Origin of the sequence: Pseudofrankia asymbiotica (assembly GCF_001983105.1) — a bacterium.
In the GTDB taxonomy this organism is placed as follows: Bacteria; Actinomycetota; Actinomycetes; order Frankiales; family Frankiaceae; genus Pseudofrankia; species Pseudofrankia asymbiotica.
This window is the reverse complement of record NZ_MOMC01000046.1, coordinates 57,672-115,342: the sequence shown is the minus strand read 5'-3', so window position 1 is coordinate 115,342 and position 57,671 is coordinate 57,672. Positions and strand designations below refer to the sequence as shown.

The window sequence follows — 57,671 nt, the reverse complement described above, 5'->3', positions numbered from 1 at the left end:
GCGGCGGGCCCGGCGCGGGCCTGGAGGTCGACGTCCGCAACGCGCTCACACCGGAGCGCACGACGCCGCCCGGATGGTCCGGGGGCGCCGGGCTGGTCGGACTCACCGAGCGGGTGCACCTGTCCGGTGGGTGGCTCGACCACCAGACGGTCGACGGTGAGTTCCGGCTGCACGCGTCGATACCGTGGCCGGCGTGACCCCCCTGGTGCGCGTGCTCGTCGTCGACGACGACGCACTCGTCCGCGCCGGGTTGACCATGATGCTCGACGGCGCCCCGGGCATCTCGGTGGTCGGCGAGGCCGACGACGGCGACCAGGCGTCGGCCGCGGCCGACGCACACGCCCCCGACGTCGTACTGATGGACCTGCGCATGCCCCGGATCGACGGTATAACCGCCACTCGCCGCCTGCGGGCGCGCCCACGACCGCCTGAGATCATCGTGCTGACCACTTTCGACACCGACGAGAACATCTTGCACGCACTTCGCGCTGGAGCCAGCGGCTTTCTGCTCAAGGACACCCCACCGGCCCAGATCGCGGCGGCGGTCCGGCAGGTCGCGGCCGGCGAGCCGATCCTGTCCCCACGGATCACTCGCCGGCTGATGGACCGGGTCGCCGTCCAGGCCGGCGCGTACGCCCAGGCCAAGGCCACCCTCGCGGTGCTCAGTCCGCGCGAGCGCGACGTCGTGGTGGCGATCGGCCAAGGCCGCAACAACGCCGAGACAGCCATCGCGCTCGGCATGACCCTGGCCACTGTGAAGACCCATGTGTCGCACATCCTGACCAAGCTCGACCTCGACAACCGCACCCAGATAGCGCTCCTCGCCCACGACGCTGGCCTCGCCTGACCGATCCACGCGGGGCCCACCTACTCCAGCTGGCGGAGTGCGTCGACCTCCAGCTGGCGGAGTGCGTCGACGTCGCCTTGGTATCCAGGCGCCGTGGTCACTCTTCGCCACATGTGACGGAGCGGTTCTACGCCCATCTGCTGCGCCCGGCGGGCCAAGCCGCGGCGGCGAAGTGGCCAACGCGGTGCCTCGCGCGACACGGCGTGCCCATCCTGTGCCCATCCAGGATGACGATGGCGGACCAGTCGAATCATGAAATACCGGCGATGGCGCAACGATGCAGGTCACAGGCCTGTGAACGGGTGGACCCTGTGTACCAGCATCCGAACCGCTCGATCTTGGTTGCTGGCCCTGAAATCACTGTCCGATCGGTCGCTACCCGGGCCCTGACGAGGGGCGATGCCCGGTGACCGCGCCGACCGTAACATCATCTACCGAATCGAACGGGCGTTCCGTAAACCTGGCGGTTCCGGACGCTTCGGCCCGTCTCGTGACCGTCGGACCGCTACTGCTCATAGGCTGGGCGGAGGTCGGCCCGAGCCTCCTCTATGCCATGCAGGCCACGGAAAGCGCCACGCCGCGTGTGGATGCGCAGATCGGAGACGCGCTGGCCGGCAGGGCAATTGCGGATCGGCTGTCAGTCGCCACCTCCGAGGATGGGAGAACCCGAGACCAGGCTCTCGTCGCGGGTTCAGCCTGTGCTGCGGACCAGAGTGAGGCGCGTAGCCAGGATCTCCTCCATCGAGCGCGCGCCGAGGACGTTCTGCACTGGCAACACCATCGCCGCCCGATCTCCGCCGAGACCCTGAGGAAAAGGCTCCACGTCGGCTCGGACACCGCCCGCGGGCTCGTCGCCCAGCTACGCAGCAACACCCACGTCGCCCTCGACGGCCGCAGCGGCACGGCGACAACGTAGATCGACCGGCCGGACCAGAGCCCGACCAGGCCGGCTCGAGGAAGCCGGCCTGGTCGCGCTCACGATGCGCGCCCTGCCTGCGATCCGCCCTGGCGGACAGACCACGGCCCGCGCTCACGCGCCGGCGAAGCGCCCGCTACCCGATCGCAGGCCTGTCAGCTCCCATCAGGTCGGGCGTCGCCTCGGGGACAGGCACCGACTCCCGGCGTGCTGACAGCCCCCGGGATGCGGCGGCTGTCAGGAGTGCCCTGGCGCCGGGGGTGAAGGCCCGTTCGGGGGCAGCGCGGCCTGCTGATGCGCAGCGGAAGGAAGTTGCCCCGGTGCGGCCGGCGGCCTACTTTTCGTCCGGTATGCCGGGAAGCCTGGTCGGCGGTCCTGTCCTTCATCGCCAGCTCCGGGAGGCCCGATGCCCAGCCGCGCGCTCCTGCCGGGGCGGCCCGAGACCTGACTGGCGGCGACAGCCGTCGGCCTGCTGCTCGTCGCGTTCGCGTTGCTAGAAGGGGTGACGTCCTGGCAGGTGCTCGTGGCGCGGGCGGCCCGCACGTGGCCGCGGCGCTGGCCGGAGTGATCGGGGCTTCCTCGCGCACAGTGCGGCGTCGTCGACCCTCGGCGCAGTTCTCGCGTCGCTCGGCTGCGCATTCGCCGGTGCCGCCGTGGTCATCAACGGCTGGGCCCTCACCGTCGGAGCGCCGCGAAGGTGAGACCAGCGGCCGGCTCCGTTCCCCTTGCACCGGTTCGACCGGAGTCCTATCTTCATGTCCGGTGTGCCGGGAAGTCTGGTCGGCGTTCTTGTTCGTCGTCGCCAACTCCCGGAGGCTTCCATGTCCCGCCAAGCCGAACCTGCTCGTGCGCGAGCGGCCGACAGTGTAAGCCCGGCCGTGGTGACCGCCCTGGTGGACTCGCTGGCCCCGGGCCGGGTCCGGCGTCGGTCTTCGACCGCCGAATGGGCGCTCGTCGTGGCGCTGCTGATCCTGGGCGACCCGGGCGTCCTTGCCGTGCCAGCGATCCTCGTCGTCGGCTGGCTGGCGCCGCTGGGCATAGGGTGGCAGTGGCTGGCTGTCGGCTGGGCCATCCCGATGGCCGGCTCCCTCGCCTCGTCGGTTCTCGGCGTCCTCCCGGACCGGCCGGTCCCCGTCGGGAAGCTGCCGGGCCGTGCCGTGCTGCCCGAGCAGGAGCCCACGTTGTGCGCGCTCGTCGCGCGGGCCTGCCAGCGCCTAGACCTCACCGAGCCGGTGGTTGTCCGGATCACCCCGATCGATGCCGGCCTGGTCCACACGAAGATCGACGGCCGGCCGGCGTACGGGCTGCTGCTCGCGCTCCACCACGTCGTCTCGTTGGGAGAGCCTGCGCTCGCCGCGGTCGCGACCTGTCTGCTGGCCGACCGGACGGTCGCCGCGCCGCGCCGTGACCGGTGGCTCGGCGGCGCGTACCGGATGCTCGCCCTCAGCCTGGACCGGCCGGTGCACCTGCCGAAGGCGCTCTGCGCGCCGGCCGCGCGGGCGGGGCGCGCCGTCGCGTGGCGCCTCGACCTCGACGCGGACATCCGAGCCGCCGGCACGGTCGGTGCCCTGGAGCTGCGGGACGCGCTCGCCCGGGAGATGCTCGCGGACGCGGCCCTCGGCGTCCACGGCGAGCAGTGGTGTGACGCGCTCGCCCTCGGCCGCCCGATCTCCGTCGGCACGGCGCACCTGGACGACCTCTACGACGCGATCACCGCGACGCTGGCCGACCCCGTGCTCCGCGCGGGCCTCGCGGCAACCGCCGATGAGCAGATCGCCGAGTTGCTCGCCGACAGGTATGTCCTGACCGTCGACCCGCCGCTGCCGGTGCGCCTGCGCGCTCTTGGCGCCCCGGCATCGGTTACCGCCCTCACCGATCTGGTCGCCGCGCAGTTGCCGGGCGAACCGGCCCCGGCCCCCGTGCCGCTGGAGTCGATGGCAGAGCTGTGCGCCTTGGGCACCCGTGCGATCACCGACGCCGCCACCACCTACGACCGGCGCTCGCTGCTCGCCCGGCTGCGGGCCCGCCGCCGGCTGCGCTCCCGCGGTCGCGTGCTCGCCACCACCAACGCCCAGCCGGCCGTGGGCGGCGGCACGGCCACCGAGACGTCCCGATGAGCCCGGCGCTGCGCCGCGGGCGGCCCGAGCTGCGCGTCGCGCTGCTGGCGACCGGCAGCCTGATCCTGGCGACGGCGCTGATCACCGCGCTGCTGCAGTGGCGCCTCGCCGTCTACCGGGCGCAGCGCGCCCACGCCACCGTCGCCGCGACCGGCCAGATCATCGAGGACGGCCTCGGCAGGGACCACGACCTGATCCACGTGCGCTGGACCGACCAGGCCGGTGACGACCACGTCGGGTCGTTCAGCACCGACGACACCGGCCGGTACCACCACGGCGGTACCTACCCGCTGACCTACGACCCGCGCCACCCGTCCCACGCCTTCGCCGCCGACCAGGACGAGACCGCCCGCGAGGACAACCTCATCGTGCCGTCGATCCTCTCCGGGCTGGGCGCGCTCGTGATCGCGCTGTGGTGGTCAGGCCGCGGCCTGTGGTTCCTCGCCGCCACGCGCCGGCCCGCCCGGCCGATGACCGCCGTGATCTACACCGGGGACCGGAGCGACATCCCGGTGTCCGGCGGACCTGGCAGATGGGTCCGGCTCTCCGAGCCCGGCGTGCCCCTCGCCTCCCCCGCGGCCCGCTGGCAACGGGTGATGTGGAACCCGAAGGCCGACGAGCTGCCCGCGGGCACTACCGTGACCGTCCACGGCGACCCGGCCCGCTGGCCCCGGGTCGTCGTCGAGCTACCCGACGGGACCAGGCTGGTACCCCTGAGCCGCACCCGCGGGAAACTCAGCAGAAAGCTGATCGTCCACGAGATCGGCGCGGCCGGTAGCGGCCTCGCGGCGACGGTCAACACGCCGGGCTCCCTCGCCGGCGTCGGCCTTCCCCCGCACGCACAGGCCGTCCCGGCGCCGCACCCGACCGGCGTGACCTGGCCGTCGGCCGTCGCCGCGTCCTCGGCGGGCGCGACGCCCAGACCGAGCCGCGCCCGCCGCGCCGGGCTGTTCGCGCTCGGCGGGGCGGTCCTCGGCACCGGCGCCGGCACTCTCGCCGCGGCCGGCGAGAGCAGCGGCTCCGGCATCGTCGTCGCCGCCCTGTTCGGCACGATCCAGATCGCCGCCCTCTTCGTGCACCGCTGGGCCGTCGCCGGCGGCGCACCATCGACGCCCTGACCACCGCGAGCTTCAGGCGACAATCGCGAATCCGCCGTGACGGCATGATCTCAGCCATGTCGCCACCCCTCGACAGGTCGTGGCTCGTCCTCGCCAGCCACCAGACCTTCGAGGCCGATCGCTGCGTCGACATCTCCCAGCGCCCCGACGGGACGCCCGGATCACCTGACAGGTGAAACCGTCCGCCAGGAGAACAACGCGGACGGATCACCTCGCAGCGAAAACCTGAGACTCGGGGCGCGCGATTTCCGGTCCCGACACCCGCGAGCACCGCTACGGTTCGTAACCGCCTTGCTTCGCARCCATCAGGGGCTCGAACCGCACACCCAAGCCATCGACCTGCGCATCTACACCGCCACACCCACCACGATCAAATCACCAAACCTATTTGCCCAGGTCAGAGGACCTGCGACGCAGCGTGGTGGGCCGTCAGGGACTCGAACCCTGAACTCGCCGGTTAAAAGCCGGCTGCTCTGCCAATTGAGCTAACGGCCCGCCGGCTGATCGTACCCGGACAGGTCGGGGTGCTGGTGGCTTCGTGTGCGCCCAGGTCCGGCGGCGCGTGGGCTGACCCGACGGCCCGCGTGACGGTACAGGCGGAGGCCCTCTCTCGTGGGGCCTTCGTCAGGCGGGGCGATCTTTGGCGCAGTGGCCGGTTCGTTCTCGTCCAGGCCGGCGATCGACGGGCGAGCCGAGATGCGCGCCGGTGATGTTCGCCGGCGCCGTTCCCGACCGCGGAGCGGCCGGATCGCGGGCCATCCGCGGGGGTCGCGACCGGTTACTGCCCTGCCTACTCCTGCTATCTACTGTCCGTGAACATTGTTACCACTCTGTGTGCACGGGGGGCTACCCGTTCGGGCGGATCCGGTTAGTAGCCGGGATTTTGGGCACCGACCCGGCTGAACTGATGTGGAGGGAGCCGACCGATGAGCCTCACCGGAGATACCGGATTCAACCGTGCCAGAGGGAGCTGGCGCATCCCACGAAGCCGCGGCGCCATCGCAGGACTGCTGCTGATGGTCCTGGGTGCGTGGGGTGCCCTGATCCCCTTTATCGGTCCCGCCTTCAACTTCGGGTTCGGCGGGGCTCAGACCTGGAACTGGACAGCGGCGCGGTTCTGGCTCGAGGTACTGCCCGGCATCGCCGCCTTCGTCGGTGGTCTGATGCTGGCGGCCAGCGCGAACCGGGGAACGACGATGCTCGGCGCGTGGCTGGYGATCGCGGCCGGCGCCTGGTTCGTCATCGGTCCGACCCTGGCGACGCCGTGGCACCTGGGCGATCTGGGTACTCCGATGGGCAGCACCGCCCGGCAGGCCACGACCTGGCTGCTGTTCTTCTACGCGCTCGGCGCCGCGATGCTGTACCTGGCGTCGACCGCGCAGGGCCGACTCAGCGTGCGCAGCCTCCGCGACATCGAGCACGCCCAGATGCGTGCGCAGCGCAGGGCGCTCGCGCGTGAGGCTCATCGTGAGACCCATGGCGGCCGCGGCGGGCTCTTCGGTGGCGGCCGTGGGCGGCAGCCGGAGCGTGAGCCGGAGCCGGAGCCGGCGCGGACGGGGCGCGTGGACCGCGACGAGAGTGTCGCCGCGGCCTCGACCGGTCGCACTGCGCGTAACCGGCGGGCCGAGGAGCGGGACGTGTACCCGAGCGACTCCGCTCGCACCGCCTCGTCCGACCGCGCCGAGAATGTCCGGACTGACCGGGCGGACAAGGCGGAAGGCGTGACGCGGCGCGGCGATCGGACGGCGACCACCGAGCACGACGTCTACCCGAGCGACAGCGTCCAGGCCGACGATGCCGCGCGTGGCCGTCACGAGGGGCAGCACGAGGGATTCGGCGGGAAGATCGGCCGGACCCTTGCCCGGCACGGTATCGGTGGTGGTCGGCAGCACCAGGACTGACGGCCATCGGGCGAGTGGGGCCGGTCGTGTGAAGGTCGCCCCAAGCGCCACGACAACGACAAGGCCGGATCAGGACCTCATCGGTCACTAATGGCAGTGGCCATGGTTCCCAGCGGTCCCTGTCGGAGCGGTGAAGCCGCTTCGACAGGGACCGCGCCCTGTTTGGGGTGTCAACCGTCGTCCGTCGTCCGCTGGCCTCGGAGGCCGGCTGATTCGCGCATTCGGGCACGAAGGGCACGAGCCGCCCCTAACCTTGCCGCGGAGACCGGCCGCCGGCCGGGCGGTGAGGACGAGGGCTGGGGCGAGCGTGACGACACCCGAGAAAGTGCGTGTCGGTCGGGGAGGCTGGCCATCGGACGGCCGGGGCGGGACAGTCAACGCCGCGGGCGACGGGTTCGGGGCCTACTACGGCCTCGGCGCCGGCGAGCGGGCCCCGGAAGGCAGTACCGCGGATGACATCGCGGCGGTCAAGGCCGGCGTGAAGGYGATTCAGCGGGCGTTGAACTGGCACCAGGCGACCAAGACGCCTATCCCCACCGACGGGACGTTCACCTCGACGACCCGCAACGCGCTGATCGCGTTCCAGCAGCAGAAGCAGCCCACCATCAACCGGGGCATGTACATCCCGACCAGCGAGCGCAGTCCACTCGGACTGGTCCACAAGGAGACGTCGTACGCCCTTTTCATGCCGATCGCGGACCGTTACGCGCTGAAGTACACCGTTCCTCGCGGATTGCTGCGCGGGATCACGAYGATCGAGAGCAACTGGGATCCGGGCGCGATCGGCTACTACACGAACTCCGACTTCGGCCTGTGCCAGTGGAACACCACTCTGCCCGGCATCACCAAGGACAACGCGCTGGACCCGTACTGGGCGCTCGACTCCACTGCACACGCGATGCGCGACCGGATCGACTCGGACCGGTGGGCGAAGAACTGGATCTACGTGATCGCCGCGCACAACGTGCCGACCTGGGCCGCCGACTGGGCCCAGGGCAAGCTGTCGGCGAGCAATCCCGACGACAAGCCCAAGCTCGACCGGATGACCGGCTACGTCACCAACGTCCTCGCGCGCGTCTGGTAGGCCGGGCAACGCGTCTGGTAGGCCGGGACGAGAAGTGTCTCCCCGGGCCAAGGCCGGCCCGGCCCGTTCCGGGAGGTCAGACGCGGGTGGCGAGGTTGGCGAGAACGGCGGTCCACAGCTTGCGGACGCCGATCGGCGCGAAGGTCCGCTCGAAGAACCCGCCGACGCCGCCCGCGCCCGTCCAGGTCGTCGTCACCGTGACGCGGCTGCCAGCACCCTCGGGAAGCACCCGCCAGACCGTCCGCAACGTGGAGTTCTGATCGGCCTCGACCAGCGTCTGCGCGTCCGGCGCAGTCACCTCGGCGGCGACGTCACGGATCCGCTTCCTGGTCGCGTGCCACCGGTATGAGATCCGGGTACCCGGGCCTTTTCCTCCGGCCAGCACCTGGTAGTCGGTGGTGTCCGCCGGCAACAGCTGAGGGCGCGTCTCCACGTAGTCGGACACCAGCTCGAGTACGCGACCGGGCGCGGCGTCGAGAGAACGCTCCACCACGATGTTGATCTGCCCCATCTGTCCCGTCCTCCGTCCAGCCCCGGCGCCGCGCGGCGCGGGAGCACCGATGCCGCTGGCCACGCGGATGCGCACCGTGGCAGACCCTGCTCTTGTCGCAGACGTTAACGAGCCGCTCGGGACGTCGCCCAGCCGGCGGGCATCCTCGCCTACCACCGCTACCACAGCGTCCAATATTGAATGCGGAGAGTGACGATGGCGGCTATGGTGCCGGCATGGACTCCGGCGGCGAGCGGCTGCGCGGCGGTGAGCTCGTCGATGGCTCCTCCGGCTCGCGCGCGCCGTCGGGCTTCGACGACGAAGCCGACCGACATGAAGCGGACTGGTACGAAGACGGCCACCGCGAAGACGACGGCCACCGCGAAGACGACAGTCACCGCGAAGACGACGGTCACCATGAAGACGGCCGTTACGAGGTCGGCCAGGAAGACGGTCTTTACGAGACAGACCGACATGAGGCCGTGCGGTCGTCGACGGATTCTTTCGTAGCCGAACGTTACGAGCCAGCTCGGCGCCACGAGGCGGACGGTTCGGCGTTCGATGCGGGCCCGGCCGAGCCGACAGGCTCCCGGCCGCCGAGGCGCCCACGGGCGAGCATCCGGCGGACGATCGCGAACCTGCTGATCGGTTGCACCGGCGCCGACCACCGGGCGGTCACCGAGCGGGACCGGTCTCGATTCACCAGCGCCGGCGCGCTGATGCTGCTGACCGCGGCGCTCGCTGCCTACGCGGGCGCCTCCGTCGCCGCGTTCGGCTTCGGCACCTCGACGCTGGCGGCGTTGCCGTACGGGCTGTTCTACGCGGCGTTCATCTTCTTCATCGACCGTTCGGTACTGCTCACGATTCGGCCGCTGCGGGTGAAAGGAAAGGGAGACAAGGAGGACATCCGTCCGCGCCGGTGGGTGTCGACTGGGGCGATAAGGATCTTCATCGCGGTCTGCGGCGCAATCCTGGTCGGCGAGTCGCTGCTGTTGCGGTTCTTCGACTCGTCGATCGAGCCTCGAGTCGCCGAGTTGCGCCAGGAAGAACTATCCGGCGTCCTCGCCGCCTGGGACGACAGCCAGCACACCGCCGAGGCGCGGCTCACGACGGACCTCGCCGACCGGCGCGCGCAGCTGACGGCGGCCGAGAACCTGGTCACGTCCAAGACCGGCGAGGTGAACTGCCAGCTCACCGGCGGTGACGGGTGCCTCGGCGGCCGTGGGCCGGTCTACCAGGTGAAGCTCGGCGAACTACGGGCCGCCACGGCGCAGGTGCCGAAGCTGCGCACGGAGCGTGACGCCGCCCAGGTGCGGCTGGACGCGTTCCGGACGAGCCGTGATCAGCGTCGCGCCCAGTACGCCGACGCCCAGTGGGGCCAGATCCGGGGCTCGAACGACCTGCTCATGCGTGAGAAGGGCTTCTGGAGACTGACGGCCGACGACAATTCGGTCAAAGCGTGGCGTTTGCTGCTCAGCCTGCTGATCCTCGGTATCGATCTTGCTCCGCTGCTGTTCAAGCGCAGCCTCGACCGGACGTCGTATGCCCGGGTGGAACGCGCGGCCCTCTGGGAAGGCGAAACCAACGAGTTCGTCGACGCGTACCAGCTGAACCGCAACGCGAGGGCACGCCGCGGCCGGGCCGGCGACGTGGCCGAGCACATGGCCGCCCGATACGAGGAGTACGCGCTCGCTCGCGAAGAATTGCGGCTGGCCACGTCGCTGGACGACGACACCGCCGAGGCCTCGCTCCGGCGCGAGGAACGGTGGCTCGGCCATGAGCGCCAGGCCGCCGACCTGCGCCGGGCACACCGGCTTCCGGCCACCGTCCCGCCGCCGGCGGCTCCGCCTGCGAGCCTGTCTGCCGCCGTGCCGACGGAAACAACTAGCACGGACGACGCCAGCTCGCCTGGGTCGTCAGGGGTCCCCTCGTCACGCCGCAGACACGACGCGGAGGACACGGAAGAGGCTTAACTCCTCGCCTGCCGGGCATCGACCCCGCGCCCGTCTCCTCGAGCTACTTGGACGCAGGGAGGCAGCATGACGAGGTCGCGACGGTCGAAGTCGACTGGGACGGTGCCTCCTGATCTCGAGGAGCGCCCGTACAGCGAGGACCTGGGTATCRGGACCGAAACATCGGATACATCGGAACGAACCGGCACATTTAAAAGAACGGATAGTCCTGAATCGGTCGGGAATTTTGATCCTGCCGGCTCGTCGCGAGGGACGCGAGGAAGCAGTCCGATGGACCTGTCCGGGCGCGCGGCCACGAAGCGTCGCCGTCCCACCGCACGGACGGGGCCGGTGGACGAGCCTTACCCGGCGGACTCGGATCTGGCGGGCTTAGGCCCGGAGCCGCATCGAGACGGCCCAGGCGGCTCGGGCCGCCTCCAGACCGACGATCCGTACCCCGCCGAGCCGGCGCACGACCGCGTAACGGGTACAGGTGCAGACATGGGTACTGGAACTGGCGGGTACGTCGACGACGCCGAGGTGTATCCGGAGGCGACAGACCGGGCGACCGGGTCCAGGCGGAAAGGCCGTGACACCTTCCGCGACGACCGCCTCCGTGACGACCAGCCAAGGAGCGACGACCAGCGAACGAGYGGCGAGCGCCGGGGCGGGGACTCGTACCGTAAGCCGTTCCCCGACACATATCCGGAAGCGTCCCGCGTGTCAGCCCGGTCCGTCTCCCAGACGTCCGCGGTGACCGGGACCAGCGCCGGTGGCCCGCCCGCCGGTGAGCCGATCATCACGCCGGTCGGGGAGATGCCGGAGAGCGTCCGGGCATCGGCCAGGAGCCCCAAGGGCGCGACGGCCGTCATAACTCCGACTTCCGCCACGACGGCGACGCCCGCCACGACCGCGAGCTCTACCGCGGCCGTGACCGCGTGGCCGGATGGTTCGACGACCGAGATCAAGCGGACCCGCCCATCGGCGGGACAGCTTGTCTCCGGGGTCGCGGCCGACATGTCGACGCTTATTCGCAAGGAAGTGGAACTCGCCAAGGCGGAGGTCCGTCAGTCGGCGACCCGGGCGGGCAAGGGCGCCGGAATGTTCGGCGGTGCTGCCGGCGCCGCGGTCTTCGCGGTGCTGTTCCTGCTGCTGGCGGCGATGTTCGGCCTGTCGGAGGTGATGGCGCTCGGCTGGGCGGCACTGATTGTCGCCGCCATTCTGCTGGTCTCGGCGGCGGTGCTCGGTCTCGTCGGCAAGCGAACGGTCAAGAAGGTGCATCCCGCGCCGACCCAGACCGTTGAGACGCTGAAGGAGGACGTACGGTGGGCGAGCGGCCTGAGGAAATAAGGTCCGAGATCGAAGAGACTCGGGACCGGATCAGCGCCGAGATCGACGAGTTGACCGACCGGTACAGTCCGGGCCGGGTCGCTGGTCGCAAGGTCCACGGCGCGCGGGACGCAGCCGCGTCTATCCGGGCGAAGGCGGGCTCCGGCACCGCCGGGATGAGACAACGGCTGACCCTGCGCGGTAGCGGCCACCTCGGCGAGGGCCACACGGGTAATGGCGAGGCGGGGACGGCGGGCSCCCGCCTTGCCGACGCGGACTATCGCGGTCAGCGAGAGACTCGGAAGGCTCGGCGCCACGGAGGAGCTGGCGATGACAAGAGCCGCGGCCGTTTCTTCCGGTCCCATCGGGGCGTCGGTGAATCGGAGCGGGCTGAGGACGCCAGCGACGCGTGGATGACCGGAACGCCAAGCTATGAGCCTTATCCGGCAGGACCCGCCGGTGATGGCGGCTACGCGGCCAGCCAGCCAGAGCGCGGCTCATATGCAAATGCCGGGGCGGGACAGTACTCGCCAGCATCATCGGAGCGGATATCTCGCTCCGCCGAGGCCGGCGGTGCCACGTCCCGGCCGGTTCGCTCCACGACCGGAGACGCCGGGGCCGGCATTCATGGAACCGGAGAGATCTCACGGCCGAGCCAACCCGGCACAGCGGGCATGGATGAACCCGTCCCGACGACCGGATCTCGCGCCGGTGAGCAGGACCTGGCCGCGGGGCGCGAGCGTGCGCCGCGCGGACGGGCCAAGGCCGGGCATGTGACGACCCACAAGATTCACAAGATCAAGACGGATGGCCATGGCCGCGAGATCGGTCTGGCCGGCGCGTCCGTCGCGATGGCCGCCGTCGGCGCCCGGCTGGTGCTGCACGCCGGCCACCGCGAGACGATGCTGTCCGCCGCGGCGGACAGCACGCGTCCCTACAGACGGCCGGATGTTCCAGCCCGCGCCGTCGGCGCGGCTTCGCGGAAGGCGACCGAGTCACGGCGGTCACGAAGGCCGTCGTGACCAGTGGCCAGTGACCAGTGACCGGTGGCCGATGACCGGTGGCCGATGGCCGATGGCCGGTGGCCGGTGGCCGGTGGCTAATGCCGTGCCCGCCAAAGTTGGTCCGCCGTGCATGATCGCTGGTAGTGCTTTCCGCGGCCGTGATCAAGGCCGGATCTCGACCCCGGGAGGGCGGAAACGCCGGTCATGTTCTGGGTCGAGTCAGGGCGAACCTCGGCGGGGCTGGCACTGGTGGTCAGGCGGCGGAGTAGCCGGGCGGCGAGGGGGACGGACGGCGGTTCCGCCTGCTCGGGTAGGCGGAACCGCGGACGTCCGCCCGCTCAGGCCGCGGGCGCGGCAGCTCCGGCGGCCGAGGGRGCCAGCGACTGGGTGGCGGTGCGCAGCGTCGTGCCGGTCTCGGCGTCGAACAGGTGCAGACGTTCGGCCGCGACATAGAGCGGCAGCCGCCCACCAGTGGTGATAGGGGTGTGCGGGTCGAGCGCCGCGGTGAACCGGTGCTTCTCCGGGTCGGTGGGCAGCTCGTCGTCAGCCGCGATCAGTGCGTGCGCGGCCTGGGCGGCGGCGCCGCTGACCGAGCCCGTGACCATCTCCCCGTGCGCGAGGGTCTCGGTGCCGAGCCGTTCGACCAGGTCGATATCGACCTGGAGGTCGAGAGCCGAGCCGTCCGGCGGTTTGATCTCGACATCGTGCGGGCGCACGCCTACCAGGATGTCCGGAGTGCTTGAGGCGGCGACCGCGGTGGCGATGCTCGCGGGCAGGACCAGCGTCTGGCCGCCGACCCGCAGCGCGGTCTGGCCGTCCTCGGTGGTCAGCGTGCCGGGGATGAGGTTGGTGGGTGGGCTGCCGATGAACGCCGCGACGAAGACGTTGGCCGGGCGGGAGAACAGGTCTTCGGGAGTGCCGAGCTGCTGGAGCCTGCCGTCGTGCAGGACCGCGATGCGGTCGGCCATGGTCATGGCCTCGATCTGGTCATGCGTGACGTAGAGGGTCGTGACGCCGAGCGTGCGCTGGATCCGGGCGATCTGGGCGCGGACCTGGGTGCGGAGCTTCGCGTCGAGGTTCGACAGCGGTTCGTCCATGAGGAAGGCCTGTGGCTCACGGACGATCGCGCGCCCCATCGCGACCCGCTGCCGCTGGCCGCCGGACAGGGCCTTCGGGCGTCGGTCGAGCAGATCGGTGATGCCCAGGACCTCTGCGGCCCGCTCGACCCGCTGGTCGCGCTCCTTGCGGTGGACGCCGGCTAGCCGGAGCCCGAACGCCATATTGTTGCGCACCGTCATGTGCGGATACAGCGCGTAGCTCTGGAAGACCATGGCGAGGTCGCGGTCCGCCGGCGGGACCTTCGTGACGTCCCGCCCACCTACGAGTACCTGGCCCGAGCTTGGCTGGAGCAGCCCGGCGACGATGCGCAGCGCGGTCGTCTTGCCGCTGCCGGATGGCCCGACGAGGACGAGGAACTCGCCGTCCTCGACGGTCAGGTTGATGTGATCTAGAACCGGCCGGACGTCGTAGGCCAGCGTGACGTCGCGGAGCTCGATCGTGGACATGGGCTCCCTCTTCCCTTCCACCATGGCGGATGCGGCGGCCCGCGGCCGTCCCTGTCGGACCCAACAGGCCACCGGAGGTGACTGAGGGTCGGCGAATACGGGATGGCCGCCTCGGCTGGACGTACGAGGGAGGGAGTCCCCGGACTTCCAGGACGGGGCGTCGCGTGGCTCAGGGTTGCATGGGGCGCGGGTCACGTCCAGTCCCGGAGTGCGCCCTGTGGACGGAAGGCGGGATACGCACTGGGTATTACTGAAAGTAGCAAAGTCATATCGCTACGTGTTTAGAAACCTCAGAGCAACCGACCCTTGACAGCGACGCAACTGCGCATCACAGTTTCGAAGCCATGAGAGCGCTCACACGCGATCAGTGCAGTGAGCGTGGAAGCCAGAGGGAGGGCTTCATGAGGGCACATCGTGGCCGCTTCGCGGCTGTGGCCGGGGCGGTGGCCCTGGCCACCGCGTTATCGGCGGCAGCGTGTGGTGGAAGTGACGACAAGGGAGGTGGGGGCGGCAACGGCACGACCACGCTCCACATCAACACGTTCGGCGTTTTCGGCTACAAGGAGGCCGGCCTCTACGCGGCCTTCGAGGCCAGTCACCCCGGCGTCAAGATCGTCGAATCGATCTCGGAGTACAACGACCACCACAATGCCCTGGTCAACCACCTCGCGGCGGGCTCGGGCGCGGCCGACATCGAGGGCGTCGACGAGGGCTTCGTCGCCCAGTTCAAGGCCGAGCCCGAACTGTTCGCGAACCTGCTCGACCTGGGCGCCACCAACCGCAAGGCCGACTACCCGGAGGCGAAATGGAACGCCTTCCTGTCGCCTGACGGCACCAAGCAGCTTGGCCTCGGCACCGACGTCGGCGGCCTGGCGATGTGCTACCGCACCGACCTGTTCCAGAAGGCCGGCCTCCCGACCGACCCGGCCGCGGTGAGCGCGCTGTGGCCGAGCTGGGACCAGTTCTTCGCGACTGGCACGAAGTTCCGGGACGCCAACACCGGCGCCTCCTTCTTCGACGCGGGCCAGAACCTCTACAACGCCCAGATGTTCCAGCAGAGCACCGCCTACTACAAGCCAGGCACGGAAGACCTCGTGGTCGACACCAACCCGGCGATCAAGACGGCGTGGGACAACGTGATGAAGGCGATCGGCGACGGCGAGTCCGCCAAGCTGGTCCCGTTCGCGGACGACTGGACGACGGCCATGAAGCAGGGCAAGTTCGCCACCCTGACCTGCCCGGCCTGGATGGCCGGCTACATCAAGACCAACGCGCCGGAGACCAAGGGCCTGTGGAACGTCGCCACGGTTCCCGGCGGCAGCGGCAACTGGGGCGGCTCCTGGCTGGTGATCCCGGCCCAGAGCAAGAACCAGAAGCTCGCCTACGAGCTGATGGACTTCCTGACCAAGCCCGAGAACCAGGTGAAGGTCTTCAAGACGGTCGGCAACATGCCGTCCACCATCGGAGCCGTCAACGACCCGACGGTGCAGGGCTTCACCGACCCGTTCTTCAACAACGCGCCGACCGGCAAGATCTTCGGTGAGTCGGCCCTCAAGCTGGTTCCCCAGTACCAGGGCCCGAAGCACGGCGCGATCCGGCAGGCGATCGAGGAACACGGCATCCAGCTCGTCGAACAGGGCAAGGCGGATCCGGACACCGCCTGGAAGGACGCCCTGGCCGAGGCTCAACGGGCAGCCCGCTGACCTGGCCTTGCTAGGCCTAACCCCTGCCCCTGGACCTAGGCCCGGGCTGGGCTGGGCTGGGCTGGGCTCGGCCCGGACGGACGACCGGACGCCAGCGAAACACCGGCTCTGATCAATGCTGGCTCTGATCGTTGATCCTCCGGAAGGTCGCGCCACGCCGTCGCCAGCGGCGTGGCGCGACCCCCAGACCGGCTGCCCGGGGCCGCGGCCCCCCCCGAGATGGGCTCCCGTCCATCGGGCCCCGGGCAGCCGCTGCTCTCCCGAGCCGCCGCCCAGCGACCGGGAAGCTCGCCGCACGTCGACCAAGTCTTCTGCGAAACCCCCGCCCGCCACCGCCACCGCCACCGCCACCGCCAACCCAGCCTCATGACCACCAGCCAGCCCAGCGATCGGGTGGGAGGAGATCAGGTGACCATCACAGCACCCCCGGCGTCCGGGCTGGATGCCTCGCCACCAAGGCCGACGCGCCGGCCGAGGGCGGTCCGGTCCGCGATCCGGCGGGTGACCGGCGTGACGGCGCCGTACGGTTTCGTCGCGCCGTTCTTCATGATCTTCATCGTGTTCGGGCTGTTCCCGATGGCCTACACGTTCTGGGTGTCGCTGACCGACCGTGACCTGCTGCGGCCCGACGACGCGAAGATGATCGGGCTGCGTAACTACACCGACCTGCTGCACGACGAGTTTTTCTGGAACGCCGTCAAGAACACGTTCGAGCTGATGCTGCTGTGCACCGTGCCGCAGCTGGCGCTCGCATTGATCATGGCGCATATTCTCAATGCCCGGCTGCGCGGCCGGATGTTGTTCCGGATGGGCGTGCTGCTGCCCAACATCACGTCGATCGTCGCGGTGACGATCGTGTTCGGCCAGCTCTTCAGCCGCGACTTCGGCCTGTTCAACTGGCTGCTTGGCCTGGTCGGCGTCGGCAACGTCAACTGGCAGGCCGGCGAGTGGTCCTCGAAGATCGCCATCGCGATGATGGTGGTCTGGCGGTGGACGGGCTACAACGCACTGATCTACCTGGCCGCCATGCAGGCCATCCCGAAGGAGCAGTTCGAGGCCGCGGCGATCGACGGCGCCGGCACCTGGCGGCAGCTCTGGCACGTGACGTTGCCGGCGCTGCGCCCGACGATCGCCTTCACGGCGCTCGTCTCGCTGATCGGGCAGATCCAGCTGTTCACCGAGCCCCTGCTGTTCGACATCTCGCCGGGAAGCGTCAGCGGCGGCACCGACCGCCAGTTCCAGACGCTCGCGCTGTTCCTCTACGAGGAGGGCTTCCGGCTGCGGCACTTCGGCTACGGCTCGGCTGTCGCCTGGCTGATGTTCCTCCTGACGGTGATCCTCGCGGCGTTCGCCTACTTCCTCACTCGCGGCGGTGCCCGAATCCGAGGAGGTCCGGGCACCCGCCACTCCGGGCGCCGTGGCCGACGACGTCCCCCGCCCGGCGGATCCGCCGGCCAACCGGCCGGACGGCCCACCGGTGAGGCCGTCGCCCAATCGGCCGGTGAGGCTGCCGGCCCGCCCGCCGCGGCCGCCGCCTCCCCGGCTCCAGCTCCGGCTCCGACCCCAGGTCCGGCTCCGGCAAGCGCGAACGACGACAGCGGGCCGGGAGGGTCCTCATGAGCGTCACGATCGACAAGCCCAGCGACGCCGACGCGGCCTCCCCGCGGACCCCGGCCCGCGCCGGCGGCTGGCGCCGGCCGCGGCGATCCGTGACCCCGTCCGTCTCCGAGGACGAGCGCCGCGGGCTGTTGCGCTACCCGTTCCTCATCGTCGTCGTCCTGCTGTCGGCGTTCCCGGTCTACTGGACCTTCATGATCCCGTCGCGGACGAACGACGTCGTCGGGCAGACGCCGCCGCCGCTCCTCCCCGGTGGTCATTTCCTCGAGAACGCGCGCCGGGTCTTCGACACCGTGGAGTTCGAGAAGGCGCTGATCAACTCGCTGGTCGTCGCCGGCTCGATCACCCTGTGCACGCTGTTCTTCTGCTCGCTCGCCGGGTTCGCGTTCGCCAAGCTGCGGTTCCGCGGCCGGGGCGCGCTGCTCGCCATCGTGATCGCCACGATGATGGTGCCCGTCCAGCTCGGGATCATCCCGCTCTACATCGAGATGCAGAAGTTCGGCTGGGCGAACCACCTCATCGCGGTGATCGCGCCGACGGCGGTGACCGCGTTCGGTGTGGTGTTCATGCGGCAGTACACCGAGCAGGCCATCCCCGACGAGCTGCTCGAGGCCGGCCGCATGGACGGGTGCTCCACGTTCGGCCTCTACTGGCACGTGGTACTGCCCGGGCTGCGCCCCGCGATGGCGGTGCTCGGGCTGCTGACCTTCATGCAGGCGTGGAACGACTTCATGTGGCCGCTCATCGTCCTGTCGCCACAGAACCCCACCGTGCAGGTCGCGCTCAGCACGCTGTCCGCCGGCTACTACCGCGACAACACCCTCGTCCTGGGCGGCACGGCGCTCGGCACCCTGCCCGTTCTTTTGATCTTCGCAGTGTTTGGCCGTCAGATCATCAGTGGAATCATGGAAGGCGCGGTCAAGGGATGACTATCAGCACCGCTTCGGCCACCGGCGCCACCGGCGCGACCGGTCTGCCCGAGACCGACGAGCTGGCGGCGCGGATCGCCGGCGGCCTGCCCAGGGACTTCGTCTGGGGCGCGGCCACCTCGTCCTACCAGATCGAGGGCRCCACGGGCGAGGACGGCCGCGGCCCCTGCATCTGGGACACGTTCGCGCGCACCCGCGGCAAGACCCGCGGCGGGGAGAGCGGTGACCCGGCCGTCGGGCATTACCACCGGTACCGCGAGGACGTGGCGCTGATGGCCGAGCTCGGCCTCGGCGCCTACCGGTTCTCGGTGGCCTGGCCGCGCGTCGTTCCGACCGGGTCCGGCCCGGTGAACCCGGCGGGGCTCGCCTTCTACGACCGGCTCGTCGACGAGCTGCTCGGTGCCGGGATCGACCCCTGGCTGACTCTCTACCACTGGGACCTGCCGCAGCCGCTGCAGGACCTGGGCGGCTGGGCCAACAGGGAGACGGCCTACCGGTTCGCCGAGTACGCCGACCATGTCGCCACCGCTCTCGGCGACCGAGTGAAGCACTGGTCGACGCTCAACGAGCCGTGGTGCTCGGCTTTCGAGGGCCACCTCACCGGCCGGCACGCGCCCGGCGTGCAGAGTGCCCACGCGGCCGTCCGCTCCGTGCACCACCTGCTGCTCGCGCACGCGCTCGGCGTCGAGGCGCTACGCGCCCGCGGTGTCTCCGACGTCGGGATCACGCTCAATCTGATCCCGGCGGAGACCCCGGAGGACTCGCCGGCGGCGCGCGACGCGGTCCGTCTCGTCGATGGCCAGTCGATCCGGCTCTGGCTTGACCCGTTGCTGCGCGGCTCGTACCCGCCGGACGTCGTCGCCGACCTCGCCAGGGCCGGCGCCGAGCTACCGATCGTGGACGGCGACCTGGCACGGATCGCGGCGCCCATCGACTGGGTCGGGGTCAACTACTACTCCCCGCACATCGTCGTCTCCGGCCCCGACCCGGACCCGACGCCGATCCCCTTCGTCGCGGCCGAGAACGTCACGCGGGTCAAGTCGACCGAGGACGTGACCGCGCTGGACTGGCCGATCCGCCCGCGCAGCTTCGCCGCGCTGCTGCGCCGCCTCGCCGCCGACTACCCGGGCACGCCCTGGTACATGCACGAGAACGGCGCCGCCTACCTGGACGAGGCCGCCGCCGACGGGAGCGTGCCCGACCCGGAGCGGCTCCGGTACGTCGCGCTGCACCTCGACGTGGTGCGCGAGGTCATCCAGGACGGGGTTGACATACGGGGATACTTCGTCTGGTCGCTGTTGGACAACTACGAGTGGGCCGAGGGGTACAAGATGAGGTTCGGCGTCATCCACGTCGACTTCGACACCCTCGTCCGTACCCCGAAGACCAGCGCGCTCTGGTACTCCAGCCTGATCCGAGAGCACCGCGCCGCGAACGGAACCCTGTGACTGCTGCCGACGCTCAGCCCGGTACCTCCCGACCGGCCTCCCAGCGGACCCTCCAGCTGGGAAGTCCGTCGGGCCTGGCCGATCCGGGCGAGATCCCGGGAGGGAACGTGGCGGCGGCGCAGCGGCGCGCACCCACCCTCGAGGAGGTCGCCGAGCTGGCCGGGGTCTCGCGGGCGACCGTCTCCCGGGTGGTGAACGGGTCCTCGCGGGTGTCGGCCGAGGCCCAGGCGGCCGTCAACGAGGCGATCGCCCAGCTTGGCTATRTGCCCAATCGAGCCGCCCGCAGCCTGGTAACACGCCGGACTGACACGCTCGTGCTGATCGTTCACGAGCGCCCGGACACCGTCTTCGCCGACCCGTTCTTCGCCAGTGTGCTGCGCGGCGTGAACCAGGCGCTCAGCCCCACCGACTTCCAGCTCGTCTTACTGCAGGCCCAGGGCGAGGCACAGCGCGACCGGGCGCTGCGCTACGTCGGCAATGGCCACGTCGACGGCGTGCTGCTGATCTCCCTGCACGGCGACGACATCATGCCGAACGCCATCACCGCCGCCGGGGTGCCGCTGGTCATGGCGGGCCGGCTGCTCGCCGGCAACCCGGTCGACTATGTCGACGCGGACAATGTCGGCGGCGCGCGCGACGCGGCGCGCTACCTGCTCGGTGCCGGCCGGCGCAGACTCGCGACGATCGCCGGCCCGCCGGACATGAGCGTGGGCATCGACCGGCTGCGCGGCTTCACCGAGGCGGTCCGCCAGGCCGGCGACGAGGCGTCCGCGGGGCGGGTCGCGGTCGGTGACTTCACCGAGGAGAGCGGGCAGCGCGCCGCCGCCCGGCTGCTCGCCGACCACCCGGACATCGATGCCCTGTTCGCCGCCTCCGACCTGATGGCCATGGGCGCGCTGCGCACGCTGCGGGAGGCCGGGCGGCGTGTCCCCGACGACGTCGCCGTGGTCGGCTTCGACGACGCGGCGTTCGCCGCCTATGCCGACCCGCCGCTCACGACCGTCCGCCAGCCGGTCGAACTGATGGGCCAGGAGATGGTCCGGCTGTTGCTGGCGCGGGTCACGGACCCGTTCACCGAGCCGACCGAGATCATCCTCCCCACCGCACTGGTCACCCGCGACTCCGCCTGACGGTCGACCTGTGTCAGTTCAGCGTGTCTATAGACACGCTGAACTGACACAGGTCGCGACACTGGCGGCGATGTGTGGTGGATGGGCGAGTCCATGGACGAGGTGATCTGCCACAGTTCGGTTTTGGTGGGGCGGGGGCGCTGCTGTGGTGGCGTGGCGGGCCTATGCCCGGGTGCCGGGAGGTTGTTTTTCGGGTCTCAGCGGCCCGTACAGCCGTGTGCATATGATTACAGATCGTGTCGAAGCCTCTCGGAGGTCTGCCGCCTGGCGAGAACGGGCGTGTGCGGCAGGGGAGTATTACGCTCCGGATCGTGCAGCCAGTGACAAGCGCGGCCGAACCGGGTGCGGAGTCGGGCGTCGAGCACTCCCCGTGTCCATATCGGGCCAGGGCGTGGTGGGGGGACCGGCTGGTCGCCGAGTCGGTGGCGGCGGTGCGGGTCCGTGAGCCCGGGCAGGCGCCGACGCTGTACTTCCCGCGCGCGGACGTGCGGCTCGACCTCTTCCAGGACGACGGCCACCGGGTCGCCTGCCCGGTCAAGGGCTCCGGCGAGCTGTGGACCCTCGACGGCAAGGCCCCGGCCCCGATAGCCGAGTGGCACGCCCCGGAGGAAGACGCGGGCGACGGCCTGGTCGAAGGTCGCGATGTGCTGTGGAGCTTCACCGAGCCTGCTCCCGGACTCGACTGGCTGGCAGGTCTGGCGGCATTTGACCATGACCGGGTGCGTGTCGAGCTGGTCGACACGGTGGCCGGCGAAGACCCCCGCGATGCCACCATCAAGCGGTTTCCCACCTGGGGCGACGCCGCCGACCTGATCGACATCATGGACGTGCGGGCAGCCGGCGAAGGCCGTTATGTCAGCGTCATCCGGCCCAGCCCTGGGCGCGCCGTCGTCGAGGCCAGCCAGATACTCGGACAGGCGGTCGTCGCCGCCATGCGGCACACCGGCGGGCGGCGCGTCGTCTCGGCGCATCTGGTCGTCTACCGAGTCGCGGACGCCAACCTCCCGCTGGAGTTCGAGCTCGCGGAGCTCAGCTCGGGACGGACGTTCAGCACGCTGGGTGTCCAGGTGAGCCAGGAGGGAAAGCGCCGAGCCGGCGGCACACTGTTCCTCGACGTCACGGCTCCTGACATCGTTCGGCACGAGGCCCCGGCACCGCCCTGCGCCGGCCCGTACGACAGCGAGCCCTACGACATGTCGGTCACCGCGCGGGACGTGCGGATGGTCGACGCGGCGTACAGCAACGACTCGGCCGCGCCGGTCGGACCGCCGGTCATCGACACCTGGATCCGCTTCCGTGAGGTTCCGGCGGACTCGGCGCTGCACGCCGGCCTGCTGGCACAGTTCACCGGGCACATCTCGATCGCCGCCGCGCTGCGCGCGCATGCCGGGATCGGACAGGACCAGGCGCATCGCACCCTGTCCATGGGTATCAACGCGATCGCCCTCTCGCTGCACGCCGAGATCCGGGCGGACCGGTGGATGCGGTACCACCACCACTCGACGTTCGCCGGTGATGGCATGACCCATTCGGAGTGCCGGGTGTACGCGGAGGATGGCGCGCTGGTCGCGTCGTTCTCGGTCGACGCCACGGCCCGCGGCATCGCCGCCGGGCGGCGACTGGACGACCGAACAGCGATCTGACGTCCTTCGCCGGTCTTGAGGCCGGGCGGGCTGTGCCAGGCGGGGCTGTGCCAGGCGGGGCTGGGTCGGTGATGGTCTCGGACCGGCGAAACGTTCTCGAAGAGGTGGTAGTGGCATACGCGCGGGTCAACGGGCTGCGAATCGCCTACGAACTCGTTGGCGACGACGACGGCGGCGTGGGCGGGGGCGGCGACAGGGACGGCGACTGCGTCGGTGTCGGYGACCGCGCGGGTGACGGCCGGCTGTGGGTGATCACCACCGGTGGCCGGTTCACCAGGGCGACCCCGGGGGTGCGGGAACTCGCCGCGGCGCTGGCGGTCGATGGCGACCGGGTGCTGATCTGGGACCGGCCCAACTGCGGAGAGTCGGACGTCTGCTTCGAGGGGCCGAGCGAGCCCGAGATGCACGCCGACACCCTGGCCGCGCTGCTCACCCATCTCGACCTCGGCCCGGCGGTGCTCACCGGGGCGACGGTCGGCACCCGCGTCTCGCTGCTCACCGCGGCGCGTCACCCCGAGGTGGCCGCCGGCCTCGCGCTCTGGTGGATCAGCGGCGGCCCGATGGGCCTGATGATTCTCGGCAACGTCTACTACACCGCCAGCATCACCACCGCCTGGACACGGGACATGGCCGCCGTCGCCGACCTGCCCGACTGGGCTGGCACCATCGCGGCCAACCCGGACAACCGCCAGCGGATTCTCGACGCGGACCGTGACCAGTTCGTCGCCACCATGCAGCGCTGGATGTCGGCATACTGCCCTCGGCCCGACGAGCGGATCCCCGGCCTGCCCGACGACGTCGCCCGCGCGATCAAGGCCCCGGCGCTGGTCTTCCGCGGCGGCGCGAGCGACCCGTTCCACCCCCGCGCCACGTCCGAGGCGGTGGCCGGCCTGCTGCCGGGCGCGCGCCTCGTCGAGCCGCCGTGGGGCGATCGCGAGTACCTCGAGCGCCAGACCGAGATGGCGACGGCCGGCGGCCTGTTCGTCCGCTGGCCCCTGCTGGCCCCGACCCTCCGTCAGTGGGCGGCCGAAACCCTGGCCTGACCGGCTGACCGGCTGACCGGCTGACCGGCTGGCCTGAAGGCTGACTCCCCGGCCGTCGCCGGCGGCCTTAGTCGGTGCGTTCCTGGGGGGAGGAGTGCTCCCAGTCGGCGAGGATCGTTCGGATGCCGGTGACCAGCAGCAGCGGCTGGTCGAGCATGACGTGGTGGCCGGCGAGCGGGATCTCGATCACCGGCGCGACCCGGCCCAGCAGGTTGTACATCTCGCCGCCGATGTCGTGCGTGACCAGACCGTTCTCGGCTCGGAACAGGGCGACCCGGCAGTGCACCTTGTGCATCACTTCGGGGGCCGGTGTCCGGTTGCCGAACACGTTCGGGTCGAACTTCCAGGTCCAGCCGCCCTCGACCGAGCCGATCGAGTTCCGGGCGATGTGCTCGATGATGTACGGCAGCGTGTGCGACTGCTGCGGGACGGTGCGGAACCGGGCCAGCGCCTCCGACACGGTCGCGTAGACCCGCAACGGGCCGAACGCGGTCCGGTCTCGGGCCGCGCGTTCCTCCGGGGTGTACTCGCTGACCGGGGAGTCGATCAGGACGATGCCGGCGACGCGGTCGGGATGCTCGGCGGCGGTCGTGATCGTGATCCAGCCACCCATGCTGTGGCCGATGACGATCGGCGGCGTGGCGATGCCGGCGTCGTCGATCACGCCGACCACCTCGGCGGCCCAGGTGGACAGCGTGTAGTCATCGCGACGATCGCTGTCGCCGTGCCCGGAGAGGTCCAGCGCGAGCACCCGGTACTCGTCCGGGATCAGCGGAGCGATGTGGTCCCACCACCCGGCGTGCGCGGCGCCRCCGTGTACGAGCACGATCGCCGGCAGGTCCGGCGCGCCCCAGCACCGGTAGCTGATCCGTGCGCCCTCGACCTCGACCTCGAAGTACTCCGGCMGGTCGTCCAGCGCATGGTCGAACCAGAGCGGTGCTTCCTCGTCCATCTCCCGCTGTCCGCCATTCGGCTCGTCGGCTGCCCGCGTGGTGTGGCCCAGGCGCGGGTGGTCGGTGCTCCACAGCGCCCGCGGAACCGTCGCCGTCTCGCGACCACGCGATCATGATGAAGCCTCGCGCGGCCGCGGGACAACCAGCCGATATGCCCGCGGTTCCGTGGCCTGTGGCCCGTGGTCCTGGTGTAGTCGGACCGACCTATCGTGCCTGGCCAGCGTAACGCCGACAAGACATGGGCAACCCGACCGAGAAGCTGATCGGGACTGTCGTTCTTCTGCCCCGCCGGCCGTCACATCAGCCGGAGGTAGAGATCCACGTGGGCGGCCGCGGCCTGATCCCAGCTGTGCCGGGCCGCGAGCGTCGCGCCGGCGGCGCGGCGGACCCGGTCCGCCCCCGCGAGGGCGGCGCCGAGCTCGACGGCCAGGTCCGCCGGGGTCGCGGCGAACCGGACGGCGCCGGCGAACACCTCGCGCAGCACCGGGAGGTCCCTGGTCACCACGGGAACCCCGGCGGCGAGCGCCTCCATCGCCGCGAGACCGAAGCCCTCCTTCACGGACGGGAAGGCGAACGCGTCGGCCGCGGCGACCAGCGCGGGCAGCTCGGCGTGCGGCACGGGACCGAGCAGCACCGGCTCCACAGCCAGCTCCGCCGCCCGCGCCAGCACCTCGGCCCGGTAGGCGCGGTAGTCGAACAGTGTCTCCCCACCCGCGATCACCAGGGCCGGCGTCGCGGCCGGGCGCAGGAGCGCGATCGCCTCGACAAGGTCGAGGGTGCCCTTGCGTGGTTCTATGCCGCCGACAGCGAGCACGTAACGGCCGAGCCGGTCGCGCCACGAGGCGCGGGCCGCCCGCGCGGTCGGGCCCTCTCCCGCCGCGGCGGCGAACCGGCCGGCCTCGACACCGTTCGGGATCACCGTCGCGATGATGCCCCAGCCCTCGGCGAGCTCCGCCGCGACCGCCGCCGACACGCAGACGTGTGCGAACGGCCGGCGCAGCGCCCGCTCGTGGCAGGCGATCAGTTCGGGCGTGGTGAAGCTGTCCAGGTGATGAACGGTGCGTACGCAGTCGGGGACGGCGTTGGCGCTGATGCAGTCCTGCGCGTGCACGATGTCGTACCCGTCGGCGCTCACGCGGCCATCCGAGCCCGAGCCCGAATCCGAGTCCGGGCCAGCGCCAGCGCCAGCGCCAGCGCCAGCGCTTGAGCTGGGGCCGGGGCTGGGGCCGGGGGCGCCGCCGGCGTGGGCCCGGAAGGCCGCGCCGAGCGCGTCGATCGAGCGCAGCACCCGCTCCCCGACGGTCTCGCCCGCCTGGTCGGGGAATGGCACCGCGCGCACCCGTACCGCGGGGTCGACGGGGCGGAAGAAGCCCGCGTCACCGCCGCGAGCGAGTGTCCACACGTCCACCCGATGACCGGCGCGGGCGAGTGCCTCCGCCAGGCACAGCGTCGCGACCACCCCGCCGCGCGCCTTGGTCGAATACGTCAGCAGCGCGATCCGCAGCGGACGAGGCCGGCTGGCGTCAGTCACGGCGCTGGCTCTCCGCCCGACGGGGCCAGCGCCGCCTGGGCGATCGCCACCAGCTCGTCGTGGCTCGGCCCCGTCACCTGTGGTGGGCGCCAGTCGGATGCCTGAACGGCGCGGACTCGCGCGACGAAGTCCGGGTGGGCGAGCAGGTCCGCGGGCGTCGCGAGCAGGTTCTGAAGCCGGGTGAACGCGTGCCAGACGACCGGGTCGCGGCCGGCGGCGAGGAACGCCTCGCTGTTCGTCACGGCCTCCGGCTCGTCCGGCCGCCTCTGCTCCGGCGCCGCCGGCCGAGCTGGCGCCGCCGGTGAAGCTGATGGCGCCGGTGAAGCTGATGGCGTCGGTCGAGCTGGCGCCGCCGGTGCCGGCGGCGAGGGCTGTCGCCAGCGGGCCAGGCGGGCGGCGTCCTGCGCGCAGGAGTCGTGGAACCAGGGCAGACCCTCCGCGCGCAGCGCGGCGTCCAGCCGCAGTGCGCGCTCGCTCGGGTCACGCGTCGCGGTGACGGCGTCCACCAGCCAGGAGGCGCTGAGCGCGGCGAGCGTCGTCCCGCGGGTGTGGGCCGGGTTCGTGATCAGCGCCGCGTCTCCGATGGCCAGCACGCCCAGCGCCGCCGGCCGTCCGCCGGCGACCAACGGCCGGAACCGGTTGTGCAGCCCAGCCATCGCGGCGACCGGCCCCAGCGGCACCACCGCGCCCGCGGGGGCCCGTCCCGAATCGGCCGAGCCGGCGCCGGCGCCGGCGCCGGCGGCTGGGGCTGGGGCAGAGGCGAAGGCCGGGCCCCAGGCCGGGCCGCGGTTGGTGGGGCCCGAGGGCTCCGTGCCTTCGCCGCCAACGGGAGGCTTGCCCTCCAGCCAGGGTGCGACGAGGCCGATCGCCCGGACCGCCGCGTCGAAGGCGGCGTCGTGGCGTAGCACCCGCATCTCGGCGTCCTCGGGCAGGACGCCGAAGGTCACCGAGAACGTGTCGTTGTCGGCCGGGAAGACCAGGCAGGAGTAGCGGTCGAAGGAGGCGCCGACGGTGTGGCCGCGGTTGAGCTCGGTGGCGAACGAGCGGTCACCGCCGCGCGCGTAGAAGCGGGAGTAGTACGTGATCCCGCAGGGGACGGCGAGCTCGGGTGGCGGCGACACGCCGGCCGCGATGAGCAGCTCGTGTATCGGCGAGAGCCGCCCGCCGGCGTCGACCACCAGGTCGGCCTCGACCGTTGCTCCGTCGTCGAACCGCACCCCGCGTACCCATGGCACACCGCCCTGGCCGCCCGGCGCGGACGGGCCGGCGGGCGTGGTCACCAGGCCGGTGACGCGCCGGCCGCCCTGGATCGTCACACCCGGCTCGGCCAGCGCCGCGGCCCGCAGCGTCGCGTCGAGCAGCGCCCGCCTGCAGCCGAGGACGATCAGCTCGTCGGGGTTCCCGGCGAGCCAGGAAGGGACCTCGCCGCCGACCGCGTCAGTCCGGCCGACCGAATCCGCCGGGCCGGAGGGGGCAGCGAGGGCGTTGAGACCCGCGGCGCTCGCGGCGCCGGGGCCCACGGCGCCGAAACCCGCGGGGGCGGCGAGTGCCGTGGGGCCGGCGGCGAGCGCGGCGCGGATCTCCGGCGGGGCGGTCTCTGCGACCCGGATCTCGCGCGCGCCGACGGCGAGTAGCGCGTCCAGCAGGTCGGGCGTCCGCGTCGCGAGCAGCGCGCGGAAGCGGGCGAGGAACGCGTGCGAGTGCCGTGCCTGCGGCACGCCCGCCCGCGGGAGGACGGCCCCGAGATCCGGCCGGAACTCGGGGGTGGCGGTGCGTGGCGCGGCCAGGCCGGGGGGCCAGCCGGCCGCCGCTGGGTCGCGGTCGACGACCAGCACCTGGCGGCCCGCGCGGGCGAGCAGCACGGCGGCAAGCAGGCCGGCCGCGCCGGCGCCGACGATGACGACACGCTCGGCGGCCGCTGGGGGCATGGCGGTGATCGCTCCTTGGTAGCCGCGGCGGCTGTGGGCCGTCTGGGAGATCCCGGACCGGCGTGCTCCGTCGCGCGCGGTCAGCGTACGGTCAGCCGGTCCGAGCCTTCGGGACGCGCGCGAAGGGCTGGCGGATCGTTGGCTCGCCGGCGAGCAGGCACTGGATGTCGTAGGCCTCCGGGCGCCGGTCGCGCAGGTGGTTCATGCTTCGGCGGGTGACGTGCAGCGCGTCCTCGACGTCCACGCGAGCCATGGCCATCCCTGGGTTGTCGCCGGTGAACGCGAGCACGTTACCGTTCGCGTGCACGATCTTGGAGTTCCCGACGAAGGTCAGCGACCCGAACTGCCCGACCTGGTTCGCCGACACCCAGACGACCTGGTTCTCCAGCGCGCGCACCTCGTCGTAGACGTCGAAGCGGTAGCGCCAGCGGTCCTCGGCCAGATTGTCGGACGGGTGCGTTCGTGACATCGGCCAGGCCGACAGACAGACGATGATCTCCGCCCCGGCCAGCGCGAGGCTGCGCGCCGACTCGGGGAACGCCTTGTCGTAGCAGACCAGCATCCCGATCCGGCCGATCGGGGTGTCGAAGGCGCGGAACTGGTCGCCGGCGTCGTAGGCCGCCGTCTCGCCCAGCGGCAGGTGCACCTTGCGATGCCGGCCGAGCACCTCGCCGCCGCCGACGCAGATCGCGCTGTTGTAACGGTGGTGGCCGGCCCGCTCGGAATAGCCGATACAGACGACCATGTCGCCAGCCAGATCGACGAGGCGGGCGATCTCCGGACCGTCCGGGTCGAGCAGCGGCGCACTGCCGAAAGGCCCCGGGTCGGCGTCGGACGTGAGCTCCCTCAGGTATCCGCCGAGCGCGGCCTCGGGCAGCGCCAGCAACTGGGCGCCGCCGGCCCTGGCCGTCTCGACGTGCCGGGCGACCGTACGCATGCACGCGTCCAGGTCTCGCCCGAACGAGTCCGACACGACGGCGATGGTGACGATGGCCATGACTATCCCCCGAGCTCTCCACTATTCACTTTGCTCATGCCGTGCCCATTCCGGTCACGTGGCCGCTGAGGACAGGAGTGCGCAGCCCGTCCGGCCACAGCAGCGAGACGCCGCTGCCGGACAGCAGCCGGCCGCAACGGGCCGAGACCGCCGGCGAGCTGCCAGGCATCTGGCGGCTCTCGACGTCCGCCGTCACCATCGCGAAGCCCGGGAAGCAGGTCAGCCAGTCTCCGGCGGCCACCCCGGCCGGCCGCGGCACGGCGGCCACCTCCAGCTCGGCCGCGCAGCCGCTGGACTCGGCGAGCATGCCCAGCGTGCCGACGAGGCCGGCCATGCTCACGTCCTTGGCGGCGACCGGCCGGTGGCGTCCCGTCAGCGAGAGCATCGCGCGCAGCTCGGCGGTGCGCCGGCCCGACGTCGAGTCCCACTGCCGGCCGGTGTAGCCCGGCCGCCATCGCCCGGTGAGGTCGGCGGTCACGGTGACGGCATGGCCGGGCAGGCCGGCGCCCGAGCGGATCGGCGTTTCGGTGTGCCCGATCGCGGTGACCGCGAGCGCCGAGGGCATCCCAAGCTGGGTGTGGCCGCCGAGGATCGGCACGCCGAAGCCGTCGGCGGCGGCGCGCAGCCCGGCGAGCACCCGGCTCACCCGTGACACCGTCGGCCCGGCCACCGCGTCCAGCACGCCGAGCGGCTTGGCTCCCATCGCCGCGAGGTCGTTGAGGTTGACCAGCACCCCGCACCAGCCGGCCCAGAACGGGTCCCGGTCGACCATCGTCGGCAGGATCGCGTCGCAGGCGGCGACCAGGCCGGTACCGGGCACGGGTGCGCCGTCGTCGCCGACGAAGCCGGCTCCGCCGGGGCGCAGGGCACCGAGCAGCGCGCCCAGCGGCGCCTTGGTGGTCGCGGCGAGCATCGCGACCCGGTCGATCGGCCAGCGCATCAGCACGTGCGGCGTGCCGCGGACCGTGGTCGGGCCGACCGTCATCCACCCGAGCCGGCCGAAGAACCGCTCCCGGCTCGGCTGGATCGTCGCGTCGAAGCGCAGCGCGCCGGCGGCTTCGGCGTGGGCGCACGCCGCCCGGACCAGCGCGCCGCCGACGCCGGCGTAGCGCCCGCGCGCATGGGCGGCCACGGCCAGCCGCCCACCGTGCCACCAGCCGATGTCGTCGCCGCTCCAGGCGGGCGTCGGGCCGAGCCGCACCCCGCCGATCACCTCGCCGCCGCCCGGTCCGTCCAGGTCCCGGACCACCAGCGTGATGGTGCGCGGGTCGTCGTCGGCCTCGTCGAGATCTCCCGCCGGCCCGTCGTCGAACATGCCCTGCTCGTCGACGAAGACCGCCCGGCGCAGGCGCCGGTACGCGGCGATCGTGGCTGGGTCCCGGGCCTGTTCGATCACGTACCGAGGGCGGCGCAGCAGCGTGCCCGGATCGCCCCAGACCGCGAGCGTGTCCACCGGACGCGGCGGGCGGATCGGGTACGGGTTCGCCGTGAGCAGCGCCGGCCCGGCCCCACCGGTGCGCTCGGGCGGCTGACGGGCGGCCTCGAGCCGAGAAGGGGCCGCGTCGCCATGGTCGACGGCATCCTCGGACGGTTCGCCGGTGGTCCCGGGCGAGGAGTGCCGGACGGGCTCGACATCAGGGTGGCTGAGGCTCGTCGACGCCACCGCGTTGGTGGTGGCGCCGCGGCCGCGCGCGTTGTTCGCCGGCCCGATCGTCAGCATCCGGGGCTCCGGCCGGACCGGAGCCGCCGAGCCGGGGGGCCCGGTCTGCGGCTCGCGGCGCCCAGCCATGGTCTTCGTGAACGCCTCGCAGCCGCAGCCGCAACCAGTCGCCGAGTCACGTGCCATGGGGTCAGCCTCCTGCCTCGGGCAGCGCCGAGCAGGCGCCGCAGGCGGCGCAGCCAGCGCCCTGGTCGGCGCCGCGCATCCCGGCGGCGCGCAGGGCCGCCGCGACCCGGCGCGTCACGTCGGCCACGACGCCCGCGTCCGGCGCGTGGGCGCCATCGCGGGCGGCCAGCGTTCCGCCCAGCGGGCGGAACGGGACGACGAACGGGTAGACACCCATGTCGATCAGTCGCTCGGCGCCGGCCACCAGCTCGTCCGGGTCCTCGCCGAGGCCGATGAGCAGGTATGTCGACACCCGGTTGCGCCCGAAGACCCGGACCGCCTCGGCCCACGCCGCCTCGTAGGCGGCCAGCGGGACGGTCGCCTTACCCGGCGTCCAGCGGGCACGGACGGCGTCGTCCAGCGACTCGACGTGGATCCCGATCGCGCTCGCCCCGGCCGCCCGCAGCTCGGAGAGCACGGCGAGGTCGCCCGGCGGCTCGCACTGGACCTGAACGGGCAGGCCGGGCACCGCCGCGAGCACGGCCCTGGTCGCCTCGGCGAGCAGCCGGGCGCCGCGGTCGGGCGCGGCGGTGCTGCCCGTCGTCATCACCAGCTGGCGCACGCCGTCGAGCCGGACAGCGGCCTCGGCGACCTCGGCGAGCTGCGCCGGGGTCTTCAGCCGGGTGGTCGCCCCGGACCGCAGCGACTCCTCGATGGCGCAGAACCGGCACCGGTCCGGTTCCTGGTAGCGCACGCAGGTCTGCAGCACGGTGGTCGCGAGCACGTCGGCGCCGTGCAGCCGGGCGATCTGCTCGTAGGGGACGCCGTCCGCGGTGACCAGGTCGTAGAACCGCGGCCGGCGCACCGGCTCGATGGGCACGCCGAGGTCCGTGCCGTCGTAGAGCAGCCGGCCGGCGTTCACCTCGTACCGGCTGGTCGCGACGATCGGCAGTGCCGCGCCCCGGCCCCCAAGCACCACGTGGCCGTCGTCGCTCGGCCCGGCGCCGGCGGTGCGGCGCACCGGCGCCGCGAGCCGGACGCCGTGCACGGCCAGGCCGATCCTCGTATCCAGGCCCGTGCCGGGCCTCGCGGCGGGGCCGGAACGGGCACGGTCGACGGAGCGGGCACGGTCGGCGGAGCTGGCACCGGCGCGGTCGCCGGTGCCGGCTCCGGCGTTGGCCGCGTCGGCACCGGCACCGGCGTGGGCGCCGGCGCCGGTCGCCTCGGTGGGGGCGGGCGGCGGTGTCATCAGAACATGTAGGTGGAGTTGATGATCGCGCCCTTGCGCGCGTAATGGATCACACAGTCCTGGATGTCGAGCGGGTGCGCCGGGATCGCGCCGTCGATCAGGTCCTCCTCGCGCAGGCCGTGCAGCGAGAGGCCGAACCGGCAGACGTAGACCTTCCCGCCCTCCTTGATGAAGGTCTCCAGCTGGTTGTTGATGTTGTGCTCGCCAGCGAAGGCCGAGTCGCCGGTGTGCGGGAAGCCGCGGGTGGCCATCGCGTTCATCGCGCCGGGGCCGTAGAAGTAGATGACCGATTCGAAGCCCTTCCGCAGGGCGCGGGTCGCCTGCAGGATCGCCACGAAGCTGACCGACGACTCGTGCGCGATGCCGTGGATCAGCGTCAGGTAGGACTCCCYGTTCTCGGCCTGGTAGTCCGGGAAGATCTTCGTCGAGCCGTAGAGGTTGCTGCCGGGCGGCAGCGACGGGTGGGGGACCTCGGTCAGACTCTGCTGCTCCAGCTCGGTCAGCTCCATCGGGGCGGCGATTCCTCTCTGCGCATCCGCGCGTTGCCTGGCTTCCGGGTCCTTCTGGTGCCGGTCATGACGTCTCTGGCGGCGGGAGGATCTCCGCCGCCGCGGCCACCGCCTCGGTGCTCGCTGGCGAGACGCCGCGGCATGGTGGGGTTCTCGGTGGTCTGAACGGGTCTGGTCTGGCTGTCATGGTCCACTGTGGGCGGGCGACGCCCGTCGGTCTGTGGTCCCGCTGTCGGCCTGCCGTCCGGATCGTCCGGCGTTTTTCGCTGTGGCACTGGCGAGTTGGCCACTCGGGGCACCATCGGGCGTGGCCGAGCCGGCCCGCGCGGTGACGGTGGGCCGCTGGTCAGGCCATGCCCGATCCGTACAGGGACGCGAAGTTGTCCACGAAGACGCGGCGGCCCAGCTCGCCGTCGCCGACCGCCGCCGCGAGCCGGGCGAGCTCACCGGGGTGGTCGCCCCACGGCTCGTCGCTGGCGAACAGGAGCCGGTCGTGGCCGATGCCACGGCGCTCGATCTCGGCGGCAAGCCAGCGGGGCGCGAAACCCACTGCCCAGCTGGTGTCGGTGTAGACCCGCTTGCCGCTCGCGATCCAGTCGAAGAACCGGCCGCCGATCAGCTTGATGTGCCCGCTCACCCCACCACCGAGGTGGACAAGGTGGATGCGGACGTTGTCCGCGTACCGGTCGACCAGGAGCCCGATCAGGTCGATGTCGGACGCCGCGCCCGGCGACGTGTGGACGTGCACCACCAGGTCGTGGGCCGCGGCCGTCGCGAAGATGGCGTCGAGCTGGGGCGCGCACTCGGCGGCATCGGCTCGCCCGCCGAGCAGAAAGCTCAGCTTCAGCGCGACGACGCCCGGCTCCCCGGCGAGCGACAGCGCTCTCTGGGTCAGCTCCGCGTCCGCCGGCCGCGGTGAGACCCACAGRCCCGCGCGGATCCGGTCGTCGGCCTGAGCGGCCTCGAGGCACAGCTCGTTGAAGCCGAACGTGACGCCCACGTCGGGAACGCCGTAGTTCGGGATCACCAGGGTTCTGGCGGTGCCCTCCCGGTCCAGGTCGGCCCTGAGCTCGGCGATGGTCGCTCGGGCACCGAGATCAGGAGTTACTGGCGGTCCCCCATAGAAGCCAAAGGCGGGAAGGACCCCGAGATGGCGGTGCGCGTCGTGTACTTCTCGCAGCGGCACGGCCACAGTGAAGCATCTGGTCGTTTCCGCCGTGCAACAGATCCGACACAATCACGCACCGTCATGTCGGGGCGTGGGTGGCCCCGGGCGGTTCCGCGGGGCCGGCTTCCAGACGGTGAGCTGGGGTTTTGGAATTAACGACGCCTGAGAGTCACATTAAATGTTCGGAGCGTAGGCGAGCGGGGCCGGCTAGGGGTCAAAGCAGGGACTTTGGTCCCCTGCCACCACGACAAGCGGGGGACGTAGGCTGATGTCACACCCCGACGGTCGCACCTCCTGCGTTCCCCCCGTACRCCAGGAGTAACGGACGTCGGGGTGTCCACATTTGCGGGACTGCCCGCGCGGACCGCGCTTTCGCTGATCCCTGAGTCGACTTCCTCGCTGCGTCATCGTTTTCGCGCCGTCCGCCCAGTCCATGGATCTGACCGCCTCGGCGACGCCCGGCGCCACGGGTAGACCGATCCGCTGGATACGTCACCTGTAGGCGCGCCAGCTCCTGGACGCCCGTTTGCGCGCGCCACGTTCCCGCGTGCCCGTCGTGTGGGCGCCACGTTCCCCGCGTCCAGGGCTCTCCGCGTCCAGGGCTCTCCGCGTCTCACGAGGGATTGGCCTACGGGACGCGTCCGGCCATGCTCGCCGCTCTCGCCGCCTTCGTCGCCCGCTATCCGCCCTAATGCGGACTATCTGGTTCAAGCTGGGTCGGATGGGTGGTTAGCCGGACTTCCGGAGCCGCGGCGGGGGTGGGCGGAATCGGGGTGTGCTCGCCGGTGGTGGGCCGGGCTGGGAGGGGATGGGGGGCAGCCGATAGGGGAGAAGGCGGGAACACACGGTGCTGATGGGTGGCAGTGCGGTAGGTATTCGGATCTCGTTCTCCGGATACGGCGGGCCGGATTGGCCGAGAGCGGTTAACGTCTGCTGACGGTGGTGGTGTCGACGACATCAGGGCGTGGACGACGGCGGTCGCTGACCCGGCTGTTCGAGTGCTTCCGGTCCCCGGTGTCCGCTGGCACGCCCGCCGGGCGGTTTCGGACGACGGCGCGCCGCCGACCGGCCTCGGCTGGCCGTCTTTTGTCGTGGCTTTTGTCGTGGCTTACGGAGCCCCTGATGGCGCCGCGCCGCGGGAGTGTCGAGCCTGCTCACCGCGGGCGTGGGCCTGGAAAGGCTCTGGACGGCCATGGGCATCCGAGCTTCGGGTGACGCCATCGGGAAGACTGGGGGGAATGGGTGCGGGTTCCAGCGGCGAGAATCGTCTTCTCCGAGGGTGACCGGGCGCAGATCACGGCGGCGGCCACGGAGATCCTGGCCAGCGGGCAGCTCACGCTCGGGGCATATACCCGGGAGTTCGAGGACGCCTTCGCGCGCGCGCATGGTGCGCCCTTCGCCGTCGCGGTGAACAGCGGGACCGCCGCACTGGAGATCATTCTCCGGTCCGTAGCCGTTGCCGGCGCGGACGTCGTGCTGCCGACCAACACCTTCGCGGCCACCGCCTTCGCCGTGCTGCGCGCGGGTGGGCGGCCGGTGTTCGCGGATGTCAGCCCCGACACGCTCGCGCTTTCGGCGGCCACCGTCGAGGCCGCGCTGACGAAGGACACCAGAGCCGTCGTCATCGTGCACATCGGTGGCCTCATTCCGGAGGACATCGGTGAGGTCGAGGCATTGTGCGCCGAGCGTGGCCTGATTCTCGTCGAGGACGCGGCCCATGCCCACGGATCGACCCGGGCCGGCCGGCACGCCGGGTCGTTCGGCGCCGCCGCTGCGTTCTCGTTCTATCCGACGAAGGTCATCACCAGCGGTGAGGGCGGAATGATCCTCACCGCCGACGAACGGATACGAGACGAGGCGCTCCTTTACCGTGACCAGGGGAAGGCCGGTTTTCTCGGCAACGTGCACATCCGGGAGGGGTATGCGTGGCGGATGAGCGAGCTGCATGCCATCACCGGCCTCGTGCACCTTCGACGGTTGCCGGAGTTCCTGTCTAATCGTGCACGGATTGCCGCCCGGTATGACGCGGCCATCGATGATCACGCCGGTGTGCGGCGGATCCAGGTGCCGCTGGGGGACGTCAGCAACTATTACAAGTACGTCGTGATTCCCAGGCCCGGTGTGGACCGTTCCTCCCTGCGCAAGGAGCTCAAGGAGAGGCACGGTGTCGGACTGGCCGGCGAGGTCTATGAGGCGCCGCTGCACCAGCAGCCGGTCTTCGAGGAGCACGCCGGAGGAACGCTGCCCGTCGCCGAGGACATCTGTGCGCGACACATCTGCCTGCCCGTTCATTCGGACATGACCGACCAGGAGGCGGACCACGTTCTGGCGGCCCTCTCCGCCGCCTTGCGGACCCTGACCCTGACCGGCTGACGAGTCCCGGCCCGGCCGGCCGGGACCGCCGGGTGGTCGCCGGCATCGACACGCGGTGGCCGTGGGCGGTTCGCCCTCATCGTCCGTCTCGTCCGCGCCGAGGGGCCGGGCGGGCGGCGTGGGCCCGGCCGGTCTCCTCGTCGTGGCGGCCCTCCTCTTTGGAGCACAGACATGCGAGTTGCGGTTACTGGCGGTTCCGGATTCATCGGCGCGCACGTCGTCGACCGACTGCTCGACGCGGGCCACGAGGTTCGCGCGCTCGACCTCGACGTGAGCAATGCCGACCCGCGCGCCGATGGCCGGGCGGTCGACGTCCTCGACCTCGACGCGGTGGTGGCCGCCCTCGACCGATGCGAGGCGGTGTTCCACATCGCTGGCATGTCGAACGTCGACATCGCCTTCGCCGACCCCGTGGGCACCGTGCGGCTCAACGTCGAGGGCACCGGCAACGTCTGCGAGGCGGCCCGCCGGTGCGGCCTGCGCCGAGTGCTGTTCGCCAGCACGGTCTGGGTCTACGGCGCGGTTCCCGAGACGCCCGGCGACGCTCCGGCCGGCCGCGCCGGAGCCGGCACAGGCATCGACACCGGCCACAGCCACGGCGCCAGCACTGGCGCCGACCATGGCCAGGACCGCGGACTGACGGAGGACGCGTTCATCGAGCTGGACCGGGCCGGGCACGTCTACACGTCGACCAAGCTCGCGGCGGAGCTGCTGCTGCACAGCTACCGGGAGACCTACGGCCTGCCGTTCACGATCCTGCGTTACGGCATTCCTTATGGGCCAGGGATGCGAGACGAGCTGGTTCTCGCCCGGTTCGTGGCCCGTGCGCTGGCCGGGGAACCGCTGACTGTCGCGGGCGACGGGCAGCAGTTCCGCCGCTACGTCTACGTCCRTGACCTTGCTGACGCGCATGTCCGCGCGTTGACGACGCCAGCGGCCGAGAACGCGACCATCGCGCTGGAGGGCGCCGAGCGGGTAAGCGTGCTCGACATGGCCGAGGCTGTCCGAGCTCACTTCCCCGGTATCAAGATTGAGCACGTCCCCGCGAGGCCCGGCGACTATCGGGGCCGGGAGGTGTCGGCCGAGCTGGCCGCGCGACTGCTCGACTGGCGGCCGACCACCGCGTTCCAGGACGGCGTCCGCCAGTACATCGAGTGGTACCGGGCCAACCGAGAGGACAGTGCCGCGTCGGCGTCGGCGTCGGCGGCTCGGCCTCCGGCCAGTCGGCCGCGGCCCTCGGCGGCCGTGCCAGCCGCGGCGGGTGGCAAGCCCTCGGCGGCCGGCCAGGGCGGTAAGGAGGCCGCGCCGTCCGCCCGGACGACCGGCGTCCCCGCGGCGTCGGGGGAGCGGTGATGGCCACCGCGCCGGGGCGGCGGCCCGGCCTGGCTCGCGCCCCCGGCGACCCGGCCCAGATCCCGACCGTTCCGTTTCGTCCCCAGGACGTGCCCACGGCGCCCGATCACCAGGTCCGCGCCGCGCGCGCCGCCAGCATCGGCATCGCCACCGCGACCGGACCTGGGCCCTGGACCGGGGCCGGGGCCGGCGGATTCCCGGTCCCGACGGCGCGGCCTCGGCCGAGCGACGGCGCGCTGCTTCTCACCGGTTCGCTCGGGATGGGCCACCATGTCATGGCGCAGGCGTGCGCCGTGTCACTGGAGGCCCGCCAGATGCGGGTCCGCACGTTGGACAGCCTGCGGATGCTCGGCGGCCCGGGTGGCCGGATCGGTGAGGCAGTGTTCCGTGGGATGGTCGGTGTTCCTGGCCTGTACGACGCGTTCCACTTCAACCAGCTGCGCACCGGCGGCCGGATCGCCACCGGCATCGATGCCGTTTCCAGCCGTTTTCTGGTGCCGCGGATGCGGGACGAACTGGCCACAGAGCCGGTAAGCCTCGTGATCTCTATTTTCGCMACGGGCGCCGCGGCAACGAGCCGGATCAAGCCAGACTTTCCCGGCCTCGCCACCGTCGTGTTCTGCACCGACGTCTGCCCGCACCGGTTGTGGGTGCACCAGAACACCGACCTCTACCTGGTGACCTCAGAGACAGCGGTGCGCTACGTGCGCCGGTTCCACCCGTCCGCCGAGGTCGCCGTCGTACCGGCTCCGGTGCGCGCGCCGTTCTACGAGGCACCAACCCAGCGCGATGCCCGGCTGGCCTTCGGCATTCCGCTGGAAAGCCGGTGCGTGCTGCTGATGTCCGGATCGTGGGGGCTTGGCCCACTGGTCGAAGCGGCGGAGGCGCTGGCGGCCGCCGGCGTCTGGGTGTTCGCCGTGGCCGGCCACAACGCGAAGCTGGCGCGCCGGCTCGCGGTGCTCGCCGAGCGTGAGCACCGGGTCATCCCGTTTGGCTTCACCGATCGCATCCCCGCGCTCATGGCCGCCGCCGACCTGGTGGTGACCTCGTCCGGCGACACCTGCAGCGAGGCCCGCGTGATCGGCCGCGATCTGCTGCTGCTCGACGTGGTGCCGGGCCACGGCCGCGACAACCTGCAGGGCGAGCTGGAGAAGGGCGGCGCCGAGATCGCCGGACGCGACCCTCGCGCGCTCGCCCGCTCGGCGCTGGCGGCGCTGGACCGGGTGAAGCCATCGACGCGGCGGATCGCGCGCGGCCCGGAGGACTGGGAACGGGCCTTCGGCATAGCCCTGGCCCAGGTCGGCCTCACTCCTGGCCGGTGAGGACGGGCGCTGGCGCGGTGGTGGTACCTGTCCGTGACCGCCGCTGTGGCCGCGGCTGTGACCGGGGTCGTGGACGCGGTCATGACCGTGGCCATGGCGCGGCTGCTGGGAGCGGCCGGTGAGTACCGCCATCGCCTACGGGCTGCCCGCGGCGGTCGGCTCGGCGGCGCTGTACGGGGTCGCGCCGCTCATGCAGGCGGTGGCCGCCCGCCGCGAACAGGCCGGCAGCGGCCTGGGCCTGGGCCTGCTGGCCCGCCTCGTGCGCCGGCCGCTATGGCTGCTCGGTCTCACGATCGAGATGGCGGCCTTCGTGCTCGAGGTGTACGCGCTGTCCGTAGCCCCGGTCGCGATGATCGGACCGGTGATGGCGCTCGACATGATCGTGTTCACACTGCTCGCCGGCCGGGCGCTGCGCGAGCACCTCAGCCGCGTCGGTGTCGTGGCGATCTGTGTGATGGTCGCCGGCGTCGGCCTGCTCGCCTACGCGTTCGAGCAGCACGGCGAGGTCGGTTCGCTGGCCAGTGACCGGGTGCTGCTGCTGTTCCTGTCGGTCGGGCTGGTGTTCTCGCTGCTCGCGGCCCTCGGCGCGAACAGGGCGGCGGCCCGGCAGCGGGTCGCCACCGCCGCGCTCGGGTTCGGCGTCGCCGCCGGGACCGCGTACGCGATCGCCACGCTCGCCACCCGACAGTTCGGGCTCGCACTCGACGAGCGCCGCGCCGGCGGCTTCCTGGGCGCCTACCTGTTGGAGCTGCTACGGACCCCGGCGCCCTACCTGCTGATCATCTTCTCGGTGCTCGCGGTGAGCCTCGAGCAGCGCGGCCTGCAGGGCCAGGCGGCGGTGGTGGCCTTCCCGGTGACGAGCGGGGTGTCCGCCTTCCTGCCGGTGGTGTTGGGCCTGACCCTGTTCGACGAGCCGGCACCGACCGAAGGGCACTTCATCGCGTTCGTTCTCGCGCTGGTGCTCATCGCCGCCGGCATCGCGGGTCTCGCGCGCGACCGCGCCGCCGCTGTGGAGGCGAGCGAGGCCGCTTCCGCCGCCAGCCGGCCGGGCCGCGCGGACATTCCCGCGCGTATGCCGTAGCAGTGGGATGCCGGTTGCGCAGGTGGCAAGCCGGCGGGCGAAGCGTGACCGCTCGTGCGCTGACTGTTATTAGTAGGACAGGCCGGCCGCCCGGGTTCACCCCCCGATCGCCCGGGCGCCCGGCCGTCCACCTCGTTCAGGTCCGAACTCCCGTGATGCCTGGGCCCACGCCCGGCACTGTTCCATGAACGGGCCGGGCGGGACTCGGACAGCGGAAAGCCGGAACCGCCGGTAGGAACCCAGGCCTCGCCGTCCCGGCGGGGGCCCGGGAACCCCCGGTTCCTCGCCACCCCCGACGGCCGGCGCGGTCTGGCTCGGTCAGCTGTGGAAGCGCTCCATGGCCTTGCGGACGCGAGAGTTGGCCTGTGCGAAGGTGATCTTTCCATCAACGTAGGCCGACAGCGCGGCCCGTCGGACACGCTCGGCCCGTGGATCCTCGATCGGCGTGTTGAGCAGGTTTGTCGTGGCGGTGGCCACGGCGATCACCTCCCGGTACCGGGGACAGATAAGGAAACGGAGGAGCGGCTGAGCTGAGGTGCGGTGAGAACGCCGCCGCGACGCTGCGGGCGGAGCGGCTGTGTTGCCGCCGAGGGGTTGTGCTGTACCTGGTGCCGGTCCGCGGGCGCCGCTATGAGGAGGGCGCGGCCAGCGGACCGATGATCGGTGCGGCACACCGCGCCTGGCCGGGCGCCGCGAATGCGCGGGCGCGGGCGGGTGGCTGCCGGTTGGCCGGCGGGGCCGGGGCTCGGTGGGCCGAGAGGGCCGGCGGCGTGAGAACGCCGCGGCCGCATGCCTGAGCCGGCCACGGCGCGGTGGTCGCGCGGGTCCAGCTCTTCGCGATCACGGCTGTGCTCCTGTCGTGCCTGCCGGTGGTACGCCCGGGCGTTGGGTCGGGCGTACCACGTGGACGAGATGCCGAACCGATGTCACGGGCCGTGTCGTCACCGCGTTATCACGCCGTTCGACACAACCCGGGCGAACGCCGTATCAACGCAGTCCGACCGAACCTCTACAAGAGTGCGTGACGGTCGGCGTGCACGCAAGAGCCAAAACGGCCGTGTTGGGACGTTCGGCCCCGCGACTTCGTTCCCACACCTGCAACGCCGTTCCGACAACGAGTCTTCCCTGGCCACGGGGTCGTCGCCGCCCGGCCAGCTGAGAGGCGCTCACGGGTCGGTGCCCGCGGTTCAGGCAACGGGGCGAGCTTAAGGCGCTCCCCCCACGGCCCGTGGTGTGCGTCCGGTGTGTGCGGCTGCCGGCGCATCCGACGAATGTGTCTGGTTGGTCCGTCGGCGCGCGGCCGCTGTCCAGTTCCTGAACCTGTCCGGATGGGCGCTGGACCGGGCGGGCGGAGCGACTGTCACTCAGACGAGCGGGGCGGAGTGGACTGGGGCTCGCTGGCCAGGCCGTCGGCGCCGCGATGGTCTTCGAACCGCTCGGTCGCGACCCAGGTGACCCACGTCTTCGTGGGAGGGGGTGGCCATGCCGGGCCCGCCCAGCGAGGGCGGCGCGGCTGGGCGGGCCCGGCTGCCGGGCCCGCCCAGCCGCGCCGATCGGCTACCTCCGGGGCGTGTGCGTATCCGTTGGCCAAGACGGGCACGGCGATATCCCTTCCCTGCCTGCCCTCGCCTCGTCTCCCGGCCGAGGCGGGACGGCGTCGCCTCAGCGGGCCGACAGGCGCAGGTTGAACTCACCGTCGCGCGCGCCCGCGAGGAAGGCGTCCCACTCGGCGGCCGAGAACGCCAACACCGGGCCGGCCGGGTTCTTCGAGTCCCGCACGGCCACGCCGTGGCCGAGCGCCGCGACCTCGACGCACATCCCGCCGGCGCCGTTGCTGTAGCTACTTGTACGCCAGCGGAGCTGGGCCACGTCGACGTCGGTGAGCGACGGCTTCGCGTATTTGTTCACTTCATATCCTCCGCTATGGACGAAATCATCTGCATCGACTCCTCCGGACTCAGCGCAGAGGCCATCAGGTAGTCGAGCTTCAGTCTATAGCGCCGAATTTCCGAAGGGCGTTCGAGGTAGAGGCTTCCGGCCGCCTCTTCGATATAGACCACGTCGTGGTCGCTGGAGTTCGGAAATCCCAAGATAGAGAATGTGCTACCTAGTCCGGCATGTGCGCCGACTGAGAACGGAAGCGCCTGGATCGTGACATTGGGAAATTCTGACTGCTTGCKCAGCCATTGCAGCTGGCCGCCCATGACCGCCGGGCCGCCGATCGTGCGGCGGAGCACGGCCTCGTCGAGAATGACCCACAGCCGCGGCGGGTTGTCGCCGGTCAGCCGGCTCTGCCTGTCCAGGCGCAGCGCGACCTTGCGCTCGACCTCGTCGTCCGGGCTCTCCGGCGCCTCGGCACGGATGACGTGCCTGGCGTAGTCCGCCGTCTGCAGGAGGCCGTGCACCAGCTGCGACTCGTAGACGCTGATCGAGGCGGCGTCGCCCTCCAGGCCGATGTAGATCTCGAACCACGCCGGCACCACGTCGTGGTAGTCGTGCCACCAGCCGTGACGACGGGACTCTCTGGCGAGCGCCAGCAGCGCCTCACGGTGCTTCTCGTCGTGTATTCCGTACAGAGTCAGCAGGTCCTGCACGTCGCGGGTACGGACGGGGACCCGGCCGTTCTCCAGCCGGCTGACCTTCGAGACGGAGCAGCGCAGCAGGTCGCAGACCTCCTCGACGGAGACCCCGGCCGCCTCGCGCAGCCGCCGCAGCTCGGCGCCCAGACGCCTGCGCCGTACCGTCGGGCCGCCGCTTGTCGCCATCGTCGTCTTCCCTCCGGTCGGTACCGTCCCGCGCGCGCCGGTCGGTACCGTCCCGTCCGCATCCTCGGCCTCGGCTTCAGGCTCGGGCTCGACCGAGGCCGGAACCGCCGGTGGCGTGGCTGGCCCGGCGGCCGGCCGCGTCGACACGGCCGTTCCCGACGTTCCCGTCGCCCTTGTCTCCGGTRTCTCCGGCGCCGAGGTCCGCGGCGGCGTCGACGTCTCCGAGGTGACGGGCGACGCGCCGGTCGCGCGTGGCCGGCCCAGTTTCGCCGGCCGTATCGGCTTTGACGGCATAGTGGCCTCCTGTACCCCTTCCGCTGCCGCCGGCTCGCCGGTCGTGCCGGGTCCGGTCGTGGTCTCTGGCTCTCCGGTGGCGGTCGCGGCGCTGGGCCAGCCGGGCGTAGCCGGCCGGGGCGCTGGCCCGGTCTGGCCGGGCCTGGCCGCGGGCTCCTGCCGCGCCGACGCTGGTCCCGGGTTCGTCCGTGCTGAGTCGATCGGTCCTGACTCATTGCTGCATCTAGCCACCGGTCCGCCACCGTCCTTGCGCGCTACCGAGCATCCCGTAGCAAAACCCTTACAGAAGCTCTTGCATATGCGTCTGGCGGGCGCCATGCTTCCGGTCTGTCCTTACTTTGAGTGGCAAGAACACGCCTCAGCGTGAGAAGTTGGCGACGGATGGATGCGTGGGGGGAGCGTGGCGGTGAACGCAACCGCGAGCCGGCTAGCCGGCMAGGTCAGCGGCCTCGCGTGCCACGCGGAGAAACACCGCCCCCCAGCCGTCCAGAAGATCCCCCGCGACCCCGAGGGACGCGTCGCCATGCGCGGCGCGTAGCGGCCATGTCGACGACGCTGACTGACGGCGACGCGCACGCCCGGCGTGCGGCACGGTCGTGCCATCCACGAGTGGCCAGGCGCTCCTTCTCGCTCGCGGGACCAGACGTCTGTCCCTCCACGTCCAGCGTGGCGTTTCCCCTTTTCAGTACCGCTCCTGCCCGGGCGCGACCAAGCCCGGTCGTCCGGGCCGCGGCGGCCGATGTCTCCTGGAGGACCGATGACCTCGCGCCTTCGTGTCAGGACCTGCGGCGCCCTCACTCCACGGATCCGGCGCGGGCCGGTCGAGCGGCCCGTTCCCGCGCCCGTACCCAGCGACCCCGTGCCCGGCGACCAGGTGCCACCGTCGGAGGTGGCCGTCGGCGAGGACTCGCCCGACCGCTTCGGAGTGATCGTCTTCGAGGGTGGGCCGTGGCAGGCGCGCCGTGTCGTTCTCGCGTTCGACACGGCGCTGCAGGCGGCCGCGTTCGCGGCCGAGCACCGGTTGTCGGACTACCTGGTCGCGCCGCTGTCATTCCTGACCCCGACCGGTGTGCCACGAGCCTGACGTCACCCGAAGGCGCCCTCGACGCGCGGTCGGCGAACACCGCCGACCGTGTCCGTTTCTGGTGTTGGTTTCCTCGCCCGAGTGCCGACCGCAACGTGGCGGTCGGCGGGTTGTCCGTATTCGGAGTCCTGAGTTCCTCGCGTTCTTCGAGGTTCGCCTGCTCCGGCGACGGCGGCCGCACCCGGGTGACACGTGGACCGATACCGCTCTCCAGAAAGGCGTGACAACGATGACCCGCCCCTACCTGGTGTTCGATGGAGACGGTGAGCTGGTTGGCAGCTTCCCGGACTGGGAAGCCGCGCACATCTGGGCTCATCGACGCTCGACCGAGCCGCTGACCACGCAGCCGGTGCAGATCGAGGACCGCGCCGGTCGGCGCACCTGGACGGTCGAGGGCGGCAGCTGCCGGCTCACCGTCTGGCGTCGCCGGGTCGAGTACGGCTACTGYATCGAGGAGCGCCACCCCCGGGTCGTTCCCCTGCGTACACACGCCTGGGCGTCCTGACCGGTTTCCGGCTCGGTCGTCTACCCGGTCCGGTCGCCCGGTGCGATGAGGCCGGTCTCGTAGGCCGCGATGACGAGCTGGGCCCGGTCTCGGGCCGAGAGCTTCACCAGCAGGTGGCTGATGTGGGTCTTCACCGTGGACACGCCCACGTAGAGCGCCTGGGCGATCTCCGCGTTCGAGTACCCGTTCGCGACGTGGGTGAGCACCGCGCGTTCCCGTTCGGTGAGCGTCGACAGAAGCCCGGCGGCGTCGGGCCCGAGCCCGGTCGCGGGGTGGGGCCGGCGGGCGAACTCGGCGATGAGCCGCCGGGTGATCCCGGGCGCGAGGAGCGAGTCTCCGGCCGCGACCGTCCTGATCGCGGTCACCAGGAGCTCAGGTTGGGTGTCCTTCAGGATGAACCCGGCGGCGCCCGCCCGTAGCGCCCCGAAGACGTACTCATCGTCGTCGAACGTGGTCACGATGAGGATCCGTGGCTTTACCGCGTCCTGGGTGCCGCCGGTATCAGGTGACGCGGGCCTGCCCGTGGCCGTGCCCGCGGAGGTGGACGGGGACGAGGACGTGACGCCCAACGCCGGAGCCGGGGCTGTCGTCGTGTCGGCGGCGATCACCCGGGTCGCCTCGAGCCCATCCATGACCGGCATCCGGATGTCCATCAGCACCACGTCCGGCCGCAGCCGGCGGCACTCGCGGACCGCCGCGACGCCGTCGCCCGCCTCCCCGACGACGGCGAGACCGGGTGTCGCGTTGACGAGCAGGCGGAATCCGGCCCGGACCAGCGCCTCATCATCCGCGATCAGCACCCGGATCGGCCGGTCGGCCGGCGCCCGGGGAGCGCGGTCAGCGCTCATGAGGGGCCACCGGGAAGCGGGCGACGACGGCGAAACCGCCGCCGTCAGGGCGCGGGCCGGCCTCGATCACGCCGCCGAAGAGCTCGGCGCGTTCGCGCATTCCGGCCAGGCCGATGCCGGGCACCGCGCCGGGATGACGCCCGCGGCCGTCGTCGAGGACGCTGACGACCAACTCATCGCGGTGGTGAACGATCTCGACCCAGGCATGATCCGCCGCCGCGTGCCGCGTCACGTTGGTCAGGGCCTCCTGGACGATGCGGTAGGCGGACGTCTCGAGGACGAGCGGGTAGTCCGGCCGCCCGGGCATTCCGCCGGACTCCGGGTCCACCGTTCCCGCCGCGCGGGCTGGGTCGAGGACACGGAAGGTCACCTCCAGGCCCTGGCCCCGGACCGCCTCGACGAGCGCCTCCACGTCCGCCAGCGTTGGCGCGGCCACAGCCTCGCCCGACCCGGCGGTTCGGGTCTGCCGCAGGATTCGGCGGAGCTCGTCGAGCGCCGACCGACTGGCCGTCTCGATCACCGCGAGCGCCTCCCGAGCATCGTTCGTCTCCGCCGTCTCCGCCGTCTCCGCCGGTTCTGCTGGTTCTGCTGGGTCCGCGGTCTCCGCTGTATCCGCTGTGTTCGCCGCCTCGGGCGGCCCGTTGGCCAGCAGGAGCCGGGCCACGCCGGCTCGAATCGTGATCATGCTCAGCGTGTGCGAGACGATGTCGTGCACGTCGCGGGACAGCCTGAGCCGTTCCTCGGCCCTGACGCGCTGTTCCTGTTCCGCCCGCTGCCGCAGGTGCGCGAGCTCGAGGCCCTGGCGGTACTCGCGACGGGTGCGTAGCGCGTCTCCGACCAGCCAGCTGACCGCGACGAGCGCGAGCTGCACCGCGTCCTGGTCCTGCTCCGGATGCAGCGGCAGTGCCAGGAGCCCGGCGGCGCTGGTCGCGACGGCGGCCGCGGCGCACCCGGCCAGGGACGCCCGGCGAGGGCGACGGCTCGCGATGGTCGCGGCGGCGATGGCGAGTGCGGGCCCCGCATTGCTGACGAACGGCGTGAAACGCACCCCCGTGAGCGACGCCGCGCACAGTACGGCGACGACACCCGCCAACGCCGCCGCCGGCCAGCGCCGTCGCGCCACGAGCGGCATCACGGCCAGTGCTCCGTAGACCGCGACGGCGGTCGGCGATCCATACCCGTCGCCGTGCCCGTCGGCGGATGCCCAGGCCGACACCAGTTCCGGCAGGGTGAACGCCGCGAACGAACCAGTGGCGATGGCGAGGTCGGCGACGAGGGCCCTTCTCGGATGAGCACCCTCGGACGGCCAGCGGCGGGCCAGCCCGAGCCAGGCGCGATCGAACCAGGGAGGCGCCGCCGCCGGTACCGATGACGCCGGTACCGATGACGCCGGTACTGGGGGCGCTGGTGGTGCCGGCGGCGCCACAAGGGTTGATCGCTGAGCGCTGGCCGCTGACGTCGGCATGTCCTCAAGTGTGGCCGTCTGACCGGCCCTCGCCGTCCACCCTTGGGCGGAGGGCCGCACTCCTCCTCGCGGAGGAGCCCCGGTGGTGGATCCCGCTCTGGTGCCACGGCGGTTGCGGCCGACGGTCTGACGACATCCGGGGACCGTTTGACGACCTTGGTCACATGCTTCGACTCGAGAGCACCTCGTCCCAGCCCGTTCGCCGCCTGAACCGGGCTCTTGCCGAKCTATCGCCGCCACTGACCTTGGTGTTCTCCGCGCTGTTCGCGGCCGGGGTCATCACAGGTGGGGCGATCTACCTGCGGAGGTCTCCGGTCCGGGATGTCCAGCAGGCCGGCACCGCCGCGTGGTGGCCGCATCTCGCGTTGCTCGGCGTCGCGATCGTGCTTCTGGTGACCGCCCGAATCCGACTACGGCGCCGTCAGCGCGGTCGCCAGGTCCACATGGATGGCGGGGCCCCGTCGCGCGGCYAGGCCGAGCCCGTCGGGCTGCTCCTGCTGGCTCCGCTCGGCAGACCAGCCGCCCGGCGGATCCGGCGGACGCTGCGGGCCGCGCGGCGCTCGCCCGGTGGCCTCGCGCGGCTGGTCGCGGCGGCCGTCGTCGCGACACCGCTGGCCTACAGCCTGTTCCGTGCCGGCATCCAGGTCATCGCGGGCCTCGACCCGAACTTCACCACCAACGCCTGGGGCGGCCCCACCTACCTCGGCGCCATGGCCTGCCACTACCTGGACGCCGCCCTCATCGCGGCCGCCTCGGCCTATCTGACTGCCCATCTGCTGGTCCCGGATCGTGCTTCCTCGCCGCACCTCGACGGCACCCTTGGACGGCCCACGCGCCGACCTCCCGTGGAGCCCGACGTCGAGGCCGTGCACCCGGGCTCCCCTGTCTGACGGGGATCACGGTCGCCGAGCCGGCGAGGGGCGGCCTGACGGTCGGACGCGGAGAAGACCGCCGTCGCCCGCCGGCCGGGCGCCCGGATCGACTGTGCCCGGCACGACGCCGGGCGCGTCTGGGCTGTTCGCGAGTACCTCGTCATCACCGAGGAGGCCAACATGTGCCTCGGGCTCGGCTCCGCGGCGCCGGACGACGACGCCGCGCTGTTCGACGAGCTCGCGGCCCGTTGGGAGCTGCTCCCGGGCTGAGCGCCGCGCTCCCGTCCGTCGGCCCGATTCGGTGGACGGCCGACGGACGGGAGCGTGGGCMGTGCCGGAATGCCTACGGGCGGTCGTGGTCGAAGTGGAGCGTGTCGCCCTCGGTGCGGTGGTGGCGGAAGCCGGACTTGGCCAGGACGCGGATCGAGGCGGGGTTCGGTCGTTCGACGTTGGCGAACACGGTTCGCACGCTGGGAAGCGTGAAGGCGAATTCCGTCAGCGCGATGACCGCTTCGGTGGCGTAGCCGCGGCCCTGGCAGGACGGCACAATGCCGTAGCCAATCTCGACACGACCGGCCGTCGGCGGCCAGAACAACCCGATTCCGCCAATGACCAGGCCGCTGGTCCGTTCGATGACCTGACGGTGACCGAAGGGACCCATCCAGCCGGGGTACTGTCCGAGCCCGTCGGCAATGACCTGGTCGCCCTCATCCGGGAAGTCGTCGGCCCAGTGCGCTGGCCGGCTCGCCGTGGGGCCGTCACCATTACCGGCAGCGGTGACAGCGAGCACGGCCGCCTTTTCCTCGACGCTCCAGAGACGCAGAACCAGGCGTTCGGTCATGAGGTCTGTCGTCGTCGTCATGCGTCGGATCCGTCGGATCGTCCCAGCGCTCGGCGGACCGCGATCTCGACGGCGGAGTAGGCCCCGTCAGGACGGTCAAGATCGAGGGGCCCGGCGGGCAGYAGCGGCGGTTGGCCGAGAAAACGCGGAACCGTGCCACGGTGGGGCTGGGCCGCGTGGATGAGGAACGGGTGGCACAGGTAGACGTCGCCGGCCTCGCCAGTGGCCAGGGTCAGCGGGCGGTGCGGTGAGTCGAGAATCCCGGCGGCGTCCATCTCCGCGCACAGCTCAAAGAAGCCGCGGCCAGCGTCCCCGGCTGACTCCAGGAACGGCGGCACGTCGAGGTGCGAACCGACCTTGATCCGAGTGGGTGCGTCATCAGGACCGACKTCGGAAAACAGGAACAGCATCAGCAACGCCCGACCGCGTGACCGAAGGTTCAGCCAGAAGGAGGACTCGCCGTCGGGCAGGTAGCTGCCATCCATGTGCCAGCCCGCGTCGCCGGGGTCGTCGGGATGAGGGAACCGGATCGGGAACGTGCCCAGTCCGTCGCGGGGCAGCCACCGTCCAGGGCCGACGAGCTGGTCCCATGCGCCGCGCAGCCGGGCTGTGGTGACCGCCTGCCGGAACGGTTCCTCGCCGCTACCCGCGATGCGCACGACGGGCTGGGTCCAGGTCGCCCGGTCGGTGGGATCGAGGCCGGTCATCCGCCAGAGGATCTCGCGGCACTCGTCAGCCACAGATCGCGGGAATGCCCCCGCCAGGTGAACGAAGCCGTCGTCGATGAACCGCTGGACCTGGTCGTCGGTCAGCACCGGCACCACACATCACCTCGAAGGCCTATCCTTGCCGGCCCTCGCCGCCCCGCTCAACCAGGTTTCGGCGCGCGGCAGCCGGCCCACGAGCCGCGGCCGCGTCACGGGCACGAACCGACGCCAGCGGCGCGTCTTCCGGCGTCACGATCGTCCTTCGGCGTTCTATCGCGAGACCCATTCTTCATAGCGGCCGGCGGCGGTGAAGCCCAGCGCGAGACCGTTCCGCGGACCGTAACGATTGCCGGGGGGCGGCGGCCGGTGACCGACGGCATTCCGCTGCTCTACGGCGTCTGGTCGGGCCGCGATTCGTGACCGGCGCTGCCTCAGCCCGTGCTCGGCATCGCGGACGGCGGTACGGCCACGCCTGAGCGCGCCGCGCGGCTCCGGACGCGGTAACGCCCGGGAGGGATGGCGCGGTCGCGCGAGAAGGCCCGGGAGAACGCGTACTCGGAGGTGTAACCGACGGCACGGGCGACGACATCGATCGGGTCGTCGGTGTCGCGCAGCCGGCGAGCGGCCAGGTCCATGCGCCATCGGGTGAGGTAGGCGGCCGGGGTCTCGCCTACCTGGGCCGGAAAGCGGCGCGCGAGGGTGGCGCGGGACACGGCGACGTGATCGGCCAGCGAGTTCAGCGTCCAGGGCCGGCCGGGGTCGGCGTGCAGGGCGGTCAGCGCCGCGCTGACCGTGGGATCGTTCAGCGCTCGCAGCCAGGAGGCCGACGGCGCGACTGGCTCGGCCCGCAGCCAGGCTCGTAGCACCTGGATGAGCAGCACATCGACGAGCCGGTCGAGCAGCGTGGTGGTGGCCGGCCCGGGCTCGGCGAGCTCGCCCGAGAGCAGCCGGACGGTGTCGGCGAGCGGGCCGGCCCCGGGTGTCTCGGCGGGGACGTGGACCACCTCGGGCAGCACGGTGAACAGGGGCGTCGTGACAGCGGGATCATGCCGGTAGGAGGCGCACAGGATCCTGGTCCGCGCCGGTCGGGGCCCGACGTCGAGCCGGCCGCCGGCGGCGAGCGCCGCCTTCGAGACGGCGTGGTCGAACGGTTCCAGCGGGCCGTCCGGGTCTCCGGCCAGTCCGTGTTCGGACCCGGTGGGCAGGAGGACGACGTCGCCGGGCATGAGCCGGAGCGGGGGCTGGCCAGGCAGGCGCAGCCAGGCGGTGCCGGCGGTGACCGTGTGGAAGGCCGCCGCGGAGATCCGGAAAAGCCGCAGCCCCCACGGATCGCCGGCATGAACCGTCGCCGCGATGGTGCCCCGTACCCCCGCGACGCTCAGCACGTCGGCGAGCAGATCCATTGCCGCAGCCTACCAATGATGGCAAGATCGGCAATCCAGTGAGACGAACAGACAAGTATCTGAGACTTTTTGGCATCGATTGTCGAACACATGCGCCATACGGTTGATCCACCGAACACGTCAACCAGAAGGTGGCCCATGAACGTCAAAGACAGCGTCGCTCTGGTGACCGGCGCGAACCGGGGCCTTGGTGCCCGGCTGGTCGACCGTCTCCTCGACGCCGGCGCGAGCAAGGTCTATGTCACGGCGCGGAATCCTCAGAGCGTCGCCCCGACGGTGAGCGCCGATCCTCGGGTGACCGTCCTCGCCCTGGACATCACCGACCAGGCGAGCGTCGACGCCGCGGCCAAGGTCGCGACCGATGTCACCTTGCTGGTCAACAATGCCGGGGTGCTTGGGTTCGGCAGTGCCCTTGAGGGCGATCTGGACCTGTTCCAGCGTGACATGCTGACCAACCAGATCGGACTGCTGCGGGTGAGCCGGGCCTTCACCCCGCTCCTGGCGGCGAACGCGCCCGGCGCGATCGTCAACGTGCTGACCCTGATCGCGCTGGCACCGGTGCTGGGAATGGCGGGGTACTGCGCGTCGAAGGCCGCGGCGCATTCGATCACCCAGTCCTTGCGGGTGGAGCTGCGAGACCAGGGCATCGAGGTTCTCGGCGCCTATCCCGGCGGCATCGACACCGAGATGYTCGCCGGGGTCGAGGCCGACAAGGCCGCGCCGGAGGTCGTCGCCGAACGGATCGTCGCCGGGGTCGTCGCCGGGCAGACGGTTATCTGGCCTGACGACGCCTCCGCCGGCGCGGGATCGGTCTACCTCGGTGAACCGCTGGGCTTGGAGCGGATGCTCGCGGGCTGACCCACGCCGGGCCGATGACCCCGGTGGGGCGGGGCGTGCGTGGGCATCGACGCTCGGCCTCGCGTCGGCAGCCCGCAGACCGCGGTCGACTGGCGCGCTCGGCAGGTCGGAGGACCCGCCGAGCGGCGTCAGTCGACCGGCGGCGGCCGATCGCTGTCGGTCGATCGCCGATGCGAGGTTGATTCCGCTATGTGGATACGGTCCCCGTCGGGACGTGGGGAACGGCGGAAGCGGGATCAAATCCGGCGAACGCCAGCCCTATGACAAAGCCGGCCACATCCTCGAGCTGACGCGCGCGGTCCAGTGGGCCTAGCACGGCCGGTATGCCACCGACGTCTCGAATGAGATCGCTCGTGATCCGCAGCGCGTCCGCGTCATCACCGCAGATCGCCACCGTCGCTGCCGGCCCACTGTTGCCGCCGCCGGCGGGATAGCGCGTCCACTGGTCGGCGGGAAAGAGATGGAACGCCTTGACGACGTGTGCTCCCGGTGCCAGTTCGGCGATTCGGCCCGCCGCCGAGCCGCCGTGCTCGGTGAGCAGCACACCGACGCCGTGTGACACCGCGTTGGTCGGGTCGATCAACGGCGTGCCCGCGAGCGTTCCGTCGGCCGCCTCGACGTCGCGGAGGATGTCCTCGACGCCGGTCCACAGCACCGCCAGTAGTACCGCGTCGCGCCCGGTGGCGGCCTCTCGTGGGGTGGCCGCCCGCGCCGTCCCGCCCAGGCGCTCGGCCAGCGCGTCCGCCTTCGCCCGCGATCGTCCGCCGATCACCAGTTCGTGTCCTGCGCGAGCCCAGCCCGTTCCCAGCGCCGCCGCCAAGGCTCCCGTGCCCAGGATCCCGATTCGCATGGTCCCCTCCTCGTCCGTGCCGACCGATCCGACGGCCACGGTAGGAAAACCGCTACGCACCGATTGGTGCGTAGCGAACCTGCGACGATGGCGGGGATGAGCGAGCACGGGCACCCCTGCGTGGAGCAGATCGCGGATTGCCGCCTCCGCGCGGCGACCGACCTGTTCACCCATACCTGGGACCCTGTCGTCCTGGCGGCTCTGCGCCCGGGCCCCCGTCGGCGCCGCGAGCTTCGCGTCGCGATCGGTGGCGTGAGCGACAAGGTCCTCACCGAGGCGCTACGCCGGTTGTGCGGGTATGGCCTGGTGGATCGTCACGCCTTCGCGCAGGCCCCGCCGAGGGTCGAGTACACGCTGACGCCGTTGGGACAGAGCCTGGTGGACGGTCCGATGAGGGCGCTCGGGGACTGGACACTCGAGCACGGCGACGAACTGCTGGACGCTCAGGAACGCTCGGCGGCAGCCTGGTCCCACGGGCACTGATCCTCATCGCGGACCCGCGGCCGCACGGCTTGCGGGCTCGTCCTCTTGCCAGCCAGGCCGCGAGGTCCATCCTGGGGAGGAGCGGTCGTTGYCAGCACCCCTGACGGCGCTCATCGACACGGTCGCCGGGCGGTCCACGGGCGGCGGCGACACGTCGACTCGGACGAATGCCGCTCCATACAGCGCCGGCTATGACCGGATGGCCTGCGCCTTTCTCGGCGCGCCGATTCCTTCATCGATTTCGGATGGTACTTCCGCTAGGTGCCGGTCGGTATCCAGGTTCGCCAAGGGGAGGGGCAGCGCCGATGGAAACGACAACCGTGGTCATAGTCGATCTGGTGGGGTCGACCCGGAGCATCGCGGCGGTCCCGCGGATGCGCATGGACGAGATGATGGCGGAGGCCGTGCTGCCGATGCGTCGGGTGGTGGAGGACCTCGACGGGGAAATCATCAAGTTCACCGGGGACGGCTATATGGCGGCCTTCCGCAGCGCGACGGCCGCGCTGCACGCCGCCGCGCAGATGGTCGAGCTGTTCGCGTCCGCGCCGCTGCTCCCGATCGGCGAGAAGATCGCRGGATTTCGGATAGCGATCCACACCTGCGACGTCACAAGGTTTGAGAATGATCTGCTGGGTGAGGGGGTCGTCGTCCCCGTCCGGATGGAGAAGCGCGTCCCGACCAACTCGGTGTACGTGACGTCGACGGTCCGGGATGCGGYGAAGACGGCGGAATTCGATTTCGACTTTGTGGGTGAGTTCGCGTTGAGCGGTCTGCCGGAGCCTGTGCGGGTCTACCGGCTGCTCGTCGACGAGTATCGCGGGGTCGAGCGGGATACCTTTCTCACCGTAACCGACCTTGTCGGGCTGAACGCCCTCGCGGCACGGATCCCGCTGACCGAGCTGAACAGCCGGCTGCGCCGATGGGTGACGCTGCACCGCGAGGCGCTCAGCGCCGCCGGGGGACGCCTGCGGTCGATCACGGGTGACAACGTGCTGCCGACGCATGCCAGTGCCGATGAAGCGGTCGCCTTCCTGCTGATGCTTGATCGCCTGACTCGGGAGGCCGTGGATGGTAAGCGGCCCGCCGCCGTCACCGGGGGGGGGTGACCGGGCTCGCGACTGATCACGCGTCTGGCGAGCTCGGAGGCGTGGATGGTCACTCACGGTTTGCTTTCAGCGCGGTCGTCGCCTGTGGGGACCTGTTCGTTCCGGACCTCGGCCTGGTTGGTCCGCTGGTGAGCGATGCGTGCCGCACGCTGCAGGCGCTCCAGCCGGAGTCCAAGATTGTGACGGCGGACGTGCTGTCGCGGCTGACCAGGTCGCGCGACGTGTTCGGGCCGGAGGCGGCACCGATCCAGGGCGGGTTCGCCGGCGGCTACCACACACTCCGAGTACCTCGAACAGCTAGCAGCAACGCCGTGTAGTCAGGCCCGTGTCGTCAGGTGGTGCCTGAACCCCGCGTGCCGGGCTCGTCTGCTGGTGGCAGAAAGGGTCTGCCACCAGCAGAGCAAAGTCCCCACTGCTTCGACCGCGCCTTAGGTTCACCCCATGCCAGCGAATGACGACGCCACGATCACGGGATGGGCGGCCGGCGTGCCCTTTACGGCGCTGCGTCCGGCGGGCGATCCGGACAGACCGGCTCCGCTGGTGGTGACCTGGCACATGATGGACGCGCCTCGTTCGGACGCGGCGTTCGCCGCGGCACTTCCGTTGGCCGCGGTACCTGCCTGGCGGGTGCATCTCGGGATGCCGCTGGTCGGCCGGCGCCCGGTGGAGGGGGCGTACGAGGCCGCGTTGGCCGACCCGGTGCTGGGATATGTCGACCCGGTGGTTCGGCAGGCGACCGACGAGTTCCCGGCCGCGCTCGACGCGTTGCGCGAACAGCTCCCGCTGCGCGACGGGCCGATCGGGATCGTCGGTGCCTCGCTCGGCGGCACCGTCGCGCTGAACGTGCTGGCGCGCCTGCCGGTCCAGGTCTCGGCGGTGGCGCTGGTGAACCCGGCCATCCGGGCCCGGACGGTGGTGGAGATATTCACGGCGGCGGCAGGTACGTCCTACCCGTGGGGCGAGCAGGCGCGGGCCGCGGCGGCGCGCCTGGACTTCGTGACACACGCGGGCCTGATCAGCGGCCGGAGCCTGCCGCCGGCGGTGCTCGTGGTCAGCGGCGAGCTCGACTACCCGACCAGCCGCGGCGACGCCCACGAACTGGTACTGGCGCTCCAGGCCGGGTATCCGGATACCGGCCGGGTCAGGCTCAGCACGATCGCCGGCCTCGAGCACCCGCTCGCCGAACCTCCGGGCGTGGATCCGGCGCCGCAGACCCCGCTCGCCAAAGCCGTGGACAGCGTGGTCAGCGATTGGTTCCAGACGAACCTGAGCACTGACACGGTGCCCACGAACGCCATGTGACCGACGACTGCCGCGGTGCCCCGCCGCACACACGCCGACGACGTCCGCGATCGCGATCGCGGACGATCAGCTTGGTTGGCTACCAGGCAACCGGGCCGTTGGCGTCGATGAACGTGCCCGACTCCGCGTCCGCGGGCAGCGTCGCGGCCGTGACCACGATCCGCGCCGCTTCGTCGGCGGTCAACGGCGCCTGCTGCCTGTTGATCGGTGTCAGATCCGTCTGAACGAAGCCAGGACACACCGTCGTGACCTTGATCGGTGTGTCCTTCAGGCTCTTCGCCAACTCGACGGCGATGCTGTTCAGCGCCGCCTTGGAGCTTCGGTATGCCGGCAGGAGCATCGAGTAGTACGGCGAAAGAGAGTTGTTCTGATCGGTGAGCGAGCCCATGGTCGACGAGACGTTGACGATCCGGCCGGCGACGCTCTCGCGCAGCAGCGGCAGAAAATTCTCCGTGACGGTGACCGGACCGAAGGTATTGGTCTCGAACGTCTGCCGGAAGATGTTCGTGTCGGCGAACTCGTGCTCCACGGTGTCCGTCGCCTCGGGCAGGATGCCCGCGTTGTTGACCAGCACGTCGAGTCGGCAGTAACGCTCACGGACAATCTTGGCGGCGGTTCGCGCACTCGCCGAGCTGGTGACGTCCAGTTCCACCCAGTCCGCGGTGAGGCCATCTTCCTCCAGCATATCAACGGCCTTGCGCGCGGCGGCCTCGTCACGCGCACCGAGAATGACGGTGGCACCGGAACGAGCCAGGGCCCTGGCCGTCGAAAATCCCAGGCCGCGGTTTCCGCCGGTGATGAGGACAATTTTTGACATTCTTCTTCGGGCTCCTGTCGACAAGGTTCCCCTGAAGTATCGCCGTCACGACGGTGAAACTCTGGCGAGATTCCGACGCCGCGTTCGTGGCGTGTCCGGCCGTCCAAACCCCGGAGCCGCCGGTCATCTGTGCCATGTGATCAAGAATCGCCACTCACGACTACCTGGCGCCGAGAGGTCCGGGAGCGCGAGAGCAGAGCGCCAAGCGCGCTCTCCCGCCCAGACAGGGAGATCGTCAGTGACTCTGTCGTGGTCCTGCGGTTCAGAGGATTTCCGTCGCTTCGACCGGCCGCCGGCGAGGCGGCGGCGGGTCATGAGCCTCTTCCTTTGTCTGAGCGAGGCGACGGTAGGCGCCGGGCGCGAGGCCGTACTCGCGCTTGAATGCCTTGGCAAAGGCGAACTCAGACGTGTAGCCGACCTGGTGTGCGACGACGGACAGCGGCACATTCTGCTGCCGCAGCGTGCGGGCCGCGCTGGTCATGCGCCACCGGGTGAGGTAGGCCAGCGGCGGTTCTCCGACCAGTGCGGTGAACCGGCGGGCGAACGTGGCGCGGGCCAGCCCGGCCTCGGTGCTCAGCTGTGCGACCGTCCACGATCGCGCCGGATCCTGATGGATGCGATGGAGACTGGGGCCGATCGCCGGGTCGGTGAGCGCCTGGCTCCATCCGGTGGGGTGGTCCTCCTGCCAGGCGCGCAGGATGTAGACGAAGAGGGCGTCCACCAGCGAAGTGATGATCGCCTCCGAGCCTGGCTCCTGTTCCTCGACCTCCGTGCCGAGCAGTTCGACGGCGGTGTGCAGCCCGTGCCGGCGCCTGTCCGGCAGGTGCACCAGGTCGGGAAGCATGGCCAGCATCGGATGCGGCCGGCGGGGATCGATCCGGTAGGCGCCCGAGAGCAGGACTGCTCGTGCTCCGGACGGGGATCCGGCGAGGTGCTGGTGGCCGATCCTCCTGGCCTGCCGATCGTGGTTCGTGCGGAAGGTGACGGCCGGGGTGGTCGGGTCGTCGGCCAGCACGTGCTCCCTGCCGCGGGTCAGCACCACCACGTCGCCAGATCTCAGTGCCAGCGGTGGCTCGCCGGCCCGCGTCAGCCAGCAGGTGCCCTGCAGGACCACGTGGAAGCCGAACCCCTGGTTGCCCCCGAAGCGCAGCCCCCAGGGGGCGTGGGCCTGGGTGCGCGCACACAGGGTCGGCCCACTTTCCAATACCGCGAGCACATCGGTGAGGACGTCCACGTGATCATCATATCCAGCCGGGAACCCTACTGAGTGAATCGGACATGAAATCATCGATCCCGAACATTGTTCGTCGCGTTCTGGTGGCTCTACCGTGAAGGTCACAGATGGT

51 protein-coding genes, 1 tRNA gene and 1 pseudogene (1 of these 53 only partly in view) are annotated in these 57,671 nt (G+C 71.3%); 30 read left to right on the top strand and 23 right to left on the bottom strand.

Translation table 11 applies throughout. The features are described from left to right. From BL253_RS22855 to BL253_RS22835, 5 genes are all read left to right on the top strand, one after another. Positions 1–197, top strand: partial view of a sensor histidine kinase gene (locus BL253_RS22855; RefSeq protein ID WP_081438585.1) — the 3' end only. It extends 973 nt beyond the left edge of the window; only the last 197 of its 1,170 coding nucleotides appear in the window; its start codon lies beyond the left edge, outside the window; its stop codon occupies positions 195–197. Then, positions 194–847 carry a response regulator transcription factor gene (locus tag BL253_RS22850; RefSeq protein ID WP_274535239.1) on the top strand — a complete coding sequence of 218 codons (654 nt, stop codon included), beginning with the start codon at positions 194–196 and terminating at the stop codon, positions 845–847. Before BL253_RS22855 ends, BL253_RS22850 begins: the two co-directional genes overlap by 4 nt. A gap of 406 nt (positions 848–1,253) precedes the next feature. Continuing rightward, on the top strand, positions 1,254–1,763 hold the full coding sequence (locus BL253_RS39490) for a hypothetical protein (RefSeq protein ID WP_081438584.1): 510 nt from the start codon (positions 1,254–1,256) through the stop codon (positions 1,761–1,763). Positions 1,764–2,644: 881 nt separating this feature from the next. Beyond that, on the top strand, positions 2,645–3,880 hold the full coding sequence (locus BL253_RS22840) for a hypothetical protein (RefSeq protein ID WP_131831550.1): 1,236 nt from the start codon (positions 2,645–2,647) through the stop codon (positions 3,878–3,880). Next, complete coding sequence (locus BL253_RS22835; protein ID WP_076819164.1) at positions 3,877–4,998, top strand: DUF3592 domain-containing protein; 1,122 nt, start codon at positions 3,877–3,879, stop codon at positions 4,996–4,998. The genes BL253_RS22840 and BL253_RS22835 overlap by 4 nt, the downstream gene beginning before the upstream one ends. A gap of 419 nt (positions 4,999–5,417) precedes the next feature. Here BL253_RS22835 and BL253_RS22830 read toward each other — a convergent pair. Continuing rightward, positions 5,418–5,493 (bottom strand) — tRNA-Lys (locus tag BL253_RS22830). A gap of 431 nt (positions 5,494–5,924) precedes the next feature. On the opposite strand from BL253_RS22830, the gene BL253_RS22825 reads away from it, so the two are divergent. Next, positions 5,925–6,899 carry an MFS transporter gene (locus BL253_RS22825; protein WP_076819163.1) on the top strand — a complete coding sequence of 325 codons (975 nt, stop codon included), beginning with the start codon at positions 5,925–5,927 and terminating at the stop codon, positions 6,897–6,899. A gap of 307 nt (positions 6,900–7,206) precedes the next feature. After that, the gene (locus BL253_RS22820; RefSeq protein ID WP_076819162.1) at positions 7,207–7,983 is read left to right on the top strand and encodes a peptidoglycan-binding protein; all 777 of its coding nucleotides are present in this window, start codon (positions 7,207–7,209) and stop codon (positions 7,981–7,983) included. 76 nt (positions 7,984–8,059) lie between these two features. On the opposite strand, the gene BL253_RS22815 is transcribed toward BL253_RS22820, so the two are convergent. Further along, on the bottom strand, positions 8,060–8,494 hold the full coding sequence (locus BL253_RS22815) for an SRPBCC family protein (protein ID WP_076819161.1): 435 nt from the start codon (positions 8,492–8,494) through the stop codon (positions 8,060–8,062). Positions 8,495–8,652: 158 nt separating this feature from the next. Next, entirely contained in the window at positions 8,653–8,892 is a 240-nt protein-coding gene (locus tag BL253_RS22810; RefSeq protein ID WP_131831549.1) for a hypothetical protein, read from the bottom strand. Between the two features lie 63 nt (positions 8,893–8,955). On the opposite strand from BL253_RS22810, the gene BL253_RS22805 reads away from it, so the two are divergent. From BL253_RS22805 to BL253_RS43945, 4 genes and pseudogenes are all read left to right on the top strand, one after another. Beyond that, positions 8,956–10,446 (top strand): DUF4407 domain-containing protein, encoded by a 1,491-nt coding sequence (locus BL253_RS22805; protein WP_241835025.1) that lies wholly within the window; start codon positions 8,956–8,958, stop codon positions 10,444–10,446. Positions 10,447–11,355: 909 nt separating this feature from the next. Beyond that, on the top strand, positions 11,356–11,775 hold the full coding sequence (locus BL253_RS22800; RefSeq protein WP_241835024.1) for a phage holin family protein: 420 nt from the start codon (positions 11,356–11,358) through the stop codon (positions 11,773–11,775). Continuing rightward, positions 11,751–11,831, top strand: a pseudogene (locus BL253_RS43950) (DUF3618 domain-containing protein); the annotation flags it as partial. The gene BL253_RS22800 and the pseudogene BL253_RS43950, both read left to right, overlap by 25 nt. Positions 11,832–12,428: 597 nt before the next feature. Next, a complete protein-coding gene (locus tag BL253_RS43945) occupies positions 12,429–12,776 on the top strand; it encodes a hypothetical protein (protein ID WP_241835029.1) in 348 nt (115 codons plus the stop codon). A gap of 320 nt (positions 12,777–13,096) precedes the next feature. On the opposite strand, the gene BL253_RS22790 is transcribed toward BL253_RS43945, so the two are convergent. Next, complete coding sequence (locus BL253_RS22790) at positions 13,097–14,323, bottom strand: ABC transporter ATP-binding protein (protein WP_076819158.1); 1,227 nt, start codon at positions 14,321–14,323, stop codon at positions 13,097–13,099. Between the two features lie 401 nt (positions 14,324–14,724). Between BL253_RS22790 and BL253_RS22785 the strand changes: the two genes are divergently transcribed. From BL253_RS22785 to BL253_RS22755, 7 genes are all read left to right on the top strand, one after another. Then, positions 14,725–16,026, top strand: a complete 1,302-nt coding sequence (locus tag BL253_RS22785; RefSeq protein WP_198946364.1) for an extracellular solute-binding protein — start codon at positions 14,725–14,727, stop codon at positions 16,024–16,026. Positions 16,027–16,434: 408 nt separating this feature from the next. Beyond that, positions 16,435–17,646 carry a carbohydrate ABC transporter permease gene (locus tag BL253_RS22780; RefSeq protein ID WP_076819156.1) on the top strand — a complete coding sequence of 404 codons (1,212 nt, stop codon included), beginning with the start codon at positions 16,435–16,437 and terminating at the stop codon, positions 17,644–17,646. Next, positions 17,643–18,572 (top strand): carbohydrate ABC transporter permease, encoded by a 930-nt coding sequence (locus BL253_RS22775; RefSeq protein ID WP_241835023.1) that lies wholly within the window; start codon positions 17,643–17,645, stop codon positions 18,570–18,572. Before BL253_RS22780 ends, BL253_RS22775 begins: the two co-directional genes overlap by 4 nt. Beyond that, entirely contained in the window at positions 18,569–20,020 is a 1,452-nt protein-coding gene (locus BL253_RS22770) for a GH1 family beta-glucosidase (RefSeq protein WP_081438583.1), read from the top strand. Before BL253_RS22775 ends, BL253_RS22770 begins: the two co-directional genes overlap by 4 nt. Positions 20,021–20,076: 56 nt before the next feature. Further along, positions 20,077–21,150: a LacI family DNA-binding transcriptional regulator gene (locus tag BL253_RS22765; RefSeq protein WP_476644119.1), complete on the top strand. Its 1,074-nt coding sequence runs from the start codon at positions 20,077–20,079 to the stop codon at positions 21,148–21,150. 320 nt (positions 21,151–21,470) lie between these two features. Continuing rightward, on the top strand, positions 21,471–22,793 hold the full coding sequence (locus BL253_RS22760; protein ID WP_076819154.1) for a DUF427 domain-containing protein: 1,323 nt from the start codon (positions 21,471–21,473) through the stop codon (positions 22,791–22,793). Between the two features lie 110 nt (positions 22,794–22,903). Continuing rightward, entirely contained in the window at positions 22,904–23,836 is a 933-nt protein-coding gene (locus BL253_RS22755; RefSeq protein ID WP_076819153.1) for an alpha/beta fold hydrolase, read from the top strand. A 67-nt stretch (positions 23,837–23,903) separates the two neighbouring features. Here BL253_RS22755 and BL253_RS22750 read toward each other — a convergent pair whose 3' ends face one another. From BL253_RS22750 to BL253_RS22715, 8 genes are all read right to left on the bottom strand, one after another. After that, the gene (locus BL253_RS22750; protein WP_076819152.1) at positions 23,904–24,788 is read right to left on the bottom strand and encodes an alpha/beta fold hydrolase; all 885 of its coding nucleotides are present in this window, start codon (positions 24,786–24,788) and stop codon (positions 23,904–23,906) included. 296 nt (positions 24,789–25,084) lie between these two features. Continuing rightward, complete coding sequence (locus BL253_RS22745) at positions 25,085–26,320, bottom strand: MSMEG_0565 family glycosyltransferase (protein WP_081438582.1); 1,236 nt, start codon at positions 26,318–26,320, stop codon at positions 25,085–25,087. Next, positions 26,317–28,248, bottom strand: coding sequence for an NAD(P)-binding protein (locus BL253_RS22740; RefSeq protein WP_076819151.1), 1,932 nt, complete (start codon positions 28,246–28,248; stop codon positions 26,317–26,319). The genes BL253_RS22745 and BL253_RS22740 overlap by 4 nt, the downstream gene beginning before the upstream one ends. A gap of 91 nt (positions 28,249–28,339) precedes the next feature. Next, the gene (locus BL253_RS22735) at positions 28,340–29,245 is read right to left on the bottom strand and encodes a carbon-nitrogen hydrolase family protein (RefSeq protein WP_076819150.1); all 906 of its coding nucleotides are present in this window, start codon (positions 29,243–29,245) and stop codon (positions 28,340–28,342) included. Positions 29,246–29,279: 34 nt separating this feature from the next. Beyond that, positions 29,280–31,091, bottom strand: coding sequence for an MSMEG_0567/sll0787 family protein (locus BL253_RS22730; protein ID WP_241835022.1), 1,812 nt, complete (start codon positions 31,089–31,091; stop codon positions 29,280–29,282). Between the two features lie 4 nt (positions 31,092–31,095). After that, the gene (locus BL253_RS22725) at positions 31,096–32,319 is read right to left on the bottom strand and encodes an MSMEG_0568 family radical SAM protein (protein WP_198946363.1); all 1,224 of its coding nucleotides are present in this window, start codon (positions 32,317–32,319) and stop codon (positions 31,096–31,098) included. Beyond that, complete coding sequence (locus BL253_RS22720) at positions 32,319–32,828, bottom strand: MSMEG_0572/Sll0783 family nitrogen starvation response protein (RefSeq protein ID WP_076819149.1); 510 nt, start codon at positions 32,826–32,828, stop codon at positions 32,319–32,321. Before BL253_RS22720 ends, BL253_RS22725 begins: the two co-directional genes overlap by 1 nt. Positions 32,829–33,174: 346 nt before the next feature. Continuing rightward, complete coding sequence (locus BL253_RS22715; RefSeq protein WP_076819178.1) at positions 33,175–34,014, bottom strand: amidohydrolase family protein; 840 nt, start codon at positions 34,012–34,014, stop codon at positions 33,175–33,177. Positions 34,015–35,238: 1,224 nt separating this feature from the next. Between BL253_RS22715 and BL253_RS22710 the strand changes: the two genes are divergently transcribed. From BL253_RS22710 to BL253_RS22695, 4 genes are all read left to right on the top strand, one after another. Then, the gene (locus BL253_RS22710) at positions 35,239–36,369 is read left to right on the top strand and encodes a DegT/DnrJ/EryC1/StrS family aminotransferase (RefSeq protein ID WP_076819148.1); all 1,131 of its coding nucleotides are present in this window, start codon (positions 35,239–35,241) and stop codon (positions 36,367–36,369) included. Positions 36,370–36,540: 171 nt separating this feature from the next. Further along, positions 36,541–37,722 carry an NAD-dependent epimerase/dehydratase family protein gene (locus BL253_RS22705; RefSeq protein WP_076819147.1) on the top strand — a complete coding sequence of 394 codons (1,182 nt, stop codon included), beginning with the start codon at positions 36,541–36,543 and terminating at the stop codon, positions 37,720–37,722. Next, positions 37,722–39,044: a glycosyltransferase family protein gene (locus BL253_RS22700; protein ID WP_076819146.1), complete on the top strand. Its 1,323-nt coding sequence runs from the start codon at positions 37,722–37,724 to the stop codon at positions 39,042–39,044. The genes BL253_RS22705 and BL253_RS22700 overlap by 1 nt, the downstream gene beginning before the upstream one ends. 118 nt (positions 39,045–39,162) lie before the next feature. Beyond that, a complete protein-coding gene (locus tag BL253_RS22695) occupies positions 39,163–40,125 on the top strand; it encodes a hypothetical protein (protein ID WP_076819145.1) in 963 nt (320 codons plus the stop codon). A 318-nt stretch (positions 40,126–40,443) separates the two neighbouring features. Here BL253_RS22695 and BL253_RS42985 read toward each other — a convergent pair whose 3' ends face one another. The 3 genes from BL253_RS42985 to BL253_RS22685 form a co-directional block, all read right to left on the bottom strand. Further along, entirely contained in the window at positions 40,444–40,602 is a 159-nt protein-coding gene (locus BL253_RS42985; RefSeq protein ID WP_198946362.1) for a hypothetical protein, read from the bottom strand. Between the two features lie 1,185 nt (positions 40,603–41,787). Next, positions 41,788–42,033, bottom strand: a complete 246-nt coding sequence (locus BL253_RS22690; protein WP_076819144.1) for a DUF397 domain-containing protein — start codon at positions 42,031–42,033, stop codon at positions 41,788–41,790. Then, entirely contained in the window at positions 42,030–42,890 is an 861-nt protein-coding gene (locus tag BL253_RS22685; RefSeq protein ID WP_076819177.1) for a helix-turn-helix domain-containing protein, read from the bottom strand. The genes BL253_RS22690 and BL253_RS22685 overlap by 4 nt, the downstream gene beginning before the upstream one ends. Positions 42,891–43,941: 1,051 nt before the next feature. Between BL253_RS22685 and BL253_RS22680 the strand changes: the two genes are divergently transcribed. Continuing rightward, entirely contained in the window at positions 43,942–44,268 is a 327-nt protein-coding gene (locus tag BL253_RS22680) for a hypothetical protein (protein WP_076819143.1), read from the top strand. 229 nt (positions 44,269–44,497) lie between these two features. Further along, entirely contained in the window at positions 44,498–44,773 is a 276-nt protein-coding gene (locus tag BL253_RS22675) for a hypothetical protein (RefSeq protein WP_076819142.1), read from the top strand. Positions 44,774–44,793: 20 nt separating this feature from the next. Here the strand turns inward: BL253_RS22675 and BL253_RS22670 are convergent, their stop codons facing one another. Both BL253_RS22670 and BL253_RS22665 read right to left on the bottom strand, forming a co-directional pair. Then, positions 44,794–45,621 carry a response regulator gene (locus tag BL253_RS22670; protein ID WP_076819141.1) on the bottom strand — a complete coding sequence of 276 codons (828 nt, stop codon included), beginning with the start codon at positions 45,619–45,621 and terminating at the stop codon, positions 44,794–44,796. Beyond that, positions 45,611–47,047 carry a sensor histidine kinase gene (locus tag BL253_RS22665; protein WP_241835021.1) on the bottom strand — a complete coding sequence of 479 codons (1,437 nt, stop codon included), beginning with the start codon at positions 47,045–47,047 and terminating at the stop codon, positions 45,611–45,613. Before BL253_RS22665 ends, BL253_RS22670 begins: the two co-directional genes overlap by 11 nt. Positions 47,048–47,250: 203 nt before the next feature. On the opposite strand from BL253_RS22665, the gene BL253_RS22660 reads away from it, so the two are divergent. Continuing rightward, a complete protein-coding gene (locus BL253_RS22660; RefSeq protein WP_241835020.1) occupies positions 47,251–47,976 on the top strand; it encodes a hypothetical protein in 726 nt (241 codons plus the stop codon). A gap of 325 nt (positions 47,977–48,301) precedes the next feature. Here the strand turns inward: BL253_RS22660 and BL253_RS22650 are convergent, their stop codons facing one another. The 3 genes from BL253_RS22650 to BL253_RS22640 form a co-directional block, all read right to left on the bottom strand. Next, a complete protein-coding gene (locus BL253_RS22650) occupies positions 48,302–48,799 on the bottom strand; it encodes a GNAT family N-acetyltransferase (protein WP_241835019.1) in 498 nt (165 codons plus the stop codon). Between the two features lie 17 nt (positions 48,800–48,816). After that, complete coding sequence (locus BL253_RS22645) at positions 48,817–49,620, bottom strand: phytanoyl-CoA dioxygenase family protein (protein WP_076819175.1); 804 nt, start codon at positions 49,618–49,620, stop codon at positions 48,817–48,819. Between the two features lie 317 nt (positions 49,621–49,937). Continuing rightward, on the bottom strand, positions 49,938–50,909 hold the full coding sequence (locus tag BL253_RS22640) for an AraC family transcriptional regulator (RefSeq protein ID WP_076819139.1): 972 nt from the start codon (positions 50,907–50,909) through the stop codon (positions 49,938–49,940). 138 nt (positions 50,910–51,047) lie between these two features. On the opposite strand from BL253_RS22640, the gene BL253_RS22635 reads away from it, so the two are divergent. Further along, entirely contained in the window at positions 51,048–51,767 is a 720-nt protein-coding gene (locus tag BL253_RS22635) for an SDR family NAD(P)-dependent oxidoreductase (protein ID WP_076819138.1), read from the top strand. A gap of 187 nt (positions 51,768–51,954) precedes the next feature. Here the strand turns inward: BL253_RS22635 and BL253_RS22630 are convergent, their stop codons facing one another. Further along, complete coding sequence (locus tag BL253_RS22630) at positions 51,955–52,617, bottom strand: NADPH-dependent F420 reductase (RefSeq protein WP_076819174.1); 663 nt, start codon at positions 52,615–52,617, stop codon at positions 51,955–51,957. Between the two features lie 96 nt (positions 52,618–52,713). Here BL253_RS22630 and BL253_RS22625 point away from each other — a divergent pair, with 96 nt between their 5' ends. The 4 genes from BL253_RS22625 to BL253_RS22610 all read left to right on the top strand — a co-directional run bounded on the left by BL253_RS22625 (position 52,714) and on the right by BL253_RS22610 (position 55,508). Then, entirely contained in the window at positions 52,714–53,100 is a 387-nt protein-coding gene (locus tag BL253_RS22625) for a winged helix-turn-helix transcriptional regulator (protein ID WP_096336065.1), read from the top strand. 305 nt (positions 53,101–53,405) lie between these two features. Further along, positions 53,406–54,206, top strand: a complete 801-nt coding sequence (locus BL253_RS22620) for an adenylate/guanylate cyclase domain-containing protein (RefSeq protein ID WP_076819136.1) — start codon at positions 53,406–53,408, stop codon at positions 54,204–54,206. A 128-nt stretch (positions 54,207–54,334) separates the two neighbouring features. Then, positions 54,335–54,523 carry a hypothetical protein gene (locus tag BL253_RS43940; protein ID WP_241835018.1) on the top strand — a complete coding sequence of 63 codons (189 nt, stop codon included), beginning with the start codon at positions 54,335–54,337 and terminating at the stop codon, positions 54,521–54,523. Positions 54,524–54,647: 124 nt separating this feature from the next. Then, complete coding sequence (locus BL253_RS22610) at positions 54,648–55,508, top strand: alpha/beta hydrolase family protein (RefSeq protein WP_076819134.1); 861 nt, start codon at positions 54,648–54,650, stop codon at positions 55,506–55,508. Between the two features lie 79 nt (positions 55,509–55,587). On the opposite strand, the gene BL253_RS22605 is transcribed toward BL253_RS22610, so the two are convergent. Together BL253_RS22605 and BL253_RS22600 are read right to left on the bottom strand one after the other, a co-directional pair. Next, positions 55,588–56,325, bottom strand: coding sequence for an SDR family oxidoreductase (locus tag BL253_RS22605; protein WP_076819133.1), 738 nt, complete (start codon positions 56,323–56,325; stop codon positions 55,588–55,590). A gap of 262 nt (positions 56,326–56,587) precedes the next feature. After that, entirely contained in the window at positions 56,588–57,559 is a 972-nt protein-coding gene (locus tag BL253_RS22600; protein WP_081438578.1) for an AraC family transcriptional regulator, read from the bottom strand. Positions 57,560–57,671: the final 112 nt, after the last annotated feature.

Bases quoted from the DNA above. Each gene is read 5' to 3' on its own strand.
- BL253_RS43945 (WP_241835029.1), top strand. From the start codon at position 12,429: ATGGATGAACCCGTCCCGACGACCGGATCTCGCGCCGGTGAGCAGGAC.
- BL253_RS22640 (WP_076819139.1), bottom strand. From the start codon at position 50,909: ATGGATCTGCTCGCCGACGTGCTGAGCGTCGCGGGGGTACGGGGCACC.
- BL253_RS22650 (WP_241835019.1), bottom strand. From the start codon at position 48,799: ATGACCGAACGCCTGGTTCTGCGTCTCTGGAGCGTCGAGGAAAAGGCG.
- BL253_RS22810 (WP_131831549.1), bottom strand. From the start codon at position 8,892: ATGGTGACCGTCGTCTTCGCGGTGACTGTCGTCTTCGCGGTGGCCGTC.
- BL253_RS22740 (WP_076819151.1), bottom strand. From the start codon at position 28,248: ATGCCCCCAGCGGCCGCCGAGCGTGTCGTCATCGTCGGCGCCGGCGCG.
- BL253_RS22725 (WP_198946363.1), bottom strand. From the start codon at position 32,319: ATGACACCGCCGCCCGCCCCCACCGAGGCGACCGGCGCCGGCGCCCAC.
- BL253_RS22630 (WP_076819174.1), bottom strand. From the start codon at position 52,617: ATGCGAATCGGGATCCTGGGCACGGGAGCCTTGGCGGCGGCGCTGGGA.
- BL253_RS22785 (WP_198946364.1), top strand. From the start codon at position 14,725: ATGAGGGCACATCGTGGCCGCTTCGCGGCTGTGGCCGGGGCGGTGGCC.
- BL253_RS22815 (WP_076819161.1), bottom strand. From the start codon at position 8,494: ATGGGGCAGATCAACATCGTGGTGGAGCGTTCTCTCGACGCCGCGCCC.
- BL253_RS22610 (WP_076819134.1), top strand. From the start codon at position 54,648: ATGCCAGCGAATGACGACGCCACGATCACGGGATGGGCGGCCGGCGTG.
- BL253_RS22735 (WP_076819150.1), bottom strand. From the start codon at position 29,245: ATGGCCATCGTCACCATCGCCGTCGTGTCGGACTCGTTCGGGCGAGAC.
- BL253_RS22625 (WP_096336065.1), top strand. From the start codon at position 52,714: ATGAGCGAGCACGGGCACCCCTGCGTGGAGCAGATCGCGGATTGCCGC.
- BL253_RS22605 (WP_076819133.1), bottom strand. From the start codon at position 56,325: ATGTCAAAAATTGTCCTCATCACCGGCGGAAACCGCGGCCTGGGATTT.
- BL253_RS22730 (WP_241835022.1), bottom strand. From the start codon at position 31,091: ATGGCACGTGACTCGGCGACTGGTTGCGGCTGCGGCTGCGAGGCGTTC.
- BL253_RS22775 (WP_241835023.1), top strand. From the start codon at position 17,643: ATGAGCGTCACGATCGACAAGCCCAGCGACGCCGACGCGGCCTCCCCG.
- BL253_RS22680 (WP_076819143.1), top strand. From the start codon at position 43,942: ATGACCTCGCGCCTTCGTGTCAGGACCTGCGGCGCCCTCACTCCACGG.
- BL253_RS22670 (WP_076819141.1), bottom strand. From the start codon at position 45,621: ATGAGCGCTGACCGCGCTCCCCGGGCGCCGGCCGACCGGCCGATCCGG.
- BL253_RS22835 (WP_076819164.1), top strand. From the start codon at position 3,877: ATGAGCCCGGCGCTGCGCCGCGGGCGGCCCGAGCTGCGCGTCGCGCTG.